The sequence below is a fragment of the Pseudomonas sp. R37(2017) genome (genome assembly GCF_002113375.1).
GTDB lineage: Bacteria > Pseudomonadota > Gammaproteobacteria > Pseudomonadales > Pseudomonadaceae > Aquipseudomonas.
Genome location: NZ_NEHO01000005.1, coordinates 170,150 through 227,820, shown reverse-complemented (window position 1 = coordinate 227,820; position 57,671 = coordinate 170,150). Strand labels below are relative to the sequence as shown.

Here is a 57,671-nt window from a genome sequence, read left to right as displayed (position 1 = left end):
CTGGAACACCGGGGCCGCAACCTGACCGAGATCGACGCAGATGAAATTGCCTTTGGACGCAATCCAGCTCAGCCCCAGCTCACGGAAACCGGCTTCCAGCTGCTGCATGCCGGACTCGTTCAACTGCCGGCTTTGCGCCAGATAATCTTCGTCCTTCAAAGCGGCGCACGCAGCCGCCAGCGCCAGGCTGTTGACGTTGAACGGCTGGCGTACGCGATTCAGTACGTCCGCGACCACCGGCGTAGACAAGCCATAACCCACGCGCAGTGCCGCCAAGCCATAGGCCTTGGAAAAAGTGCGGGAAACCAGCAGGTTCGGATAAGCCGCCAGAAAGTCCAGGCCATCCGGCAGATCGCTGCCTTCGGCGTATTCGATGTAGGCCTCATCCAGCACGACCAGTACATGCTCCGGAACATCCTGCAGGAATTCGTCCAATGCCTCGGCATCGAACCAGGTGCCGGTCGGGTTGTTCGGGTTCGCGATGAAGACCACACGGGTATTGGCGTCGATGGCTGCCAGCATGGCGGGCAGGTCGTGCCCCCAATCCCTGGCCGGAACCACCTTGGCCGTCGCACCGACTGCCTGAGTGGCAATCGGGTAGACAGCGAATGCATGCTCACTGAATACAGCATTCAGGCCTGGCGCCAGATAGGCACGCGCAACCAGCTCCAGGATGTCGTTGGAACCATTGCCCAGCGTCACTTGATTCAGCTCGACACGGCATTGTTCGGCCAGCAGGGACTTGAGCGCAAAGCCATTGCCATCCGGGTAGCGGGTCAGTTCGGCCAGCGCATCGCGGATAGCCGCCAGCGCCTTGGGGCCGGGACCCAGCGGGTTTTCGTTGCTCGCCAGCTTGATGATGCTGGCCGGATCGAGATCCAGCTCACGCGCCAGTTCGTCCACGGGTTTGCCCGGAACGTAAGGCGAAAGTTGTTGCACGCCCGGCTGTGCCAGAGCGAGGAAATTGCCACTCATTTGCGACCGCCCCTTTAGAGAACCGCTTTCGGGTAGGAACCCAGCACTTTGAGTGCCACTGCTTCCTGACTGATCTTTTCCAGCACACCTTTGACCAGCGGGTCGCGGTGGTGGCCGACGAAATCGATGAAGAACACGTAGGTCCATTTGCCGCTGCGCGACGGACGCGTCTCGATTCGCGTCAGGTCTATGCCATTGTCGTGAAACGGCACCAGCAGCTCATGAAGCGCCCCCGGCTTGTTGCTCATCGAAACGATGATCGAAGTCTTGTCGTCGCCGGTTGGCGGCACTTCCTGATTACCGATCATCAGGAATCGCGTGGAGTTATCCGGGCGATCCTCGATTTTCTCGGCCAATCGGGTCAGACCGTACAGGCCGGCCGCCATATCGCCGGCAATCGCCGCCGAGTTCCACTCACCCTTGACCCGTTTGGCCGCCTCGGCGTTGCTGGACACCGCCACGCGCTCGACATTCGGGTAATGGGCGTCCAGCCACTTGCGGCACTGCGCCAGGGACTGGGCATGGGAGTAGATGCGGCTGATGCTGTCGGTCTTGGTGTTTTCACCGACCAACAGGTGATGGTGGATACGCAGCTCGACCTCGCCACAGATCACCATGTCGTGTTCGAGGAAGCTGTCGAGGGTGTGGTTGACCGCGCCTTCGGTAGAGTTCTCCACCGGCACCACGCCAAAATTCACCGCACCCGCCGCCACTTCACGGAACACTTCGTCGATCGCAGCCATCGGCTTGCTGATCACTGCATGGCCGAAGTGTTTCATGGCCGCCGCTTGAGTGAAGGTACCTTCAGGGCCGAGATAAGCCACTTTCAGCGGCTGCTCGAGCGCCAGGCACGAGGACATGATTTCGCGGAACAACCGCGCCATCTCTTCGTTGCCCAGCGGCCCCTGGTTACGCTCCATCACACGCTTGAGCACCTGAGCTTCGCGCTCAGGACGATAGAACACCGGCACTTCGCCTTCGGCCAGCGAGGCCATCTTTACTCGCGCGACTTCCTGGGCGCAGCGCGCGCGCTCACTGATCAGCTCCAGGACCTTCTCGTCCAGGGCATCAATGCGCAGGCGCAGTGCCTTGAGTTCTTGCTCAGACATTAGCCGTGTTCCTTCTCGAACTCTGCCATGTACGAAACCAGCGCATTGATGGCGTTGATATCGACGGCGTTATAGATGGAGGCGCGCATGCCGCCCACGGAACGGTGCCCCTTGAGGTTCAACAGGCCACGCTCGTCGGCACCGGCCAGGAACGGTTTGTCCAGACGGTCATCCGCCAGGCGGAACGGCACGTTCATCCACGAGCGGTCCGACTTGTTGATCGGGTTGCTGTACAGGCCGCTGGCATCAATGAAATTGTACAGTGTGCGCTGCTTGACTTCGTTGAGCTTGCCGATGGCCTCGACGCCGCCCTGCTCTTTCAGCCACTCGAACACCAGGCCGGACAAGTACCAGGCCAGGGTCGGCGGGGTGTTGTACATCGAACCGTTATCGGCCGCGACCTTGTAGTTCAGCATGGTCGGGCACAGGGAACGGGCCTTGCCCAGCAGGTCTTCGCGAACGATGTTGACGACGATACCGCTCGGGCCGATGTTTTTCTGGGCACCGGCGTAGATCATGCCGAAGCGGGAAACATCCACCGGGCGCGACAGGATGTCCGAGGACATGTCCGCAACCAGCGGAACATCACCGGTTTCCGGAATCCACTGGAACTCCAGGCCGCCGATGGTTTCGTTCGGCGCGTAGTGGACGTAGGCCGCGTCTTTCGACAGCTTCCATTCGTTCTGACCGGGAATGGCGAAATAGTCATAAGGCTTGGCGGTACCGGCAACGTTGACGTGGCCGTAGCGCGAAGCTTCCTCGATGGCTTTCTGCGACCAGATACCGGTGTCGATATAGTCGGCCGAGCCGTTTTCCGGCAACAGGTTCAGAGGAATCTGAGCGAATTGCTGGCTGGCGCCGCCTTGCAGAAACAGCACTTTATAGTTCGAAGGGATATTCAGCAGATCACGCAGATCCTGCTCGGCCTTGGTGGCGATGGACACGAACTCATCACTGCGATGGCTCATTTCCATGACCGACAGACCTTTGCCGTGCCAGTCGAGGAGTTCACCCTGGGCGCGCTGCAGGACAGCTTCGGGAAGCGCCGCAGGACCGGCACAGAAGTTATAGGCTCTCTTGCTCACATCCAATCTCGCTCTGATTTGGGGTATCACGCAATAAATCGCATTGTCAGCCGACACCGCCCCCCCTGCTGAATCAGGGATTTGTGGGAGCGAGCCCGCTCGCGATTGCATCACCGCGATACTTCAGACGTACCGCAGCGCCTGCATCGCGAGCAGGCTCGCTCCCACAAGGGATCTCCAGTGGTGTCGATATTTCATTACGGACAAACAACAAGGGGGCGAAATTTTCATCCGCCCCCTGCTTGCCCGCTTACTCCTGTGGTTCTTCGTCGGCGGCGGCGTCGAGTTGCTGTTCTTTGGCAACGTCGTCGTTGACGACTTCACCGACAAACCCGTCAGCCTCTTCGCCTTCCAGCTCTTCACCCTCGACTTCCGAAGGTTCCTGAACCCGCTCCAGTCCGACCAGCGTTTCATCGTTGGCCAGCTTGATCAGGGTCACGCCCTGGGTGTTACGACCCAGGCTGGAGACTTCGTCGACACGGGTGCGCACCAGGGTGCCCTGGTCGGAAATCAACATGATTTCCTCGCCGTCGAGCACTTGAACCGCACCGACCAACCGGCCGTTGCGCTCGTTGCTGACCATGGCGATAACGCCCTGACCGCCACGCTTGTACTCAGGGAACTCGGTGATCGCCGTGCGCTTGCCGAAACCGCGCTCGGAAGCGGTGAGGATCTGGCTGCCTTCTTCCGGGATCAGCATGGAAATCAGCTTCTGGCCTTCCGGCAGACGCATGCCGCGCACGCCGCGGGCGGTACGGCCCATGGCGCGGACGTCGGATTCCTTGAAGCGGGTGACCTTGCCGCCGTCGGAGAACAGCATGACTTCACGCTCGCCATCGGTAATGGCCGCGGAAATCAGCACGTCGCCCTCGTCCAGCTCAAGCGCGATCAGGCCGACGCTGCGTTGACGGCTGAAGGATTCCAGCGGGGTCTTCTTCACGGTGCCGTTGGCGGTGGCCATGAAGATGTAGTGACCTTCGGTGTACTCCTCGACCGGCAGCATGGTGGTGATGTACTCACCGTCATCCAGCGGCAGCAGGTTGACCAGTGGACGACCACGGGCAGCGCGGGACGCTTCAGGAATTTCGTAGGTCTTCAGCCAGTACACCTTGCCCTTGCTGGAGAACAGCAGCAGCGTGGTGTGGCTGTTGGCAACCAGCAGGTGAGCGATGTAGTCCTCATCCTTGACGCCGGTCGCCGATTTGCCTTTACCGCCACGACGCTGGGCCTGGTACGCAGCCAACGGCTGGGTCTTGGCGTAGCCACCGTGGGAAATGGTCACGACGCGTTCTTCTTCCGGGATCATGTCGCCCAGGGTCAGGTCGAGACGGGCATCGAGGATCTCGGTGCGACGCACATCGCCGTACTCGGCGCGGATCACTTCCAGCTCTTCGCGGATCACTTCCATCAGACGCGTGGCGCTGTTGAGGATGCGGATCAGCTCGCCGATCTGGTTGAGGATCTCTTGATACTCGGCCAGCAGTTTTTCGTGTTCCAGACCGGTCAGGCGGTGCAGACGCAATTCCAGAATGGCTTGCGCCTGCTCTGGCGACAGGAAGTACTTGCCGTCGCGCAGACCATATTGCGGATCGAGGTTTTCCGGACGGCACGAGTCGGCACCGGCACGCTCCACCATCGCAACCACAGCAGTAGACTCCCAGGGAGTGCTGACCAGCGCTTCCTTGGCTTCCGACGGCGTTGGCGAGGCCTTGATCAGGGCGATGACCGGGTCGATGTTCGACAGGGCAACCGCTTGACCTTCCAGGATATGACCACGTTCGCGCGCCTTGCGCAGTTCGAACACGGTACGACGGGTTACCACTTCGCGACGGTGACGAACGAAGGCTTCCAGCAGGTCCTTGAGGTTCAGGATCCGCGGACGACCATCGATCAGCGCGACGATGTTGATGCCGAACACGCTTTGCAGCTGGGTCTGGGCATAGAGGTTGTTGAGGATCACCTCCGGCACTTCGCCGCGACGCAACTCGATCACCACGCGCATACCGTCCTTGTCGGACTCGTCGCGCAGTTCGGTGATGCCTTCGAGTTTCTTCTCCTTGACCAGTTCGGCGATCTTCTCGATCAGACGCGCCTTGTTCAACTGATAAGGAAGTTCGGTAATGACGATCTGCTGACGGCCACCGACCTTGTCGATGTCTTCGATGATCGAGCGGGCGCGCATGTAAATACGGCCACGACCGGTGCGGTAGGCTTCGATGATGCCGGCGCGACCGTTGATGATCGCTGCCGTCGGGAAGTCCGGACCGGGGATGTATTGCATCAGTTCATCGACGGTCAGCTCGGGGTTGTCGATGAGTGCCAGGCAACCGTCGATGACTTCACCGAGGTTGTGCGGCGGAATGTTGGTGGCCATGCCCACGGCGATACCGCTGGAGCCGTTGACCAGCAGGTTGGGGATCCTGGTCGGCATGACGGCCGGGATCAATTCGGTGCCGTCGTAGTTCGGCACCCAGTCCACGGTTTCTTTATGCAGGTCGGCCAGCAACTCGTGCGCCAGCTTGGTCATGCGCACTTCGGTGTATCGCATGGCCGCCGCGTTGTCGCCGTCCACCGAACCGAAGTTGCCCTGGCCGTCTACCAGCAGGTAGCGCAGGGAGAATGGCTGTGCCATCCGAACGATGGTGTCGTACACCGCGGTATCACCGTGCGGGTGATACTTACCGATCACGTCACCGACAACACGGGCAGATTTCTTGTACGGCTTGTTGAAGTCGTTGCCCAGCTCGCTCATCGCGAACAGCACGCGCCGGTGCACGGGCTTCAAGCCATCGCGCGCATCCGGCAGTGCCCGCCCGACAATTACGCTCATCGCGTAGTCGAGGTAGGACTGCTTCAGCTCGTCTTCGATATTGACCGGGAGGATTTCTTTGGCCAGTTCGCCCATGAGAAGCCTGATTCCTTTTTCTGGTGAAACTTCGTCATATCCATATGGGACCAACGAAGCTCGCCGATACAGGCTGAGTGCCATGCACCGACTTACGACAAATCAACGAGTTATGCCATGGATCTGCGCAGTATGGGCCACCGCTTCGGGCAACCCTGGAAACCGCCGGATGTTATCACAAGAGCCGCCACGCACCTATCCCCCAGATGCGCATGGAGAGTAGTTAGTTGACCGATGACAGGCTTGAAGGGCACGAGAGGGGCTTAGAGCTATGTTGAATGGAGAATTTGCGGCTGATTCGGGCTAATTTGTTGGGTTGAAGGGCCTCTTCGCGAGCAGGCTCGCTCCCACAGTGTTTGCGGCATTCACAAAACCTGTGGGAGCGGGCTTGCTCGCGAAGGCGATTTATCAGGCGCCGAATACCTTTAATGCAGGCGCTTGCGGCACATCAACTGCGCCATTTTCGCTGTATCCGGGCGCTCGACGATGCCTTTTTCGGTAACGATCGCATCGATAAGGTCCGCCGGCGTCACGTCGAACACCGGGTTAAAGGCATCGACGTCGGCCCCGACGCGCTTGCCACCGACCTCCAGCAACTCGCGACCATCACGCTCTTCAATCGGAATGTCATCGCCACTGGCCAGATTCATGTCGATGGTCGAACTCGGCGCCACCACCATGAAACGCACGCCGTGGTGCATGGCGTTGACGGCCAGTTGATAGGTGCCGATCTTGTTGGCCACGTCGCCATTGGCGGTGATCCGGTCCGCGCCGACGATGACCCAGGTAGGGCCTTTGGTCTTCATGATATGCGCCGCGGCGGAGTCGACATTGAGGGTCGCGGGGATGCCCTCATTGGCCAGCTCCCACGCGGTCAGTCGCGAGCCCTGCAGCCATGGGCGGGTTTCGTCGACGTAGACCTGCTCGACCATGCCCTCGATGAATGCACCACGAATCACCCCCAGCGCCGTGCCAAAGCCGCCCGTGGCCAGCGCACCGGTGTTGCAGTGGGTCAGGATCGCCTGGGCGTTGCCCTGATGCTTGCGGATCAGCTCGACACCCAATTGCGCCATGGTCAGGTTGGCCTCGCGATCACTTTCGTGAATGGCGATGGCCTCGGCCTCCAGCACTTCCAGCGGATTGGCATTGTCTTTCAGGCGATCAAGCCGGTCGTGCATGCGGCCCAGCGCCCAGAACAGGTTGACCGCGGTCGGGCGGGAGTCGGCCAACAGCATGAAATCCTCTTCCAGCGCAGCATACCAGTCACCGCCTTCGGCAATTCGGGCACGAGCCGCGAGCACGATGCCATAAGCGGCGCTGATGCCGATGGCCGGCGCCCCACGCACCACCATCGAGCGAATGGCCTCGGCCACGCCAGCGGCGCTGGTGTAGGCAATCCAGGTTTCCTCGAATGGCAAAATACGCTGATCCAGCAGATGGAGAGCGCCATCACGCCAATCGATGGCCTTCACCTTCTCCGCAGCCAACAGTCGATCGCGCATCCCACACCCCGCACTCATGAACAAAAGCCGACGATTATAGCGATCCCCCCGCGAAGACGCTCGGGTATACTTCGCCATCCTTTACAAAAGCACTGGAACCCACCCTCGATGCCGAACACTGCCGCTGTGCTCGACCTGTTGTTGCTGCCGACCTGGCTGGTACCCGTCGAACCTGCCGGAGTTGTCCTCAAAGAACATGGCGTGGGCATCCATGACGGACGCATCGTGTTTATCGGGCCACGTTCCGCCGCCTTGAAGCTTAAAGCAACCGAAATCCGTGAACTGCCCGACATGCTGCTCAGTCCCGGCCTGATCAATGCCCACGGACATGCGGCAATGACTCTGTTCCGCGGCCTGGCCGACGACCTGCCATTGATGACCTGGCTGGAGAACCACATCTGGCCCGCCGAAGCCAAGTGGGTCGACGAGGACTTCGTGCGCGACGGCACCGACCTTGCGATTGCCGAGCAAATCAAAGGCGGCATCACCTGTTTCTCTGACATGTATTTCTTCCCGAAGGTTGCCAGCGAGCGCGTGCACAACAGCGGCATTCGCGCGCAGATCGCGATTCCGATCCTCGACTTCCCTATCCCGGGGGCCGGTACCGCGGACGAAGCCATTCGTCAGGGTGTTGAACTGTTTGGCGATCTCAAGCACCACGAGCGCATCAAAATCACCTTCGGTCCCCATGCACCCTATACCGTGGGCGACGAAAACCTGGAAAAAATCCGGGTGATCGCCGAAGAACTGGACGCCTCGATCCACATGCACGTGCATGAAACCGCCTTCGAAGTGCAGCAATCGCTCGAACAGCGCGGCGAACGCCCACTGGCCCGCCTGGCGCGCCTCGGCTTGCTGGGCCCACGCTTCCAGGCGGTTCACATGACCCAGGTCAGCGAGGAGGACCTGGCACTGCTGGTAGAAAGCAACAGTAATGTGATTCATTGCCCGGAATCGAACCTGAAGCTGGCCAGCGGGTTCTGCCCGGTCGAGCGCTTGTGGGAGGCCGGGGTCAATGTCGCGGTCGGCACCGATGGCGCGGCCAGCAACAATGACCTGGACCTGCTCGGCGAAACCCGCACCGCTGCCTTGCTGGCCAAGGCTGTCGCCGGCTCGGCCACCGCGCTGGATGCCCATCGCGCCTTGCGCATGGCCACTCTCAACGGGGCCCGGGCGCTGGGTATCGAGGCCGACGTCGGCTCACTGGAAATCGGCAAGGCGGCGGACATGGTGGCTTTCGACCTTTCCGGCCTGGCCCAGCAACCGGTCTACGACCCGGTTTCGCAGCTTGTATACGCCACCGGCCGGGAGTGCGTGAAACACCTTTGGGTTGCGGGCAAGCAACTGCTCGACGACCGCCGCCTGACACGTCTGGATGAACAACAGCTTGGCACTGTCGCGCGGGCCTGGGGCCAGCGCATCAGCGGCCGTACCGAATCGTAAGCACCCTGGAACGCATTCCGGGGCAACAGGATTTTTCAAGTTTCAGAGGACTTAAAACCATGAGCAACGTCGACTACGCCGAAATCGCCAAATTCGAGGCCCTGGCCCATCGCTGGTGGGACCGCGAAAGCGAATTCAAACCGCTGCACGACATCAACCCGCTGCGGGTCAACTGGATTGACGAACGGGTCAACCTGGCAGGCAAAAAGGTTCTCGACGTCGGTTGCGGCGGCGGCATCCTGAGCGAAGCCATGGCCCAACGCGGCGCGACCGTCATGGGTATCGACATGGGCGAAGCGCCGCTGGCGGTTGCCCAGTTGCATCAGCTGGAGTCGGGCGTCAACGTCGAATACCGGCAGATCACCGCCGAAGCCCTGGCCGAGGAAATGCCCGAGCAATTCGACGTAGTCACCTGCCTGGAAATGCTTGAACACGTGCCGGACCCATCGTCGGTCATCCGCGCCTGCTTCCGCATGGTCAAGCCCGGCGGCCAGGTGTTTTTCTCGACCATCAACCGCAACCCGAAGGCGTACCTGTTCGCCATCGTCGGTGCCGAATACATCATGAAGCTGCTGCCGCGCGGCACCCATGACTTCAAGAAATTCATCCGCCCTTCCGAGCTCGGCGCCTGGAGCCGCATGGCTGGCCTGACCGTCAAGGACATCATCGGCCTGACCTACAACCCGCTGACCAAGCACTACAAGCTGGCCAGCGACGTGGACGTCAACTACATGATCCAGACCCTGCGCGAGGAGTAAGCCGATGCCAATCAGAGCAGTTCTTTTCGACATGGACGGCACCCTGCTCGACACCGCGCCGGATTTCATTGCGATCTGTCAGGCGATGCGTGCCGACCGCGGCATGCCACCGATGAACGACAAGCACATCCGCGACGAAATTTCCGGTGGCGCCAGGGCCATGGTCGCCGTGACCTTCGCCATGGACCCGGAATCGCCAGGTTTCGAGGCGTTGCGCCTGGAGTTCCTGGAGCGTTACCTCGCCGGCTGCGCGGTTCACAGCAAGCTGTTCGACGGCATGCCTGAGTTGCTTGCCGATATCGAAAAGGCCAACCTGGTCTGGGGCGTGGTCACCAACAAGCCGCTGCGCTTCGCCGAGCCGATCATGCAGCAGCTGGGGCTGGCCGAGCGCTCGGCACTGCTGATCTGCCCGGATCACGTGAAAAACAGCAAACCGGATCCGGAGCCGCTGATCCTGGCCTGCAAGATGCTCGACCTGGACCCGGCCAGCGTGCTGTTCGTAGGCGATGACTTGCGCGACATCGAATCGGGCCGCGACGCCGGCACCAAGACGGCTGCGGTGACCTTTGGCTATATCCACCCGAACGATAACCCGCGGCATTGGGGCGCGGACGTGGTGGTCGATCATCCGCTGGAGTTGCGCAAGGTGCTCGATAGCGCACTTTGCAGTTGCTGAGGCACGGCTTTGAATTGTGAATCTGGGTGTCGGTGCTGACGCCTTTGCGGGCAAGCCCGCTCCCACAGGTTCCGGCTGGTGCTACAACATTCATGTACACCCTCGACCCTTGTGGGAGCGGGCTTGCCCGCGAATGGCCGCGCCGCGGTCTGTCTTCTGTTTGTGAGGTTTTTATGTTTGATTATTCCGCCCGCCCCGAACTGCTCAAGGATCGGGTCATTCTGGTCACCGGCGCAGGACGCGGCATCGGCGCCGCAGCGGCGAAAACCTACGCGGCCCACGGCGCAACCGTGCTGCTGCTGGGCAAGACGGAAGCCAACCTGTCCCAGGTCTACGACGAAATCGAGGCCGCCGGCCATCCACAACCAGCGGTGATCCCGTTCAACCTCGAAACCGCCCTGCCCCATCAATACGATGAGCTGGCGGCGATGATCGAAAGCGAATTCGGGCATCTCGACGGCCTGCTGCACAACGCTTCGATCATCGGTCCGCGCACGCCGATCGAACAGCTTTCCGGCGAAAACTTCATGCGGGTCATGCAAGTCAACGTCAATGCCATGTTCATGCTCACCAGCACCCTGTTGCCGCTGCTCAAGCTGTCGCAGGACGCCTCGGTGGTCTTCACTTCCAGCAGTGTCGGCCGCAAGGGGCGCGCTTACTGGGGCGCCTACGGCGTCTCCAAATTCGCCACTGAAGGCCTGATGCAAACCCTGGCTGACGAAGTCGATACCGTAGCCCCGGTACGCTCCAACAGCATCAACCCGGGCGCCACCCGCACCAGCATGCGCGCACAGGCTTACCCGGGTGAAAATCCGCTGAACAACCCGACGCCCGAGGAGATCATGCCGGTCTACCTTTACCTGATGGGCCCCGACAGCACCGGCATCAATGGCCAGGCGTTCAACGCCCAGTAACGCGACCGTACGTCGCTTTTTCGGTGCCGCGCCGGCTTCCCGCCGCGGCACTCAAATCTGCGACAGATACCTGTCAAACAAACGTCACACACCCTGCCCTGCCGGTAGCAGACAAACAACAACCACTTGATTTAATTCTGTTTTTGTTCAAATGAACCAAATGGCATGACTTTCGCTCCAAGTTTGCTCAGACACGCAAGCGTGAAAGCGGACCGGGTGAAGCTCGAGTGCAGTGGTTACTCATCTTCTACAAAGCAGATTAAACTTGTACGAAATGTCCTACGGGACTGATGGACCAGTATGACGCGCAGCCCTAAGCCGCTCTCACCCTGCTTGTAAGACAGCCTTAATGCTTAGGGGCGCACGCCTGATGAAACCACCTTCCCAGACCAACGCAATTGACTTCGATAGCGCCAAATTGCAGCGCCTGGGCTTCGGTCAGCAGCCCCTCCTTCTGGAAAGACCTGTCAGTCTTGCGCAATTGCGCCAGCAATTGAGCCTGCAACTGCAAACCAGTCTGGAGCCGCAACGCATTCTTGGGACGTTCTATCGCGAGATTCAGCGAATGGTGCCATTGGACGCCTTGTGCTACCTGCACAAGAGCAGTGATCTGCGCCTGGAGTTCGGCCAGCGCGGCCACCATTCCATCAGTTACAGCCTCAGCCACGAAGGCGAACACCTGGGCGAGCTGACTTTCCGCCGCAATCAGCGCTTCAGCGAACAGGAACAGGGCAATCTCGAATCACTGCTGGCCGCGCTGCTGTTCCCGATGCGCAACGCGCTGCTTTACCGTACCGCCACCCAAAGCGCGCTGCGCGACCCGCTGACGGGTACCGGTAACCGCATCGCCATGGAACAGACGCTGCAAAGGGAAATCGAGCTGTCCCGGCGCCACCTGCAACCGTTATCGGTGCTGATGCTGGACATCGATCATTTCAAGCAAGTCAACGACACCCATGGCCACAGCACTGGCGATGACACGCTCAAGGCAGTCGCCGTCTCGATCAAAAACCAACTGCGCAACGTCGACATGGTGTTCCGCTATGGCGGTGAAGAGTTCCTGATACTGCTGTCCAATACCTGTCGCGAGGCCGCGGCCATGGTCGGTGAGCGGCTACGGTGTGCAGTACAGTCTGAAGAGTACCTAGTCGATGGTCATACGATCCTGCTGACGGTAAGCCTCGGCTGTTCGACCCTGTTGCCCGGCGAGTCTGCCGACAGCCTGTTGCGACGTGCGGACAGCGCGTTGTATGTGGCCAAGCGCGAAGGTCGCAACCGGCTGGAAATGGCGGGCTGATCTTTCAGCCACAATACAGACCAATGTGGGAGCGACGGTGCGACGATTCGACCTGCTCGCGAATAGGATCTGACCTTCAACGATGATGTTGACTGGCAGTCCGTATTCGCGAGCAGGCTCGCTCCCACTATCGTTTTTCAAGCGGCAATGGAATCAGCCTTCGGCCAGCGCCATCCGCTCACGAACGACCGGCGCCCGCTCGGCGTGCTCCAATTGCATGCAACGCTCGAGAAACAGGTACATGTAGTCGTAGCTCTTGCACACAGCCTGTCGCAACTCCATCTGCAAGGATTTGCTCGGGTTGGTGCCCGCCAACGTGCAGATGATTTCCAGGGCTTCCCACGGGTGAGCATCGTCGTACTGGGCATGCATCTTCAGCCATTTCATCGCTCGCTTGCGATCTTCCTCGGGGAACGAGGCGGCGTAGATACCATTGGAACAAACGACCGCCGACCACTCCCCGGTCGCGCCTTCGATGGCGTAGTTGGTAGCGGCAATCGCAACGATCAGCGAGTCGGCTGAACTGGTGTGCCAGCACCAATGGCTCAAGGCGTGAAGCTCTGGTGCAACCTGCTGCGCCTGCAAGTCTTCCAGGCTGACACCGTGAGCACGGCTCCAGTGTACCCAGTAGTCGGCGTGGTTCAGTTCGACGCGGATGTTGCGCATCAGCCAGCGACGGGCCATGTCTTCGCCGGGATGGCGGGCAAAGCGGGTCTTGGTCAGGTTTTGTGCCATATACAACGCGAACTGTTCGACCACCGGCCAGCCACCGATCAGGTACTGGCGCATGGTCTTCGCACTGAGCTTGTTGTCTCGCATGCGTTGGTACAGTTCGTGTTCGACAACCCGGCGCTTGCTCTCGCTGCAATCCTGGATCAGGCGCTGGGCCCATGCCGGGTAACTTGCAGCTTCCATGAGCGGTCCGGTTCGGTTGAATGTGTCGATCACTGTCGAGCTCCTTTTGATTGTGATTGTAAGACCGGCAGGAGTTTCAACGGAACGTACCAGGGGCCTTGAACAACAGCGGCTGGGGCCTGGCGGGACGACTTAACAGGCTGTCAGAGGTAAACAGATGCGGGCGTTCAATCACATACCCTTGAGCGTAATCCACCCCGATCTCCAGCAATGCCTGCTCGATCTGTGGCGTCTCGACAAACTCGGCAATCGTGCGCTTACCCATGACATGACCGATGTGATTGATCACTTCGACCATCGCGCGGTTAATCGGGTCGTCCAGCATATCCTTTACGAAACTCCCGTCGATCTTCAGGAAGTCTACAGGCAAATGTTTCAAATACGCGAATGAGGACATTCCGGCACAAAAGTCATCCAGTGAAAAATGACATCCTAAGCCTTTGAGTTCATTAATGAATCGAATGGCGCTGCCAAGATTTGAAATAGCACTGGTTTCAGTAATTTCAAAACAAATCATTTCAGGCGGAATCGAATACGTCACAAACTGTTCGCGCAGGAAGTCCAGGAACGCCTCATCCCCGATCGTCGCGCCTGACAGATTGATCGCACACATGGCCAGAGGCCCCTGGTCCTGTTCGGCCCGGCATTGGGCAATGACCTTGAACACGTTCTGCACAACCCAACGATCGAGCGAGCTCATCAGGCCATAACGCTCGGCAGCCGGAATGAAGCTGTCGGGAAAGATCATCCGCCCCGCTTCATCATGCAATCGCAGCAGAATTTCAATGTGCCCGCCGCCCTGCTGGACATGGCCCAAGGGCGCAATTTCCTGGGCGTACAGGCAAAAGCGGTCTTCCTCCAGCGCCATGTGCAAACGCTGCACCCAGGCCATCTCGCCAAAGCGCAGGGACAACTCCGAGTCATCCGGATGATAGACCTGGACCCGGTTCCGGCCCTTTTCCTTGGCCATGTAGCACGCCATGTCGGCTGCACGCAGCGAGGCCTCGAGCGTTGTCGGATTCAGCGCAACATGCACCAGTCCGATACTGACAGTGGTTACGAATGGCCGGCCTTTCCAGACAAAATGCAAATTCTGCACAGTCTGGCGCAGGCTCTCGGCAATTTTCTCCGCCGCTTCCGGTGCGCAGTTTTCCAGCAGTATGCCGAACTCGTCGCCGCCCAAACGCGCCAGGGTATCGCCCTCGCGCAACCCGGATTGCAACAAGGCACAGATATGCCGCAACAGTTCGTCGCCCGCCGCGTGGCCACAGGTATCGTTGACCAGCTTGAACTGATCCAGATCGAGGAACATCAGGGCATGGCGACCCGAATGGCGGGTCAGGTTGTGCAGCGCCTGCTCCAGGCGATATTCGAATTCGCGGCGGTTGGCAAGGCCGGTCAAGGCGTCGTGGGTCGCCTGCCACGACAGATTGGCAATGTATTGCCGCTCCTGGGTCATGTCATGCAGCACCAGCACCGTCCCGCTGACTTTGCCGGCATTGCGGATTGGTGCGCCCACCAGCGTGACCGACACCGTACTGCCGTCCAGACGTTGAATCAGTTTGGAGTGCTCACTGCCACCACTGAGCTGGCCGCTGAGAATATGCTCGATCAGGGTGAAACCATCGGTCTGCGCATTTTCGTCCAGCAGGTTGAACAGCGCCGCCAGCGGCAATCCTGTCGCCTGCTCGGCCTTCCAGTGGGTCAACGCCTCGGCCGCCGGATTCATGTAGGCAATCGCCCCGGAAACATCCGTGGTGATCACTCCATCGCCAATCGATTGCAGGGTGATCTGCGCCCGTTCTTTCTCCAGTTGCAGCGCATCGGCGAAGGCATGGCGCTGCTTGAGCAATTTATGGGTGCGCATCAAGGCCAATGCAATCAGGCCCAGGGCGGTAGCCAGGTTGGTCACCAACAGCAGACGCAGAATCACCCGCGAACCTTCACCCAAGGCATCGCTGAACGCTTTTGCCGCCGGTGTCACGCCGTCGTTGATGGCAAAAATCTGCTCCTTCCAACGTTGTATATCCGCACCGGAAGCCGGGCTGGCGGTGATGTGCTGATGCATGTCCCTGGCAACGTCGTCGAGCTGGACCAGATAGGCATCACCTACGGTCCAGAGGTCGATGGCCTTTTCGAGGTAACTGAAGTGACGAAAGTTGAGGTACAGCCAAATCAGGCTGGATACGTCGTCCGGGTGGTTGCCACCCTTGAGAATCGCCAACCGCGCCGCCTCGATGTTCGGCGGCTGCTGATCCAGCGCCACACGCAACTCATGCCCGCCCTGAGGCACGGAAATGGCCTGCTGGTACTTATGGAAAATCGCTTCGTCGCCACTGTCGGCGTACAGGTTTAGGTAATAGATGGCATCTTTCTGGCCCTTGGACCAGAGGCTTTCGCCGGCAACATAGCCGCGAACCGCCGACAGCACATAAAGGCTAACGCCGCCCAACAAGGCTTGAAACACCACAACGGCGATAAAAGGCCAGACGATGCCCAGCAACCGTGGCGTTCCGAGAGTCCGCGTTTGATTCATGAGATCCCTTGTATTAGCACTGCCTGCTCGTGTTCCGGACGAGTTCGCTACAGGTAGACTAGGGGGCGATCTCAATCCCGGCAAGCCGCGACACCGGCATTGTCCCGCCCGTCTGCCGCTTTCGAAAAATACACCGCGCAATTGAACGCGACAATTGTTCATCGTGATCGAAGAGTTCGGCTACGACGGCGGGGCAAAACGCGTTTCAAGTGTTGTGGAAGCTACCTACAACTGCTGCAAATGCCCATAAAGCTTGGCGTACAAACCACCATCGGCAATCAGCTGCTGGTGGTCGCCATCCTCGGCGATTTGCCCGCCGTCGAACACCAGCACCCGGTCAGCCTGTTTCACGGCCGACAGTCGGTGGGCGATGATCAGCGTGGTGCGGTTGCTCAGGAACCGCGCCAGGGCCTGGTGCAGGTTGTATTCGGTGGCGGCATCCAGTGCCGAGGTGGCTTCGTCGAGAATCACCACTTTCGGTTCGGCCAGCACCATCCGCGCGATGGCCAGGCGTTGACGCTGACCGCCGGACAAACGCACGCCGGAGCGCCCGACAATGCTGTCCAGGCCACTGGGCAAATCCCGGACGGTGCCATGCAATTGGGCGATTTCCAGTGCCTTCCAGCAAGCCTCGTCACTGCGCTCACGGCCCATGGTCAGGTTGGCCCGAATGGTGTCGTTGAACAGCGCCGGGTGTTGCAGGACCACGGCAACATTTTCCCGCAGGGTTTCCAGGCCAATCTCTTGCTGGGTCGAACCGCCAAAGCGAATGGTCCCGGCCAACGGTGTGTACAAGCCCAGCAGCAGTTGCACCAGCGTGCTTTTGCCACCGCCACTGGCGCCGACGATCGCGACCTTTTCGCCGGGGGCGATGGACAGGTTCATCTGGTTCAGGACCAGTTCATCGCCGTAACCGAAGCTCAACCCTTGCACTTCCAGCCCGACCGTCTCGCGACCGATGAACGGGTCGGCTCCACCCGGGTATTCGGGTTCATCGGCCCGGGACAGCAGCTCGTTGATCCGCGACAGCGCACCGCCGGCAGCGTAGTAGGCATATTGCAGGTTCAGCAGCTGTTCGACCGGACCGATCATGAACCACAGGTAGCTGAACACCGCGAGCATCTGGCCGATGGACAGGTCGGAAAACAACACCGTAAGCATGGCCGCGGCCCGGAAAATATCGATGCCGAACTGGAACAGCAAGCCGCTGGCCCGGTTCGACGCATCGGTTTTCCATTGCGAACTCACTGCATAGTCACGCACGTCTCGGGCGCGTTGCCCCAAGCGACCGAGGAAAAAACCCTGGCGGTTGCCGGCGCGAACTTCCTGGATGGCATCCAGGGTTTCGGTCAGCGCCTGGGTGAAGCGCGAAGTGCTGTCGTTTTCGAGTTTCTTCAGATGCTTGACCCGCTTGCCCAACTGCACCGTGGCGTAGATCACCAGCGGGTTGAACAGCAGAATCAGCAAGGCCAGTTTCCAGTGCATCCACATCAGGATGCCCGCCGTGCCGACCAGGGTCAGCATGGCCACGAGGAAACGGCTGAGGGTTTCACCGACGAATTTGTCCAGTGTGTCCAGGTCGGTGACCAGATGTGTGGTCACGGTGCCGCTGCCAAGGCTTTCGTATTCACCCAGCGAGATACGCTTGAGCCGTTGGATCAGGCGCATGCGAATGCGGTAGACGATGTCCTTGGCCAGCCCGGCGAACAATTTCGCCTGCACTACGTTGAACATCAACGCTGTACACCGCAGGGTCAAGGTCACCAACAACATCAGGCCGATATAGCCCGCGGCTTTCTGCCAACCTTCGGGCAGCACGTGATTCATGAACTTCAACGCGGCATCACCGTGTCCCAGCAGCACCTCGTCAACCAGCAATGGCAGGAGCAAGGGAATCGGCACGCTGCACAAGGTCGCCAGTACGGCCACGCCGTTGGCGATCCACAGGGAGTGCTTGTGATGCAGTGCCAGGCGACGTATTTCCGCCCAGCTCAGATGGTCGACCTGTTTGGCGGCAGCGACGTCATCGGGCAGGTCATGCACAGGCGGCACGCTCCAGCCAGCGGCCGAGCAGCGGGGACAACTGGCTCAAAGGCTGATAGCCATTGGTCAACAGCGCCACTTGGCCGTTACGCTCGGCCAGCAGGGTGGGGAAACCGGCGATGCCCAGGTCCTGGACCCAGGTGAAGTCGGCAGATGTCGCGGCGTGCGTATCGGCACGGTCGAACGCGGCGGCGAACTCGATTCGCGGAAGACCGGCCTGCTCTGCCAGCTCCACCAGGACACTGGCGCGCGTGACATCGCGACCTTCAGTGTAAAAGGCACGCTGAATCAGCCCGAGCAGTTTCCAGGCACAATCCGGCGCCAGTCCGCGCGCCGTCACCAGCGCCCGGCAGGCAGGCTCGGTGTCGTAGACAAAGCCGTCGGGTAGCGCGCCTTCAAGCTTGAAGGGTTGGCCCGTGGCTTCGGTAACCGCCTGCCAGTGCTCAAGGATGTAGCGCCGGGTACTCGGTTCCAGCGCGGCACCGCTGCCGGTGCGCAGGCCACCCACGATCAAGTGCACGTCCACACCTGCGGCGTGTGCCTGCTCGACCAGTGCATTGGCCACCGGGGCAAACCCCCAGCACCAGGAACACATCGGGTCCATCACATAGAGCAGGCGCGCAGACATGGTTCAGGCCTCAGTGGATGCTTGCTTATAGTTGTAGCCGATCGGATGAGGCTGGTTGCGAGCCTTGGCCAGTTCGATCTGCTTCTGCCGGTCGATGGCACTGCGACGGGTCTTCTCGCTCAGCTTATCCCAGCAATGCGGGCAACTGATGCCGGCCACATAATGCTCGGACGCACGGTCTTCCACACTGACCGGCGTGCGGCAGGCATGACATTGGTCGTAGTCGCCCTCGCTCAGGTCATGGCGAACCGTCACGCGGTTATCGAACACGAAGCAATCGCCCTGCCATTTGGTTTCTTCCTGCGGCACCTCTTCGAGGTACTTCAGGATGCCGCCCTTGAGGTGGTAAACCTCATCAAAACCCTCGCTGAGCATGTAGCTCGACGCCTTCTCGCAACGAATGCCGCCGGTACAGAACATCGCGACCTTCTTGTGCACGGCCGGATCGAAGTTGGCTTTGATGTAGTCGGGAAATTCGCGAAAACTGGTGGTTTTCGGGTCGATGGCGCCTTCGAAGGTACCGATCGAGACTTCGTAATCGTTACGGGTGTCGATCAACAGTACTTCCGGATCGCTGATCAGCGCGTTCCAGTCTTGCGGATCGACATAGGTGCCGACCTTTTTGTTCGGGTCCACACCTTCAACGCCCAACGTGACGATTTCTTTCTTGAGCTTGACCTTGGTGCGGTAGAACGGCTGCTCGTCGCAGTACGACTCTTTGTGGTCGATGTCGACCATGCGCGGGTCGTTCCTGAGCCAGCCCAGCAGGCCGTCGATGCCTTCGCGGCTACCGGACACGGTGCCGTTGATGCCTTCTTCGGCAATCAGCAGGGTGCCCTTGATGCCGTTGTCGACCATCGCTTGCAGCAATGGCTCGCGCAGGGCGACGTAATCTTCCAGGGTGACGAACTTATACAGTGCCGCCACGACAATCTGTTGTGTCATGGGTGAATCTCCAGGTGGCTACCCTCGTAAGGGGTGAACCGGATGCGAAAAAAAACGCGCCGGGTCAGCGGCGCGTCGGGCATTCTAACAAAAAATGCAGCTTCAAGCGGCAAGCTTCAAGCCGCAAGTTTGGAGCGGAGGCGCGTTGAACTTGCAGCTTGCAGCTTATAGCTGTCTTTGCTGCTTCTCTCCACCGGCGCAGGTCGGCGAGGCCGGAGCTGCGTCGATCTGTGCCCATTCCTCTGGCGTGTAGGTATGCAACGCCAACGCATGGAACTCGCCCATCAGCTCGCCGAGCGTGCCGTAGACCTTCTGGTGACGCTTGACCCGACTCAGGCCATCGAACTGCGCGCTGACCACCACGGCCTTGAAGTGCGTCTGCAAACCGCGGCTGTGCATGTGGCTCTCATCCAGCACTTGCAGATGCTCGGGCTGAAGCAGGGCCAGCGTCGATTCGATGCGTTGTTGCATGGTCATACCGAACTCCGCTCAAGGCTTTTTCTTGGCCGGCGCAGCTGCGTCTTTCGGCGTCAGCTCGGCGGTCATGTCAGCCAGCAGTTTGTTGACTACCGGCACTGCGCTTTCCAGCTTGGCCTGGGTCATCTGGGCCGATTGCTGGGTCAGCTGGGGCATTTTTTCCATGACTTTCTTGCCCAGTGGCGACTGGTAGAACGCTACCAGGTCCTTGAGCTCGGACTCGGTGAAGTTGCTGGTGTAGAGCTTGACCATGTCCGGTTTCAGCTTGTTCCAGCCAATGGCCTGGTCCAGAGCGGCGTTGGCCTTGGCCTGGTAGGTTTCCAGCACGGCTTTTTTCGACTCAGGGGCTTTGGTCTGCTCAAACCGCTGGGCAAACATCTGCTGTACTTGCATGTACACCGGGGTGCCCAGCTTGTCAGCGTGCGCCATGGTCAGGAAAGCCTCGGCACTGGCGTTATGGCTGGCGGTGTCGGCAAGAACCTGGCCGCTGGCGCAGACCAAAGCAACGGCGGTACAGATGGCACGAAGACGAATCATCGAGTTTCCTATTCTAGCTGGCGAGGTAAGACCCCAAGGGCGTCCATTCTGCGCCTAAAAAAGTGTGTCGCTCAACCCCAAGCCTTGTCGCACCTGATTTAGAGGGCTTCAATGGTTGAAATCGAGACAAATGGAACCCCGGCCGTCGACCACGGCCTAAACTGCGCAATCGGACCTACAGGAGTGAGCAAGATGAGCCGTATCGAAACCGACAGCCTCGGCCAGGTTGAAGTCCCGGATGAAGCCTATTGGGGCGCTCAGACTCAACGCTCGCTGATCAACTTCGCCATCGGCGACGAACGCATGCCGCTGGCGGTGTTGCATGCCCTGGCGCTGATCAAGAAAGCCGCGGCGCGGGTCAATGATCGCAACGGCGACGTGCCCGCCGATATCGCCCGCCTGATCGAGCAGGCGGCCGACGAAGTGCTCGCCGGTGACCACGACGACCAGTTTCCGCTGGTGGTCTGGCAAACCGGCAGCGGCACCCAGAGCAACATGAACGTCAACGAAGTGATCGCCGGTCGCGCCAACGAACTGGCGGGCAACCCCCGGGGCGGCAAGTCCCCGGTGCACCCCAACGATCACGTCAATCGCTCCCAGAGTTCCAACGACTGCTTTCCCACTGCCATGCACATCGCGGCCGTCCAGGCCGTGCAACAGCATTTGCTGCCGGCGATCAGCGAACTGTCCGGCGGACTGGCCGAGCTGGCCGCGCGTCATATGAAACTGGTCAAGACCGGTCGCACCCACATGATGGATGCGACACCGATCAGCTTCGGTCAGGAAATCTCGGCCTTCATCGCGCAACTCGATTACGCCGAACGGGCGATCCGCAGCGCACTGCCCGCGGTCTGCGAGCTGGCCCAGGGCGGTACAGCGGTAGGCACCGGACTGAATTCACCCCATGGTTTCGGTGAGGCCATCGCCGCCGAATTGGCCGCCCTCTCCGGTTTGCCCTTTATCACCGCGCCGAACAAATTCGCCGCTCTGGCCGGCCATGAGCCGTTGACCACACTGTCCGGCGCACTGAAAACCCTCGCCGTGACGCTGATGAAAATCGCCAACGACCTGCGTCTGCTTGGTTCCGGTCCGCGCGCCGGTTTCGCCGAGGTCAAGCTGCCGGCCAATGAACCGGGCAGCTCGATCATGCCGGGCAAGGTCAACCCGACCCAGTGCGAAGCGCTGTCGATGCTGGCCTGCCAGGTGTTGGGCAATGACGTCGCCATCGGCTTTGCGGCCAGTCAGGGCCACTTGCAGTTGAACGTGTTCAAACCGGTGATCATCCATAACCTGCTGCAGTCGATTCGTTTGCTCAGTGATGGCTGCAGCAACTTCCAGCAGCACTGCGTGGCCGGCCTGGAGCCGGATGCGGAAAAAATGGCTGAACACCTGGAACGAGGCCTGATGCTGGTGACGGCGCTCAATCCGCACATTGGCTACGACAAATCGGCGGAGATCGCCAAGAAGGCCTACAGCGAAAGACTGACCCTGCGCGAGGCGGCCTTGCAGCTCGGGTATCTGACCGACGAAGAGTTCGATGCGTGGGTGAGGCCGGAGAATATGCTGGAGGCTGGGGCCAAGGGCTGAATTTTGCGGTGATTGAAAGTCCGTCTTCGCGAGCAGGCTCGCTCCCACACGGGATCTCTGTGGGAGCGAGCCTGCTCGCGAAGGGCGCGATGAATAGGTTCAGCCAACGACCATTTTGGCTTTTCTGGCCTTCAATCCGGCAATCAACGAAGGCCCCAAAGCCACCAGCGCCGACCCCAGCACCACCAGTACCGCACCACCATAACCCAGACCATTGATCGTCTCGGCATGCACATAGTCGGGCCACAGCCATGCCGCCACGGCTACAGCCGCAAAGGTCACCAGCGGCGTGATGGCCAGCGTCGCGCTGACCCGGGAGGCTTCCCAATGGGCCAGGGCCTCGGCAAACGCGCCATAGGCAACCAGGGTATTGAGGCAGCACGCCAGCAGCAACCAGCCCTGCAACGGGTTCAACTGCAACGCTTCAAGCGGATGCACCCACGGCGTCAACAGCAACCCGCAAAACAGGTAGATCACCATCATCACCTGCAGCGAATTCCACACCGACAGCAATTGCTTCTGCCCCAGGGCATAGAAGGTCCAGACCGTGGACGCCAGCAGAACAAGCAGCACGCCGGCGGTGTAGTCGGTCAGTGATGTGAGCAACTCACTCAAGCGCTGGTTGAAAAACAGTGCGAAGCCGATGAGCAGCACCAGCAAACCAATCCCCTGCCCCAGGCTGAAACGTTCCTTGAACACAAACAGGCTGGCGATCAGCAGCATGATCGGCCCCATCTGCACCACCAGTTGCGCCGTGCCGGCGCTGAGCAGGTTCAGGCCCATCAAGTACAACACGTAGTTACCGACAAGGCCGAGCACCGCCATCAGCACCAGCCAGCCACCGCGCGGACCGAGCACTTTGCGGCTGGGCAGGCGCCTGGTGGCTGCCAGGTAAATGAACAGACAGCCACCGGACACCATCAGGCGAAACCAGGTGACCGTCACCGGGTCCATCACCAGCAATACCTGCTTGAGCTTGATCGGCAGGATTCCCCACAACAATGCGGTCAGCAAGGCCAGGAACAGACCGTAAACCCAGCGACCCGATGAAATATGCATGTGAACCCCAACGCCAACAGACAGGAGCCGTCATTCTAAGCCGGGAGCGGTGGTGCACACAGGCACAGTCATGGGCTGGCCGCGAATGAAACTGTGCAGGTCGTAATTTTCAGGTGATGTTTTTTGACCGTGGCGCGCCCATCGCGAGCAGGCTCGCTCCCACATGGGATCTGTGTCGCACAACAGATCCTTGTGGGAGCGAGCCTGCTCGCGAAAGCTATCTGACTGACAACGAGACTAATCGAGACTCAACGCACCGCTTCAAACAGTCCGGTTGCCCCCATCCCGCCCCCCACGCACATGGTGACAATGCCGTAACGCAGATTGCGTCGCTGCAATTCACGAACGAGATGCCCGACCTGGCGCGAGCCGGTCATGCCGAACGGATGACCGATGGAAATCGAGCCACCATTGACGTTGTACCGGGCATTGTCGATTTCCAGGCGGTTGCGGCTGTACAGGCACTGCGAGGCGAACGCCTCGTTCAGTTCCCAAAGGTCTATGTCATCAATGCGCAAGCCTTTGGCCTTGAGCAGTTTCGGTACCGAAAACACCGGCCCGATCCCCATCTCGTCCGGCGCGCAACCGGCTACGGTAAAACCGCGGAAGAACGCTTTCGGCTTGAGCCCCAGTTCCAGCGCTTTTTCCAGGCTCATCACCAGGGTCATGGACGCGCCGTCAGACAGCTGCGACGAGTTGCCGGCCGTGACCGAGCCATCTTCGGCGAACACCGGCTTCAACCCGGCCAGGCTTTCCAGGGTGGTGTCCGGACGGTTGCAGTCATCGCGGTCGACGATGCCGTCGAGAATCCGTACCTGACCGGTCGCCTTGTCTTCAACGCGGTACTTCACCGTCATCGGCACGATTTCATCAGCGAACAGTCCGGCGGCCTGAGCCTCTGCGGTACGCTGCTGGCTTTGCAGCGCATACAGGTCCTGTTCTTCGCGGCTGACCTGGTAACGACGGGCGACGACCTCGGCGGTCTGGCCCATCGGGAAGTAGATGCCCGGCACCTGCTCCTTGAGCAGTGGGTTGATCAGGTTGTCGGTGTTGACGCTTTTCATGGTCAGGCTGATGGACTCGACACCGCCGGCGACGATGATATCGCTGCAACCCGAAGCGATCTGGTTGGCGGCGATAGCGATCGCCTGCAAGCCCGAGGAACAGAACCGGTTGAGGGTCATGCCGGCCGTACCGATGCCCAGGCGCGACAACACCGCGACGTTACGACCGATATTGAAACCCTGGGCGCCTTCGTTGGAACCGGCGCCAACGATGCAATCCTCGACGCTCGCCGGATCGATACCGGTGCGCGCCAGCAGAGCATCGACACAGTGTGCCGCCATGTCGTCCGGGCGGGTCATGTTGAATTTGCCGCGAAAGGACTTGGCCAGGCCGGTCCGCACGCTGTCGACGATCACCACTTCACGCATGGCATACCTCATTGTCGTTATCGGTTGAGAGTGGACCGAGCATAAGTCCAGCGCTTCACCGACTGCGACAATCATTCACCTCGCGTATGCGTAACCATCGTTTCAGTCCTTTTACTTGTTCTTCTTGCTCTCCTGCCGGTCGGACTTTTCAAAGGCTTCTTCCAGTGCCCGGTTGATGGTGCGCAACACTTTGACCCGTGCCCAACGCTTGTCGTTGGCCTCCACCAGGGTCCATGGCGCGATCTCGGTGCTGGTACGGTCGACCATGTCGCCGACCGCCGTGCGATAGTCATCCCATTTTTCACGGTTGCGCCAGTCGTCATCGGTGATCTTGAAGCGCTTGAAGGGGATCTTTTCGCGCGCCTCAAAGCGCTCCAGTTGCGTCTGTTTGTCGATAGACAGCCAGAACTTGACCACGATCACCCGGGCATCGGTCAACTGTTCCTCGAAATCGTTGATCTCGCCGTACGCGCGCAGCCAATCTGCCGGGCTGCAAAAACCTTCGATGCGCTCCACCAACACCCGGCCATACCACGAGCGGTCGAACACAGTGAACTTGCCGCGGGCCGGCAGATGCCGCCAGAAACGCCACAGATACGGTTGCGCCCGTTCTTCCTCGGTGGGCGCGGCAATCGGCACGATGCTGTACTGGCGTGGATCGAGCGCTGCCGCTACCCGACGGATCGCCCCGCCCTTGCCAGCCGCGTCATTACCCTCGAACACCGCCACCAGCGCGTGGCGGCGCATGCGCTTGTCACGCATCAACCCGGAAAACCGCGCCTGCTCGGTGATCAGCTGTTCTTCGTAATCTTCTTTGTCCAACTGCAGGGTCAGGTCCAGACTGTCGATCAGGTTCGCTTGATCGACACTGGGGAACACTGGCGCGGCGCTGACCTTCTCCGGATGGATCTTCGGCCGCTTCAATGCACCCTGCAGGCCCGCCAGCAGAATCCGCCCCACGGCCAGATTGCGATAATGCGCATCCGCCCCGGCGATCACATGCCACGGCGCATAGTCGCGGCTGGTGCGGCGCAGCACCCGCTCACCATACTTCACGAACCGGTCGTAGGTTTGCGATTGCTGCCAGTCCAGCGGACTGATGCGCCAACTGTGCAGCGGGTCGTCGGCCAGCGCCTTGAGGCGTGCCTTCATTTGTTTCTTGGACAGGTGAAACCAGAACTTGAAGATCAGCGCACCTTCGTCACAGAGCATCTTTTCCAGGCGCTCGGCACCGTTGATAGCCTGGTCGAGCCGCGGATCCTTGAATTGACCATGAACCCGCCCCTGCAGCATCTGGCTGTACCAGTTGCCGAAGAAAATCCCCATGCGACCCTTGGCCGGCAGCATCCGCCAGTAACGCCAGGCCGGCGGCCGCGCCAGCTCTTCGTCGGTTTGCCGGTCGAACGTGCGAACCTCGATCAGGCGCGGGTCCATCCATTCGTTGAGCACCTTGATCGTCTCACCCTTGCCGGCACCTTCGATGCCGTTGATCAAGATGATCACCGGAAAGCGGCGTTGCTGCTGCAATTCGAATTGCGCTTCGAGCAACGCTTCGCGCAGGGCCGGGACTTCGGCGTCGTAGGTGTCTTTGTCGATGGCGTGATCGATTTCGGCAGATTCAAACATGAGCGGCTCCCTTGCAGATGTGAGCAAGATTAGCGGATTGAACTGAAGGCCCGCAGAGATTTTCCCGAGGGTTGCGGACTCCTGTGGCGAGGGGGCTTGTCGGATCGCCGCACCGTCCCGTTGGGTCGCGAAGCGGCCCTGAAATCAGCTAACCGGGTCTGTCAGGTAAATCCGGCTGGCTGGTTTTACGACTGCTTCGCAGCCGAACGGGACGGTGCGGCGATCCGACAAGCCCCCTCGCCACAAACGATCGGCTAGAATGGCCGCCTTGCCGTTGCCGAGCCTGCCATGAAACCTGTATTGCCCCACGCCCAACTCGACTGGGACGACCAAGGTCGCCCGTATTCGCGAGTGTTCGACGATGTGTATTTCTCCGACAAGTCGGGGCTGGACGAAACCCGCCATGTCTTTATTGAACAGAACCGCCTGGCGGAACGCTTTGCCGCCTTGCCCGAGGGCGGACGGCTGGTCATCGGTGAAACGGGGTTTGGCACCGGGCTGAATTTTCTGTGTGCCTGGCAGGTGTTCGAGCAACACGCGGCGGCTGGAGCGCGTCTGCATTTCGTCAGCGTCGAGAAGTACCCCCTGAGCCCGACCGACTTGCAGCGCGCCCTGGCACTGTGGCCGGAACTCAAGGCGTTTGCCGATCAACTGCTCGATCAATACGTGGCCATCCATCAGGGCTTTCAGCGCCTGACGCTGGATAACGGCCGCGTGACCCTGACGCTGCTGATCGGCGACGCACTGGAGCAACTGCCGCAACTCGATGCCCGGATCGACGCCTGGTTCCTCGACGGTTTCGCTCCGGCGAAAAACCCCGACATGTGGACCGCCGAACTGTTCGCCGAACTGGCTCGCCTGGCTGCTCCCGGTGCATCCATCAGTACCTTCACCAGCACAGGTTGGGTGCGGCGCCTGCTCAACGCCGCCGGTTTCAAGATGAAACGTACCCCCGGCATCGGCCACAAATGGGAAATCCTGCGCGGCGAGTTCCTCGGCTGGCCTCAGGAAACGCCCGCCCCGGCGCCGGACAAACCCTGGTTTGCCCGCCCGACTGCACTGACCGGCGAACGCCGGGCATTGGTCATCGGTGCCGGGCTGGCCGGTTGTGCCAGCGCCGCCAGCCTCGCTGCGCGGGGCTGGCAGGTGACGTTGCTGGAGCGCCACGACGACATCGCCCAGGAAGCCTCGGGCAACCCACAGGGCGTGCTCTACCTGAAGTTGTCCGCCCATGGCACGGCGCTGTCGCAAATGATCGTCAGCGGATTCGGCTACACCCGACGCCTGCTCGAACACTTGCAACGGGGACGCGACTGGGACGATTGCGGTGTGTTGCAGTTGGCTTTCAATGCCAGGGAAGCCGAGCGTCAGGCGCAGTTGGCCGCGGCGTTTCCGGCGGACTTGCTGCACCTGCTGGATCAACCCGGGGCACAGGCCGTGGCCGGTATCGGGTTGGCACACGGAGGCCTGTTCTATCCCGAAGGCGGCTGGGTTCACCCACCGGCGCTGTGTCAGTGGCAGGCTGCGCAGCCACGGATTCGACTGCTCACCCACCACGATGCGCTGGAACTGCGCAGGGTCGAGGGCCAGTGGCAAGCCTGGGACGGCGAACGCTTGCTTGCCGAGGCACCTGTGGCGGTGCTCGCCGGCGCAGCTGAAGTCCAGCGTTTCCCCGAGAGCGCCGAGTTGCCGCTCAAACGCATTCGCGGGCAAATCACCCGACTGGCGCAAACCCCGCATAGCCAGGCCCTGAGCACCGTGGTGTGTGCCGAAGGCTATGTCGCCCCTGCCCGTATGGGCGAACACACGCTGGGGGCCAGTTTCGACTTCAAGAGCGAAGACCTGACGCCGACCACCGCCGAACACCTGGGCAACCTGGCCATGCTCGAAGAGATTTCCCACGATCTGGTGGAGCGTCTGGAGATCGAACATCTGGACCCCGAAAGCCTCCAGGGTCGTGCTGCGTTTCGTTGCACCAGCCCTGACTATTTGCCAATCGTTGGCCCTTTGGCCGACAGCCAGGCGTTCACTCGGGATTATGCCGCGCTGGGCAAGGATGCCCGGCAGGTACCAGACGTCGAATGCCCATGGCTTGACGGTTTGTACATCAACAGCGGCCACGGCTCTCGTGGCCTGATCACCGCGCCATTGTCCGGAGAACTGCTGGCGGCCTGGCTGGACAATGAGCCCCTGCCGCTGCCCAGAAGCGTGGCCGAGGCCTGTCATCCCAATCGATTTGCCTTGCGGCGCCTGATCCGGGGCAAGTAATCGATACAACAGCCGAAGTCGCTCTTCCCGAGGGCGATTCGGCGGTGGTCTGTCGCACATATAACTCATCGATCTAAAACTCCCCTTGCCGAGGAGGGTCACTTTCTGAGTACCCGCCGTTTTGGCGCGGTATCGATCGACCCTCCCCAACGGAAAAACCGGTAAGGAATTTATGTGCGGATTAGCTGGCGAGTTACGTTTTGACCATCAACCTGCAGACCTTGCAGCCATCGAACGAATCACCCATCACCTGGCCCCCCGCGGCCCTGACGCCTGGGGCTTTCACAGCCAGGGGCCGGTTGCCCTGGGCCATCGGCGCCTGAAAATCATGGACCTCTCGGACGGCTCGGCACAGCCGATGATCGACCCGCAGTTGGGCTTGTCCCTGGCTTTCAACGGGGCGATCTACAACTTCCCGGAACTGCGCGCGGAGCTTGAAAGCCTGGGCTACGCCTTTTACTCCGGCGGCGACACCGAAGTGTTGCTCAAGGGCTATCACGCCTGGGGCGAGGCCTTGCTACCGAAACTCAACGGCATGTTTGCCTTTGCCATTTGGGAGCGCGATGCCCAACGCCTGTTCATCGCCCGCGACCGTCTCGGTGTGAAGCCGTTGTACCTGTCGCGCACCGGCCAGCGCCTGCGCTTTGCTTCCGCGCTACCGGCGTTGCTCAAGGGTGGCGACATCGACCCGATCCTCGATCCGGTGGCGCTCAATCATTATCTGAATTTCCACGCCGTGGTCCCGGCACCGCGCACCTTGCTGGCGGGCATTGAAAAGCTGCCGCCGGCCACCTGGATGCGCATCGAAGCCGACGGCCGCACCGAGCGGAAAACCTGGTGGACCCTGCCCTATGGACTACAGGACGATGAGAAAAACCTGACCCTCGAAGACTGGCGCGACTGCGTGCTCGACACTACTCGCAAAGCCGTCGCCATTCGCCAACGGGCGGCCGTGGATGTCGGTGTGCTGCTGTCGGGCGGGGTCGATTCGAGCCTGTTGACAGGCTTGTTGCGCGAAGTCGGCGTGGACAATCTGTCGACCTTTTCCATCGGTTTCCAGGATGCCGGCGGCGAACGCGGTGACGAATTCCAGTACTCCGACCTGATCGCCCGACACTACGGCACCCGGCATCATCAACTGCGCATCGACGAAAAGGAGATCATCGAACAATTGCCCGCCGCGTTCCGCGCCATGAGCGAACCGATGGTCAGCCACGACTGCATTGCCTTCTACCTGCTCTCCCGGGAAGTGGCCAGACATTGCAAGGTGGTGCAAAGCGGCCAGGGCGCCGACGAACTGTTCGCCGGCTACCACTGGTACCCGCAAGTGGACGATGCGAGCGATCCGTATGCCGCGTACCGCGAAGCGTTTTTCGACCGCAGTTACGACGACTATGCCGCCACGGTCCAACCGAAATGGCTGACCGCGACGGACGCCGCTGGCGACTTCGTCAAAGCCCATTTTGCCCAGCCCGGTGCTGAGGCGGCGGTGGACAAGGCCTTGCGCCTGGACAGCACAGTGATGCTGGTGGACGACCCGGTCAAACGCGTCGACAACATGACCATGGCCTGGGGGCTGGAAGCGCGCACGCCGTTTCTCGACTACCGCCTGGTGGAGCTGTCGGCACGGATTCCGGGGCGCTTCAAACTTCCGGACGGCGGCAAACACGTGTTGAAGGAAGCCGCGCGGCAAGTGATTCCCAGTGAAGTGATCGACCGCGAGAAAGGTTACTTCCCGGTGCCGGGCCTCAAGCATTTGCAAGGCGACACACTGGACTGGGTACGCGAGTTGCTGCTCGATCCGAGCCAGGATCGCGGCCTGTTCAACCCGGCGATGCTCGACCGCCTGCTGACCGATCCGCAGGGACAATTGACACCCTTGCATGGCTCGAAGCTGTGGCAACTGGCGGCCCTCAACCTGTGGCTCAGCGAACAAGGAATCTGACCGATGAAATCTCAAGCCACGGCTTTCAGCCAACGCCTGTTGCGTGGCCAGACGCCCTCCTACGAACGCTTGCAGGCACGCCTTGCCGAAGACGGCTGTGCGCTCGGCGCGGCGCCGATTACCGTGCATTGCGGTTGGGGCCGCTTGCTGATCGGTCACACCTTTGCCGATGCCGCGAGCCTGGCCGGAGAGTTGCTCAACGAACAGCCCGGCGAGCGGGACATCGCCCTGTACGTCGCCGCGCCCCAGCAAGTGCTGGGGCTGGAGCCGACGCAGCTGTTCCTCGATCCGTCCGATACTCTGCGGCTGTGGTTCAGCGACTACCGTCAGGCGACCCGGGTTTTTCGTGGTTTTCGCATTCGACGCGCGCAAAGCGATGCCGACTGGCAGGCGATCAATCATCTGTATCAGGCCCGCGACATGCTGCCGATCGATGCCACCTTGCTCACTGCGCATCATCTGGGTGGCCCGGTGTACTGGCTGGCCGAAGACGAAGACAGCGGCGCGGTCATCGGCAGCGTCATGGGTCTCAATCACCGCAAGGCCTTCAACGACCCGGAACACGGCAGCAGTCTGTGGTGTCTGGCGGTCGACCCGTATTGCGCGCGGCCGGGCGTGGGTGAAGTGCTGGTGCGGCATTTGATCGAACACTTCATGAGCCGCGGGCTCGCCTGCCTCGACCTGTCGGTGCTGCACAACAACCGCCAGGCGAAAAACCTTTACGCCAAGCTCGGTTTTCGCAACCTGACGACCTTCGCCATCAAGCGCAAGAACGGCATCAATCAGCCGTTGTTTCTCGGCCCAGGCCCGGAAGCCGCGTTCAACCCCTATGCACGGATCATTGTCGAGGAAGCACATCGGCGTGGCATCGATGTACACGTCGATGACGCCGACGCCGGGATGTTCACTCTCAGCCATGGCGGGCGCCGGGTGCGCTGCCGTGAGTCACTGAGCGACCTGACCAGCGCCATCAGCATGAGCCTTTGCCAGGATAAAAGCCTGACCCACAAAGTGCTCAAGGCTGTCGGATTGAACCTGCCGGCACAGCAACTGGCGGGTAACGCCGACGACAACATGGCATTCCTCGATGAACACCTGCGCGTGGTGGTCAAACCATTGGACGGTGAACAGGGCCAGGGCGTGGCGGTCGACTTGCAGACCATCGAAGAGGTGCAGCAAGCCATCGAAGCCGCCCGCGAATTTGACAGCCACGTGCTGCTGGAAAGCTTTCACCAAGGCCTGGACCTGCGAATCCTGGTGATCGGTTTTGAAGTGGTCGCGGCCGCGATTCGCCGGCCGGCCGAGGTGATCGGCGACGGCCAGCACTCCATCGGCGCCTTGATCGAAGCCCAGAGCCGGCGGCGACAAGCGGCCACGGACGGCGAAAGCAAGATCCCGCTGGACCGGGAAACCTGGCGCACCGTGCAGGCCGCCGGGTACGACTACAGCAGCATCCTGCCGGCCGGCGAACACCTGTTCGTACGACGCACGGCGAACTTGCACACCGGCGGCATTCTCGAGGATGTCACGGCGATCCTGCACCCGACGCTGCAGGAAGCGGCGGTGCGAGCCGCGCGGGCGCTGGACATTCCCGTGGTCGGCCTCGACCTGATGGTGACCGCAGCCGACCAGCCGAACTACGTGTTTATCGAAGCCAATGAACGGGCCGGGCTGGCCAATCATGAACCGCAGCCCACGGCGGAGCGGTTTGTGGATTTGTTGTTTCCGCACAGTCAGCCGGTGGTCTCTTAGTCATGTGTTGTCTAGGCCTGCTCGCGAAGGCGGACTGACAGACACAACCCCCTTCATCGAAACCATCGATGCGCTCAACTCATCAGGAGTTTCCATGACCCGCAAAATCCCCGAACCAGACCTCGCTTACCTGCAAAAAGTGCTGCTGGAAATGCTCGCCATTCCCAGCCCCACCGGGTTCACCGATACCATCGTGCGCTACGTCGCCGAGCGTCTGGAAGAACTCGGCGTTCCCTTCGAAATGACCCGTCGCGGCACCATCCGCGCCACGCTCAAGGGCAGGAAAAACAGCCCCGATCGCGCCGTCAGCGCCCACCTGGACACCATCGGCGCGGCGGTGCGTGCGGTGAAGGACAATGGTCGCCTGGCCCTCGCACCGGTCGGCTGCTGGTCCAGCCGTTTTGCCGAAGGAAGCCGGGTCAGCCTGTTTACCGACAACGGTGTGATCCGCGGCAGCGTCTTGCCGCTGATGGCGTCCGGGCACGCGTTCAACACCGCCGTGGATGAAATGCCGATCAGTTGGGATCACATCGAATTGCGCCTGGACGCCTACTGCGCTACCCGTGCCGACTGCGAATCGCTGGGCATCAGCGTCGGCGATTTCGTCGCTTTCGACCCGCTGCCGGAGTTCACCGAAAGCGGCCATATCAGCGCCCGCCACCTCGACGACAAGGCCGGGGTGGCCGCGCTGCTGGCGGCGCTCAAAGCCGTCGTCGACAGTGCTGAAGAGCTGATGATCGACTGCCATCCGCTGTTCACCATCACCGAGGAAACCGGCAGCGGCGCGGCGGCGGCGTTGCCCTGGGACGTCAGTGAATTCGTCGGCATCGACATCGCACCAGTCGCGCCAGGCCAATTTTCCAGCGAGCATGCGGTGAGCATCGCGATGCAGGATTCCGGCGGGCCGTATGACTATCACCTGTCGCGCCACCTTCTGCGCCTGGCCAGCGACAACGAGTTACCGGCACGCCGCGACCTGTTCCGCTACTACTTCAGCGACGCCCATTCGGCGGTGACCGCCGGCCATGACATTCGCACCGCCCTGCTCGCCTTTGGCTGCGATGCCACCCACGGCTACGAGCGCACCCACATCGACAGCCTCGCCGCCCTGAGCCGCCTGCTGGGCGCATACATCCTCAGCCCGCCGGTGTTTGCCAGCGATGCACAGCCGGCCAAAGGCTCACTGGACCGCTTCAGCCATCAGCTCGAACACGACACACAGATGGAAAGCGACACGCGGGTGCCGTCGGTGGATAGTCTGGTGGGACAGCGGTCGGAGAACTGATCCGGGTTCTTCTTCATCAGGTAAACCGCCTTCGTCGGAACGCCTTCGCGAGCAGGCTCGCTCCCACATTCGACCGCATTCCCATGAAAGAACTCAGTCTACTGTGGGAGCGAGCCTGCTCGCGAAGGCGTCAGACCAGACAACACCAGATCCCGGGCTGGCCGTTCTCGCCCATTCGCCGTAGCATCGCGCCATTGATCCAACCGAGGTGCCTATGCTGATCCCCCACGACCAACTTCAAGTCGACACCCTCACCCGCCTGATCGAGGACTTCGTGACCCGTGACGGCACGGACAATGGTGACGACACGCCGCTGGAAACCCGCGTTCTGCGCGTGCGCCAGGCATTGACCAAAGGACAGGCACTGATTGTCTTCGACCCGGAAAGCGAGCAATGCCAACTGATGCTCAAGCACGATGTGCCCAAGCATCTGTTTGACTGAAGCGCTCAGCGCCCCTTGGTTTTCGCCAGTTTGTTCTGGATCCGTTCGTAGATTTCCGAGCGGTGCACATTGACGTCCTGCGGCGCTTCGACGCCAAAGCGAATGTTGTTTCCCTTGATCGCCAGAACGCGCAGGGAAATGTTGTCACCGATTGAAATGGTTTCGCCCACGATGCGAGTGAGTACGAGCATGAGGAGTGTCCTTCAGGGAATTACTGGCCCCTGAAGATGCCCGGCCCTCGGTATGCCTACAACGCTCTGACAGCAAACCAGACCGGACTGACAGCCATGACGCCACACTCTTACGGAAAGGTCTGACAGGCCAGCCGATTGTAGGGCTGATCTGTCAGGACGCGGAGAATCGTGGCCCGAACAGGATGATACTGGCGCCCGCCACACACAACGCCACGCCGAGCCAATCCGAACCCAGCGGACGAATCCGCTCGACCACGGCCAACCAGCCGATCGAGGCAATGATGTAGATGCCACCGTAAGCGGCGTAGGCGCGGCCGGCATAGGTGGCTTCGATACGGGTCAACAACAGGGCAAACAGGGTCAGGCTGAGGAGCGCCGGCACCACCCACCACATGCTTTTACCCTGGCGCAGCCACATCCAGAACGCGAAGCAACCGGCGATTTCGAACAGCGCGGCGAGGAAAAACCACAGGTAATTGAGCATGCAAGTGTCTCGCGAGGATGGCCGATGGCGGCCACCCTAACCACAGCGTTGCCTGCAGGCAAGATCAGCTTGCGGATTGCCTGGCCTTGGCGCGCATTTTGTCGGCCATGGCGGTCATTTCGTTGTAGAGCAGTTGCGGATTCTTCTGCTTGATCGCCCAGGCCATGCGGCCCTGTTCGTGGGGCAGGATCATGAACTCACCGGCGGCGACCTGCCGGTAGATATAGTCGGCGATATCTGCGGCGCTGATGGGCGAGCTTTCCAGCAACTTGCCGACCTGGGCTTTCATGGCCGGTGTCGGGCCACGGAAGGAGTCCAGCAGGTTGGTCTGGAAGAACGACGGACACACCACATGTACGCCGACTTCCAGATGCGCCAGTTCGATCAGCAGACTTTCCGACAACGCCACCACACCCGCCTTGGCCACGTTGTAGTTGCTCATCGCCGGGCCTTGCATCAACGCGGCCATGGACGCGATGTTGATGATCTTGCCTTTGCTTTTTTCCAGCAATGGCAGGAAAGCCTTGCAGCCCTTGACCACGCCCATCAGGTTGATCGCGATCTGCCAGTCCCAGTCCTCCAGCGACAACTCACTGAAGAACCCGCCAGACGCTACGCCAGCGTTATTGACGATGACATCGATACCGCCGAGTTTGACTTCGCAGGCCTGGGCGAACGCCGTCAGCTGACTGTAATCGCGTACGTCGCAGCGTTGGATAAAACCATCACCACCGGCTTCACGGACCCGTTTGAGGGTTTCCTGCAAGCCGGGCTCGCTGACATCCGACAAGGCCAGTTGCCAGCCTTCACGCGCCCAGCGCAGCGCGATTTCGCGACCCAGGCCAGAGCCTGCACCAGTGATCATCATGCGATTTTGCATAGCAAACAGCCTTGTTGTTCTCGGAAGATGCACCGAGTGTAGCGAAGGAGTTTGCCCGACCCACGCTCCATCAGATTGCTGAATGGCCCGAGCAAACCGAGGGAGCGCCTGAAGTAACCAGGGCCACCACAAAAGAAACAAGGACCCGTGCGCGATGCTTCAAAAAATGCCAGTCAATCAATCTGACTGGCATCGTCGTTTTGATTCATACGTTGGTGAATATTCCGCTGAGGGGCTCGATATTGCCGCCATACGTCACGCTGGTTCCGGCGGCCTTGGCAACAGTTGCCCAGATACGCTGCATGTCGACGAATTTCCTGCCGATCACCGGGTTCCCCGTGTGGTGCTGACGATCGCCTTGCGACGTAATGTTGAAGTACCGTCCTGAACCGTCCCCGCTTTTCAATAATCCGCTCGCGCCCCCCATTAACAGCATCGGCATATCGATCATGTGTTCAGGGGCTCCATCGGCCATTTCGCTGGTGAGTACGACGAGTGTATGTTGGAGCAGATTGTCACTGGGCACGTGCGGGTCCTGGTGCCTGGCCAGTTCATCCATAAACTGTTTGATCTGCTTGACGTACCATTTCCGTGTTCCTCTCCAGGGCTCTTCCCCGGCATAACGATGTGCACAATCATGGGGATTACTGGTGGAACTGACATCAACGATATTGAGCGACTCCGCCGAGCGCCCGATCTGTAGAGTGGCGACCCGGGTTATCCCGCAGCCCAGGGCGGTGGCCACCACTTTGTGATGATCCGCCTGGATGCGGGTGCGATGCGCTGCCGATCGGTAATCCAGGGGCTCGAGCGTCACAGGCTCACAAGCCCCCACCGGCGGCCGTGTTTCCTCCAGGTCTTTGATGACCTGCTCCACCGAGTCGAGGTGGGTATCAAGCTTTTGCCGCTCTCCGGCAGAAAGCTTGACTCTGATTTCCTGGATATCCGCCAGGGATGCCTCCAGCAGCGCACCGGCCCCAGGTTGTCGTGCGCCCCGAGCCTGAGCGGGTGACTTGAACAACGATTCAGCCATCAGCACCGGGTCACGGTAGGGGGTACGAATCGCACTGCCCTGAAACGACACGAACCAGGGCGTTCCATCGATTCCGGCGTGGGGGCCGGCAAACAGGCTTCGGTGGGACGGTTCAGTGCCCGGCAACGCTTGCCCCAGCAACACATCGATAGACGATTGACTCTGTGCGCTATCACGCAATACCCAGTTCCAGCCACTATGCCCTACGTTCCCAGGCCCCAGAATAATCCCGCGCAGGTACAACGACTGGTTGCGATAGGCGGCCAGTTCCGAACTGACTTCATTGAGCGTAAAGGCCGTGGTATCCGTCCCCTGTGCAGTGGGGTGCCACAATCCGCGCCCATCACCAAAACCACCGCCATTGTAGGAATCCACTGCCAATCCATCGGGGACCACCGCGAACACGACCTTCAGCCTCGCTTGCTCGGATTGCCCCGCCAATGCCATGCGCACTAATCCGAACTGGGTCAACGGACCAAAGACACTCGTCGCAGCCAGACCCGCAAGAAAGCGTCGACGACTTTTCAAAATGCCCATGATCAGTTCCTCTCGGTCTTGTAGGTGAACGCCTTGGAGGTGCCCAGAGTTCGCAACATCTCTGCCAGGGACCCTGAGTTTTTCAAACCATCGGCAATCGCTTTCACGGTCCCCGAGGTCGAGGCATCGGATTTGCTGCCGAATACAAACCGGAAGTAGCTGTCGGCCATGCAGAACTGAGACGCCGGATGGCGTGGAATGATTCGGGCAATATCCCGAACGTCGTTGATGTGCTCGGTTCCGGTCGAAGTGATAAACGGACCGGAGGCGTCGATCGGCAAAATTTGTGGATACAGGTTGTAGTTGTAGGCGTTTTCCATGGTCCGATAACGGCCGGCCGCATCGTAGTTCTGCAACGCCGCCCCGGTGTCATTCATGAATTGATGGCACTGCCAGCAAGCCCCATTCGAAGCATGTTCACCGTTTACCAGATCCCAGTATTCACGGGTGGTGATTGCCCGGGCCGGAAACGTAGGGCCGTCAGGCTCGGGCTCCACCGGGGCACCGAATTCACGGCAGAACATCTGTTCACGCACCATGATTCCGCGCTTGACCAATGAGGTGCTCACCAGATCCGACGTGGCAGCCTGAGTCAGCCCCAGATGCAACAACCCTCCCCGTTTTTCGTTCACCGCGACCTTTTGCATCGTGCTGCCCGTGACACCGCTGATTCCATAATGCGCGGCCAGGTCCTGATTCAAATAGGTGTAACCCGGGTTGAACATCTCGTTCAGGGTTCCCGAACTCAGCAACAGGTTTTTGCTCAGCAAATACTGCTCCTGGGCCATGAGTTCGATCATGTGTTTGCTCAGCCCCGGTTTTTCCTGCACACCGCGGGCGGTTTTGACGTAGTAGCTGACGAATCGGTTGAACTGCTCGATACCGCGATCCGTTTGCATCATTCGCTCGATTTCCGCAGAGATCTGCTGTGAGGTCCGCAGTTCGTTACGCTGTGCCTTGGCCAGCAGTTGAACATCCGGAGTCGTGCCCGAGAATGCGTAAGAGAGTGCTGTCGCGACCTCGAACGGCGTTAACTCGTACACGTTGTTTGCCGTCGCCGCTCCCAGTTCAGAGCGATAGAGGAAGTTCGGCGACATCATCAGAGCGGTGATTACAGCCGGCGCCCCTTGCTCGTCGAGGATTTTCTGGTAACGCAACCGCTCGGCGTCAGTCACGGGCCGTCGGAACAACTGATAACCCAGGGAGGTGACCAGGTCGGTGCCCATCCTGGAGGTTGCCAGCGCGCTCAACCGCGATGGCGAAACCTTTTCTGCCACCGACAATGCCATGTCGTAGAACAGTTTGACGTCCTCTGCCTGCAGAACGCCCATGTTCGCCTCCCCTGGATACTTGAAGTCTTTTTCGGACTTGTCGGCCGGCAGCTTCTCGGGATTGACTTCGACACCCAGGATGTCCCGGACGGTGGCGGCATACTCAGTGGGTGTCAGCAATCGCAACTGCCGCACGCCATAGGATTCGCCCTGATCCAGGTAAGGTTTCCAGACGACGTCGAACAAGTGATTACTGATTTCAGTCGCGCAGGTGGTGTCGCAATGCCCTGAAACCGGCATCGTCTTGATTTGATTAACCAACGCCTCCCGCCCCGCGACGCTCCAGAGCAAGGCCTTGCTGGCACTATTGAAGTACTCGACCGCATGACACTTGGTGCAGGCCCCCGCCAGAACCGTTTCGCCCAGGCTCTCGACATGTTGGTAAGTGATGAGGGGGAGCTGCCGGTCCTGACTGGACTCATCGATCACCACCGACTCCAGTTCCGGCGCCGGTTTTTCCTTCGAGTAAAACGGGTAGATAACCTTGTACTTGCCATAGTCGAGGAGCTGCGTCGCAGTCCCGCCCCATGGAATGTTTATGACCTGTGGTTCGGCATTGCTCCGGGACTCATTGACCAGGCTGATGTGCCATTGGGCATCGGTGACTGAAGCAGGCCTGGCCGGTGCCTGGATCGTGATCTTGACTTCAAGCTTGATCGGCCGCTCGCGGTAACCCGTGGTGATGGTATGAGTCTTGTTGGTTTCCGATAGCGTGAAGGATGTGTTGCGCACCTCGGGAATCCAGTTTTTTACATCATTGAGCCGCAACTGATACTCACCATACGCCAGCCCTTTCAGAACCAGCGGAGACTTACTGTTCAACGCATTCCATGACATTTGCACCAGCCGGCTATTGCCGTCGGGGGCAATCAAATAACCGCTGACCATCTCGTTTTCCAGGCCGGGGGGTGACAGCATGGGACGCAACGTCAATTCGGTCTGCGGCAGTCCGGTGGCGTCATAGCGCACGCGATAGATGACCCCGGCGACGTCGTCGCTGATCAACAGGCTGCCATCGGCCAATTCAAGAAACTCGACGGGGCGCCCAATGCACGAGTTGTCCAGGCAATAGACATCAAATCGATCCGGGTCCTGCACAAATCCATTGATCAGCGGGATCTGGTTGACCACGCGCGTCCCCCCCTGGATGGTCAACATTTGTATGTCCATGCCTGGACGGGCGGTGGAGCCCGCGCCGTGCACGGCGACCAGCAATTGCTGGGTATCGGCAGTGGCCGGGTAACCTGACCAGAACTTGACCCCGAGCGGCGCCGTGTTGGTACCCGACTCAAAAGCTGCCGGCACATAATCGGCAGGGTCGATCTGCTCGAGCGACTTGTCGGACACAATGGCACCGGGCACCAGCGGTGGCTGGATCACACCCGGGTTCAGGTACTCTTCCTGGGTGAATCCGGGCGTGTCCCTGCCAAACCGATAAGGCACACCAAAATGCAACCCGGGGCCCCGAATTACGTTGACCTCGTCAGGGTTGGGGAAGCCTTGGCGATTATTGTCGCTGAACCATATTTTGCCGTCCTTGGGGTTCCAGTCGAAGCCGACCGAGTTACGTACCCCCGAGGCCAGAATCTCGGACGCCCCCGTTTCCAGGGAGTAGCGCAGGACCGTCCCATAGCGCTTGTCGGCAGGGATCATGCACAAGTTGCACGGAATGCCGACGGCCGTATAAAGCCATTTGTCCGATGGATCGACTGGATTGAAGCGCAAGGGGTGTTTCATGTGCCAGATGCGAGTGTTCGAACCGGACGACAGCGGGGGCAAGGGAAACAAGTTATCGTCTGCCGGAAATCTGAAAACCAGTTCGGGTTTCGGGTCTTTGTAATGATCGTCCGCGTTACGCAAGCGATACAGACCACCCGTGGTCGAGTAATACAGATCACCGTCGCGATACGCGACGCCGTGAGGCTCTTCCAGACCGCTGGCAATGACGTGAATGCCCGTCGGTTTACCCGCCCCATCCAGCGGCAACGCGTAAATCATGTCGCCGATTTTTCCGTCATAGACGTACGAAGGGATCGCGCTGGAGCCGACATACAAGACGTTCTTGCCCATGGCCATCTGCCTGGGTTGAACAAGACCCTGGGCAAACAGCTCGATTTTTATCCCCGGCAAACCACTGAGCTTGCTCACATCCACCGGTGGACGATACTTCACCGTCACGGCTTGCTCCGCCCCTTGCGCCTCCTTGAACGAAACAATGCGCGGGGTGTTCAGCGGGATGTATCCATCTGCGCTGTTCATCACCAGTTGGTAGTCGCAGGCTTTCAGATTATCGAGGTGGATCGTTTCGCTGGCCTTCGCGCTGATCGAAATCTCTTCAGCCTTGCAGCGCAAAGTCCCGGTGACCATCTGATCAGCGCGAGCGACACCGGGCACCGCCGGTTTCAGCGGAGCTTTGCCGCTGAGGGTGGAAAAGCTCAGCGTCAGGCGATTGCCCTCGAAGCCACCACATTCACCGAGCGCCTTCCACGCGTCTTTCCAGTGGTTGGTTGGAAGGAGTGGCTCATAGGCCGGTTGCCGGCACCATTGCCAACTGCCGACACCAAGCGGTGCCTCGTCATCTTTCCAGCATTCAAACTGCTGGCCGGCGTGCTGTACCTGTTGCCCTTGTTCATAGGGCGTATCCTTCGCATAAGCGGGTGCGGTACAGGACTGAGGCGACGGAGCTGACTCAGATGTTCCGGTGTTCACCGCTAAAGCGATGACAGCGGCCACCACCACCAGACACGCAAGCCACAACAAACGAAGCACACCGACAGACTTGTTCATGAAGCGAGCCTCACTCGTCAGCCAAGTGTTTCAACACATCGGACAAAACTGCAGATTCAATGTCCTGCGGCGAACCACCTGAACCGAAGTGGCAGGCCAGAAAGAGCCAATGCCAACCCCGGCGTTTTTATTGGAATGTCTTCCAATGCGGTTCCACTGCATGACCAAGACATGGCACGAATGCCATAGAGACAGGAACAGACAGACACTCATCCTTGCAACACTGCCCGCTCTCAACGTTGCTGTTGCAATCGCTGGATCAGATACACGAGCACCTGTATGAAATCCCTCAAACCCAAGGGTGTCTACTGTCAAAGTTGACAGATATGACCCTCGGCTGCGGTAAATCGCCACCCGGCAGGCACAAAAAATCCGATGCCTGTACAGGCATCGGATTCTGATTTTTTGTTGCCTGAAATCAGGCAACAAGAGCTGACGCAATCCTTAGTCCGGCTTGCCGTCGGTCACTCCGGCCGTATTGTCCAGCAGGCTCTTGGTTGCCGTTTGCAGGAACGATTCGAGCTTGAGTTTCAACTCGGCGGTACGCGGTGCATCAGCGATGATTTCGGCGCGAGGGTTGGCACCCAACTCATACTGATACAGCTTCGGCGCCATGTCCTTGTCCTTCGGCAAGACCAGAATCTGGTCGGCGGTGAGGATAGCCGTCGTCTGCTCGCTGCCCGATGGCTTGATCACCCCGATGCCGGCGTCGCCTTCCGGCAGGTTGAGCAGGTCGCGCCCCCAGCACTGATGACGCACTTCGCCACCGAGGCGGCCCATGATGGTCGGCACGATGTCGATCTGAGTGCCCACCGTGTGGTCACGCTGGCCGAACTTTTCCTGGATACCCGGCGCGATCATCAGCATCGGCACGTTGAAGCGGCCCAGGTCCATTTCGGTGATCTGCTGTTCGTTACCAAAGCCGTGGTCACCGACGATGACAAACAGGGTTTCCTTGAAGTACGGCTCCTTGCGGGCCTTTTCAAAGAACTGGCCCAGTGCCCAGTCCGCGTAACGCATGGCGGTCAGGTGTTCGTTCAGGCTGCCACGATTGGTCACGCGCTCGACCGGCAATGGCGTCGGCAAGGCGTAAGGCGTGTGGTTGGACAGGGTTTGCAGCAAGGCATAGAACGGCTTGCCGTTTTCCCGTGCCTTGAGCTCGACCAGGCCACGGTCGAACATGTCCTGGTCAGACACGCCCCAGGTCGGATCGGAGAACACCGGATTCACGAAATCGTTACGGCCGATGAAGTTGGTCATGCCCTGGTTGCTGAAGAAACCCGACTGGTTGTCCCAGGCGAAATCGCCGTTGTAGACATACACGTCGTCGAAGTCACGGGTACTGAGCAACTGCGGCAAACCGGACAGCTTGTGGCTGCCTTCCGGGGTCTGCATCAGGTATTCGAAACCCGGCAGGTTCGGGAAGCAGGCCATGGTGGCGAACATGCCCTGGTGGGTATGGGTACCGTTGGAGAAGAAGCGATCGAACAGCAAGCCTTCCTTCGACAGTTTGTCGAGGTACGGCGTGATGTTGCCCGGCCCGCCCAGCGCACCCACCGAGTGACCGGCCATGCTTTCCATCAGGATCACAACGACGTTCTTGATCGGCAGGGTCTTGTCGGCTGGCGGAGTGTAATCGCGACGTACCGCCGCGATGTCGGCATCCACCAGTTTGTCGGCCGGCACCACCAGCATGTCACGCACGACTTGCTGGGCTTGTGGCTGTGGCAGGGTCGCTTTCCAGATATTGTCGCGATCCTCGGACATCCGGCTCTTGGCTGCCGCTACCAGTGACAGGGTGCCGTTGAGGCCCAATTGGTTGGCGAAGTTCGAGTCGGTGGTATAGACGTCACCCCAACGCAGCGGTGGGCCCTGACGCAGGGTGCCGCGCGCGGCGACCACGCAGATCAGCAAGCACACCACGAATACCGCGATACGCGCATACCACGGAGCAATCTGGCGCGTGCCGATGCTGCCGCCACTGAAAGGGCCACGAGGGCGGGTCGCACGGTCCGCGCCCTTGAAGGCGAGGCTCAGGATCCAGGTGCCCACGGCCCATGCCAGCAGGTAGCGGACCACCGGAAAACCGTACCAGAGCATGCTCATCACGGTCTTCGGATCTTCCTTGACGTACTGGAAGACCAGGCCGTTGAGGCGCTGGTGGAACTCGCGATAGAAGTCCATTTCCATCAGGCCCAGGAACAGCGCAATGCTCGAGACGATCGTCAGCCAGAGGCGGAACAGCCCGCGTGCCGCCATGGCCCGGGCGCTGAACAATGCCAGCAGCAACGGAATACTGAGATAGACCACCAGGCGCAGGTCGAAACGCAGACCGTTGGCGAATGCCTCGAGGAAGGTCGAGGCCGGTGTGTCGAGGATCATCGAGCGGTTGTAAACCAGCAGCGCGACGCGCAGCAGGCTGAACATGACCATCATGACCAGGGCACACAACAGCGTGTAGGCCAGATGCGATTTGACGGTCGGTTGCAGCAGGCGACTGGTAGCTCGCTGCTGATTCAGGGCGTCCGGGATTGCCATGTCGTTTTAGGACCCATTGGAAGTTGAAGTTTCAAAAATACAGCTGCGCCTTGCCCTCTTTTCGGCCCGTACAAGGCCTGGGGTTTGCGCGGTGCGCAAATGTTGCACGATCGACGGCAGCATTGCCATTGATTACTACCCTCATCACGACTGTTTCATCCTGCACTCAGGAATAGGCTGCGCACTGCGGGAAAGCCGGCGAATTGTCTTGGAAATCGGGTGAAAATTTCGTGCAACGCATATTCGGAAACAAATTAAAGCGTCTTGCCCCTGTCAAAAACGCAAACGCCCCGAAACGGTCGGGGCGCTGCGAAGTCACCTTGAAAGCACCATGCGGATTACTTCTCGGCGCGCTCCTTGAGGGCTTTCAGGGTATTGAACGGGGCATCCACCACGAACTTGTTGGCCACCATCGATGGCACGCTGCCGCCCGGTTCGGTATGCACCTGATAGGTCACTTCGATCTGGTCACCCTTGGGTACGAACTTCCAGAATCCCTCGACCTTGGCGACCCGGACGAAACCTTTTTCTTCAGGAATGTATTTCGGTACGCCTTCGAGCTTGCGGGTCACGCTGCCATCGGCACCTTCGGTGGTAGTGACATGCAGCACGGAATCACGCGGAGTAACCGGCCACGGGGTATTGAACTGAGTGTAGGTCCAGCTCTGGTCACCTTCGTGCTTGAGCAGCTTCTGGGTCTTGCATTCGTGGATCCAGGCGCAGGCTCCGGACACGTCATCCTGCAGCGCACGCAACTTGGCCATGGTGGTTTTCATCAGCGTGACGCCCTGGTAGGCCTTGTAGTCGGACCCGGCCACTTCGCTCAGGGAGACCTTGATACCGTCTTCGTCTTTTTTGACTTTCCAGTCTTCGGCCTGGGCCGTCGAGGTAGCCAGCACAACCGTCAAACCACACAGCACAGCCAAACGATGCAGCGAACCCATAGTCTTGTTCCTTATTGTTGAAGTTCCGTTCGTTGTACACATCATGCAGCCGTCATTTGCTCCCACCAGCCAATCAACCGGATGGCCTCTTCGCTGCTGCTTCCGCATACCTCGGGGTCGGCCGCGAAGGCAGAACACACCGCAGGCCGTTCCGGCTGACCGAAAATGCTGCACAGGTTATCCGGGGAAAGTTGCAGGCAACGCTGCCCCGCGGCCTTGCCGTTGGGCATACCGGGAATCGGTGAACTGATGGAAGGGGCAATGCAGCACGCGCCACAGCCCTCACGGCATTTCATGACGACAAGCTCCTCGCGACGAGCGATGTGTAAAAGGACGGGGCACAGAGTACCCGCTAAAACAGTTGTTTTAAATTACCTGCGAGCGGGTTTTTCAGTGCAAACGAGCATGACCGGCGAGTCTCCGACAAAGCGTCTGTTCTGCGGCTCGCGGATCGGGACCAGGTTACTGCTTGAACTCGAAATCCAGTGCCGCGCCTTCGACCTCGTGGCGCTCTTCATTTCGCAGCTGCAGTTGCATTTCATTGCTGAGCAGGCGGCCGTTGAGCTGGAACGGGCTGCTGCCGCTTTTGTCACCGAACATCTGCGGCAACAGCGGTTCACGCCTGGTCAACGGCACCGTTCCGACCGGCTTCAGCTCCTGAACCATGTCCTTGGGCAAGCTCAGGTCCAGCTTGGCGGATGGCAGCTCAGTCTTTACCACTTCACTGGCCGGTTTCGATTTGGAGGCAATGGGCTGACGCTTTTTCACGGGCGTCGCCGATTTTTTGGGCGCCGAGGACTTTTCCACGGGTTCGGGTTCTGTCGGTGCGACGTGGAAACTGCCGGTAGCCTGCTCCTGCTCGGTGGCGGCAACGGCAGGTGCTGGCTGAGTACTCATGAACAGACAGAGCAAAAGCCAGGCGGCAGGAAAGATCGGTTTCATGTATCCCACGGTGGGTGCAAGCGGCAGAGGTGCATATGCTCGCCTGTTGCTGCCCACAAGACAAGCGCAGTAGCAGTCTGTTACAAACCGCCCGCCATCTCCTGGCAGAGTTGGGTGGCCAGCATGCCCAACGTCATCAACGCACGCTCGGCTTCACGATTCCAGGGAATGCCGCAATTGAGACGAATGCAGTGATTGAACTGCTCGGTGTTACTGAAGATCAGTCCCGGCGCAATACTGATGCCTTGCTGCAATGCTCGCACATGCAACTCCTGGGTATTGACCCGTCCCGGCAGACTGACCCACAAAATGAAGCCACCGGTAGGCCGGGTCATCTGCGTGCCTTCCGGGAAATACTGCTGCACGGCCAGTTGGAAGGCGCTGAGGTTTTTCCGGTACTCCTGACGGATGAAACGCAAATGCCGGTCGTACCCGCCATTCTCCAGATAAGCGGCAATGCCCATCTGGGTCACGCTGCACGCCGAATGCGTGCTGAAGGTCTGCAAGCGCTGGATTTCCTGCTGGTACTTGCCGGCAATCATCCAGCCGATCCGCACCCCAGGCGAGAGGGTCTTGGAGAAGCTTGAACAATAGATCACCCGGTCCAGCCGATCGTAGGCCTTCAGGGACTTGGTGCGCCCCTGCTCGAACATCAGTTCACCGTAGATATCGTCTTCGACAATCTGGATATCGAAGTCCGACGCCAGGCGCAGCAGTTGTTTCTGCCGCTCTTCAGGCATGGTGCCGCCCAAAGGGTTACTCAGTCGGGTGGTCAGCACCAACGCCTTGATCGACCATTGGTTGGCCGCCAGTTGCAGGGCTTCCAGACTCATGCCGGTGGCGGGATCGCTGGGGATTTCGATGACCTTGAGGCCCAACAGGTCGGCCAGTTGCAGCAACCCGTAATAAGTCGGCGATTCGGCGGCGATCAGATCGCCGGGACGGGTCAATACACGCAAGGACATCTGCAGCGCATCGACGCAGCCGTGGGTAATCACCACTTCCGACGGATCGACCACCACGCCGGCATCGCGCATGCGGATCGCCACCTGTCGGCGCAACGGTTCGAAACCGGGGCTGAACATGTAGCTGAAGGCCCGCGGGCTATGGAAACGGGTGACCTTGGCCAATTGCTGATGCAGTGCCCGTACCGGCAAATAGTCGACGCTCGGCACCGCGGCGCCCAGCGGGAAGACACCTTCACGACGGGATTCGACCAGCACTTGTTGAATGATGCTGCTGCGGGTGACCAGGCCCGGGCGCTCGACCCTGGCGATATCCGGCGTCGGTGCGGTGAGTGCTGGCGTCTGGTGCACGTAGTAGCCCGACTGCGGGCGTGCGCGGATCAGCCCCTGATCTTCGAGATTGGCATACGCCTGCAACACCGTCGCGTGGCTGACATTGAGCTGCGAGCTCATCTTGCGCACCGAAGGCACGCGCTCTCCCGGCTGATAGACCCCACGGCGGATGTCTTCGGCCAGTTGTTGAGCAATACGTTGATAGAGCAAGAGATTGGTCATGACGCAGCACTCGATTTCACGGGCATTTTATTCTTGTGTAAAACAATACCGGAACAGTTTAGAAGTGTACGGGGACAGTTGCCAACATAGTCGACAGTACAGTGCAGTGTCAGCAAAATCTGTACTGTTTTGTGCGGTAATCGCCAGGCATTAAAAAACCCGGCACTGCATGGCAGGCCGGGTTTTCCAGCGACGCAACGCTTAACGGGCGGCGCCGAGCTGGCCCTTTTCGTCGGAAAACACGATTTCTACCCGACGGTTCTGCGCTCGGCCCCGTTCCGACGCATTCGCGTCCACCGGATACTCGTCGCCATAACCTTCGACCTGGATGCGCTTGTCGTCGATACCCAGGTCCATCAGCACGTCAGCCACCGACTGCGCACGGTCGCGGGACAGCTTGAGGTTTTCCTGCTTGCCCCCGGTACTGTCCGTATAACCTTCGATCCGCACCACACGCTTGGGATTGAGTTGCAGGAACTGCACGATCTTCAACACCACACGGTTGGCCGACGGTTTCAATTCCGCTTCGCCCGTATCGAACAGCATGTCGCCCAGGGTCATCACCAGACCGCGGTCGGTCTGAGTAGTGGTCAAGGCCAGGATCTGTTCTTCGAGCCATTTGTCTTGCTGTTGCACACTGAACAGTTTGGATTCGCGCAGTGCCAATTGCAGACGCTGGCGCTCCAGTTCAAGTTTCGCCGCTTGCTCTTCGTTGAGCGCCTGATTGGTGTGTTCCCGGGCAATGGCGCTGTAACGCTGGCTCAGGTAGGCGTAATGCACCACGTCCGAACCGCTGCCCCAATAACTGGACAGGCGATCGGCACGGGCCAGGGACTCACCGGCACGAATCACATCCTTGGGGGCGATGCGCAGCACATTGGAATCTTCCTTGACCTTCTGAAAGTCGGCACTGGCCTGCTGCAACGCGGTCTCGCTGTGCTGGCTGACGCAACCAGTCAGGCTTGCACAGCCTGCCAGGATCAAACCGCCAAGGACTTTGCTCTTTAGGTTCATTGGGCATCTCCCAGTTGCTTGCGCAGGCGGGCGATGCGGTTGTTCAGCACGTTCAACTGTTCTTCGCTCTTGGCCGTCAACACCTTGGCTTCTGCCAGGCGCGCATCGAGCTCGGCCTGTTCGGCCCGCATGCGTGCGTTTTTGAAGGATTGATCGGTCATGTTGCCCTTGGCGCGGTTGAACTTGTCTTCGGCCAGTTTCATTTCCGGCACATCGTCGGCGGTGGCGCCCACGGCCCTGGCTTGTTCGAGCGCCTGTTCGGTCAGGCGAAACTGTTCATTCGGCGCAGGATCGGTTGCACAGCCGGCCAGGGCGGCAATGGCCACGGCAGCGAAAAGAGGTCGAATACTCACTGGATATCCCTACTGTTTTGGGGTACTGACGGGGGGCTGCTGCGGTTGTGAGCGCTGTGCCTTCCAACGCTCGATATTGCGCATCAGCACAGCTTCCGTCAGTCCGGACGCGGGCAATTCTGTCATCTTTTTGGCCAACTGTCCGCGCAACCATGGATCGTTGCAGGCCGAGTCATGGGAAATCGCCAGGTACAGGCCAGGCTTGTCGACCGGTTGCGAGCGCGCGCTCAGATCGCCGGCCATGCCCAGTGTCTGTGCGATCGCCATGCCCGAGTAACGTCCTGCCAGTACAAATTCGACCTCGCCCAACAGCAGTTTCTGAAAGGCCTGGGTCAGGTTGGACGTACGTGCAAGGGTCAGTTGCTGTCCGGCAAAAGTGTCGAACTCTTGAGTCAACCGAGCTTTTTCCGACACGGCTCCGGAATGACCGCGCAAGTCCTGCGCCTGGTTGTAGACCAGAGTCGAGTCCTTGCGGGTCCAGACCAGATAGTCGTTTTCCAGCAAGGGGGGGTGGATGTAATCCAGGGTTTCCAGCTCGCTGACCGTCAACGGCGCGTCCGCCAGCATGTCCATACGCCCGCTGCGCACTTCCTCGAGCGCCTCTGAGCGTTTGCCGGCATAAAGCAGTTCAACCTTGAGCCCCAACTCCCCCGCTACTTGCTGCAGCAAGTCGGCACTGGCACCGATCAGGTGCCTGGGATCCTGCGGGTCTTGCCACAGATACGGTGGCGCGTCCGGGCTACCGGTGACCACCAGGCGCTCGCATTTGCCTGCGGCGACCGTCAATGTCGGCAATAACGCCACCCCCAGCAAACTCCACACAAGGCGCAGATCCATGGCGAAACACTCCACTTGGATATACCACCTGTAGGAGCGAGCATGCTCCGGGCGGCGTTCCGACGATGGTCGTCAACGATAACGCTGGAAGCCTGATGCCCCGCGCTGTTCCTGCGCTCATCGCGAGCATGCTCGCTCCTACAGAAAAGACAAAAAAAAGCCCGACCATAAGGCCGGGCTCTTTATAAGTGAAGCAGCCGGATTAGACCAGCTTCTCCAACTCAGGGATGGCTTCGAACAGGTCAGCCACCAGGCCGTAATCGGCCACCTGGAAGATCGGCGCTTCTTCGTCCTTGTTGATCGCAACGATCACTTTGGAGTCTTTCATGCCGGCCAGGTGCTGGATCGCGCCGGAGATACCGACGGCGATGTACAGCTGTGGAGCAACGATCTTGCCGGTCTGACCGACCTGCATGTCGTTCGGTACGAAACCTGCGTCGACCGCGGCGCGCGAAGCACCCACGGCAGCGCCCAGCTTGTCGGCCAGGGCGTACAGGTGTTTGAAGTTGTCGCCGTTCTGCATGCCGCGGCCGCCGGAAACGACGATCTTGGCAGCGGTCAGTTCCGGACGATCGGACTTGGCCAGCTCTTCGCCAACGAAGCTGGAGATGCCAGCGTTGTGGGCAGCGGCAACGGCTTCAACGGCAGCCGAACCACCTTCAGCGGCAACCGGGTCGAAACCGGTGGCGCGTACGGTGATCACTTTGACCGCGGCGTTCGACTGAACGGTAGCGATGGCGTTACCGGCATAGATCGGACGCTTGAAGGTGTCGGCGCTTTCGACCGAGATGATCTCGGAGATCTGGTCAACGTCCAGGGCAGCGGCAACGCGTGGCAGGATGTTTTTGCCGTTGGAAGTAGCGGCCGCCAGGATGTGGCTGTAGCCCTTGCCCAACTCGGCTACCAGAGGAGCGACGTTTTCCGGCAGCTGGTGCGCGTAAGCCGCGTTGTCAGCGTTCAGGACTTTGCTCACGCCAGCGACTTTCGCAGCGGCTTCAGCCACGGCGCCAGCGCCCTGGCCTGCAACCAGAACGTGGATGTCACCACCGATTTTGGCAGCGGCAGCAACGGTGTTCAGCGTGGCCGGGGCCAGCACTTTGTTGTCGTGTTCAGCAATAACCAAGATAGTCATTTAGATTACCTTCGCTTCGTTTTTCAGTTTCTCGACCAGTTCAGCCACCGACTTGACCTTGATACCCGCGCTGCGTGCAGCAGGCGCTTCGACTTTCAGGGTCTTGTTGGTGGAGGCGGTGGAAACGCCCAAAGCATCCGGAGTCAGCACTTCGAGAGGCTTCTTCTTGGCTTTCATGATGTTTGGCAGAGACGCATAGCGCGGCTCGTTCAAACGCAGGTCGGTGGTGACGATGGCTGGCAGTTTCAGGGAAACCGTCTGCGCGCCGCCGTCGATTTCGCGGGTTACAGCAACGCTGTCGCCACTGATTTCGACTTTCGAAGCGAAAGTGCCCTGACCGTAGCCGCTCAATGCAGCGAGCATCTGGCCGGTCTGGTTGTTGTCGCTGTCGATGGCCTGCTTGCCAAGGATCACCAGCTGAGGCTGTTCCTTGTCGACTACAGCTTTCAACAGCTTGGCAACGGCCAGGGAAGTCAGGTCTTCGGCGTTTTCTACGAGGATGGCGCGGTCGGCACCCAGAGCCAGCGCGGTGCGCAGTTGCTCTTGAGCGGTGGACGGGCCTACGGAGACGACGACGATTTCAGTCGCAACACCTTTCTCTTTCAGGCGTACGGCTTCTTCCACGGCGATTTCGCAGAACGGGTTCATCGACATCTTGACGTTGGCAAGATCGACGCCGGAATTGTCCGCCTTGACGCGAACCTTGACGTTGTAATCCACAACGCGTTTGACAGCTACAAGAACCTTCATGGATTCCTCGTTACTCTCCGGTGAAAAGAAAGTCGCCTAGGCGAACCTGGCGGTTGATGCTCATCGGGCGCAAGGGCACCTCCAAAAACGCCGGCAAACGTGTCAAGTGACCATCGCTCATGATCTCGATGACCGTTCGTCAGTGGTGACTGACGAGTCATTCAACATCGCGACGTGTAGACTGCGCATAAAACCTGCGCAGCGCATCACTCTCCAGTGCCATCGCCCTGTCTTTAGAGGTGCTCTTGAAACCAACAGTCAGCCTACGGCGAGCGCAAAACCGCCCGTATCTTGACCGGAACGCCTATTCCGGTCAATACGCCAAAACAGCCGTTCATAAGGCGCGTGACTTTGATTTCTCTGGCTTTGAGCCAATTCAAACAAACGTTTGTATTGGACGCTGAGAGTGGTGTAGATATAATGCGCCACCCAAAGAGAAAGGTGGTCAATCGATTGTCCGCTCCCGGCGTTGCGCTGGGATTCATGGATGCGACACCCAACCTCCAAATTAGAAAAAAAACTGTTGAGCCTTGAGTAGGAGATAACCTGTGGAACGCGAATACATGGAATTCGACGTTGTCATCGTCGGTGCCGGCCCCGCTGGTCTTTCCGCCGCCTGCCGCTTGAAGCAGAAGGCCGCCGAAGCCGGTAAGGAAATCAGCGTCTGCGTGGTCGAAAAAGGCTCCGAAGTCGGTGCTCACATTCTGTCCGGTGCCGTGTTCGAACCACGCGCCCTGAACGAACTGTTCCCGGACTGGAAAGAACTCGGCGCACCGCTGAACACCCCCGTCACCCGTGACGACATCTTTGTTCTGAAGAACGCTGAAAGCGCGCAGAAAATTCCTGACTTCTTTGTGCCCAAGACCATGCACAACGAAGGCAACTACATCATCTCCCTGGGCAACCTGTGCCGCTGGCTGGCCCAGCAGGCCGAGAACCTGGGCGTGGAAATCTACCCGGGCTTCGCTGCCCAGGAAGCGCTGATCGACGAGAACGGCGTGGTACGCGGGATCATCACCGGTGACCTCGGTGTCGACCGCGAAGGCCATCCAAAGGAAGGCCTGTACACACCGGGCATGGAACTGCGTGGCAAGTACACGCTGTTCGCCGAGGGTTGCCGCGGCCACATCGGCAAGCAGTTGATCAAGCGTTTCAACCTCGACAGCGATGCCGACGCGCAACACTACGGCATCGGCCTGAAAGAAATCTGGGAAGTCGACCCGGCCAAGCACCAGCCTGGCCTGGTGGTACACACCGCCGGCTGGCCGATGGACATCATGGGCACCGAAAACACCGGTGGCTCGTTCCTCTATCACCTGGAAAACAACCAGGTCGTGGTGGGCCTGATCGTCGACCTGTCCTACAGCAACACCTACCTGTCGCCGTTCGATGAGTTCCAGCGCCTCAAGCATCACCCGGTGCTCAAACAGTACCTGGAAGGCGGCAAGCGCATCAGCTACGGTGCCCGCGCCATCTGCAAGGGCGGCCTGAACTCGCTGCCGAAAATGGTCTTCAAGGGCGGCGCACTGATCGGTTGCGACCTCGGCACCCTGAACTTCGCCAAGATCAAAGGCAGCCACACCGCGATGAAGTCCGGCATGCTCGCCGCTGAATCCGTGGCTGACGCACTGTTCGCAGAGAAGGACGGCAGCGAAGAACTGACCACTTACGTCGACGCGTTCAAGAAGAGCTGGCTCTACGAAGAACTGTTCGCCAGCCGCAACTTCGGCCCGGCGATTCACAAGTTCGGCGCCATCGTCGGTGGCGGTTTCAACTGGCTGGACCAGAACATCTTCGGCGGCAAACTGCCGTTCACCTTGCACGACACCAAGCCGGATTACGCCTGCCTGAAGCTGGCGGCCGACTGCAAGAAGATCGACTACCCGAAACCGGACGGCAAGATCAGCTTCGACAAACTGAGCTCGGTGTTCATCTCCGGCACCAACCATGAAGAAGAGCAGCCGTGCCACCTGAAGCTGGCCGACCCAAGCATCCCGCTGGCCAAGAACCTGCCGCTGTACGATGAGCCGGCACAGCGTTACTGCCCGGCCGGCGTATATGAAGTGGTCACCCAGGAAGACGGCGAGAAGCGCTTCCAGATCAACGCCCAGAACTGTGTTCACTGCAAGACCTGCGACATCAAGGACCCTGCACAGAACATCACCTGGGTAACGCCGGAAGGCGCTGGCGGCCCGACTTACCCGAACATGTAAGCCGAACCGCGAACATCAAGGCTCCCGAATGGGGGCCTTTTTGTTGCCCACAAATTAAACAACACCACATAACCAATGTGGGAGCGAGCCTGCTCGCGATAGCGGTGGCCCAGTCGAAATCAATGTTGACTGAAATACCGCTTTCGCGAGCAGGCTCGCTCCTACAGGGTTTTGTGTTTAAACCTTGAGGCCCAACTCCGCCGACAGCCGGGCCGTGACCCCTTTGATCAGGGGAATCAGCTCGGCCATTTTCTCCAGTGGCATGTACGGCACGGTGCTCGCAATGCTGATACCGGCGACGATGCGCTTGCTGGCATCGCGCACCGGCGCGGCCACGCAACGGATCGATGGCTCGTTATCTTCCAGATCGAAGGCATAACCGCCGGCCACGTACTCGACCATGCGCTGCTCGAACTGCTCCCAGGATTGTTCCGGGTGCTGCGGCCAGAACTGGTTTTTCCCACCCACCGGCAGGCTGACTTCGTACAGGCGCTGCCACTCTTGCGGCGAATCATCGAGCATCAGCGCCTTGCCGATCCCGGTGCGCGCCAGCGGCATGCGATGGCCGACCCGCGAACGCATTTCCGGGCCATTGCGCCCCGGATTCTTGTGCAGGTACAGCACCTCGTCGCCTTCACGAATCGCCAGGTGAATGGTGTCGCCGGTCAACGCCGACAACTCATCCAGATACGGCCCGGCCAGGGTTACCAAGGGCAACTCTTCACGCGCCTGAAAGCCCAGTTCAATCAGCTTGGGCCCCAGCAGATAACCGACTTGCGGCACCACCCGCAGATATCGCTCGTCCACCAGGCAGCTGGCCAGGCGATGGGTGGTGCTGCGCGTGGTGCCGATCTGCCGGGCGATTTCCTTGAGATCGCGGGCACCGCTGGCCACGGCATGAACCACACCCAACCCGCGAAGCAGGGTCTGGGTGCCGGTCGGTGCGGCGTCCTTGGCGATTTTTGGGGCGTCTTCCTGCATATCCAGCCTTTACCGTTGAGCGAGTGAACGGGCGGCATTATGGTCGCCCGCGCGCCACGACTACAACTTGATACGCTCGACCTTGCCCACCAGCAGGATATAGGACAGTGCGCCTGTCAACGCCAACACCGAGATGTAGGTAATTGCCGGGGCAAAGGAATCACCTGTCGCGAGGAAGCCGATCACGATAGGCGTGGCGATCGCCGACAGGTTGCCGATGAAGTTGAACACCCCGCCGGTCAGACCGAGCAAGCGCGCCGGAGCCAGGGTCGACACCAGCGACCAGGTAATCGAAGCCAGGCCGTTGCCGAAAAACGCCAGCGCGAGGAATGCGATTACCAACGGCGTCGACTCAACGAAGTTGGCACCGATGATCGAGGTGGAAATCAGCAAGCCGCTGATGATCGGCAGCTTGCGGGCGAAGCCCACCGTGTAGCCGCGTCGGATCAAGAAGTCCGAGAAGAAGCCGGAACACAACACACCGACAAACGCGGCGAGAAACGGCAGCGACGCCAACAGGCCGGACTTGATGAAGTCCATGCCACGGTATTTCACCAGGTAAGTCGGAAACCACGTCAGGAAAAACCATAACGTCGAGTTGAGGCAGAACTGCCCGAGGTAGATCCCCCAGAGCTTGCGCTTGGTCAGGACGACTCCCAGGTCGGTCCAGCTGAACTTGGCTTTGACCCTGGCCTGCTCGGCCTGGATATCCACCAACCCGCCGCCCTCGCGGATCAAGTCGATTTCCGCGTCATTGGCGCCTTTGAAATCCCGTGGCTCGCGATACACCGCGTACCAGATCACCGCCCACACAATGCCCACCGCGCCAGTGGTGACGAACACCATGTGCCAGCCGAATTCGTGCTGCAGCCAGGCCAGTACCGGCGTAAGGAATGCCAGGCCGACGAATTGCCCGGAGGTGTAGAAACCGATGGCCGTGGCGCGCTCGCGCTCGGGGAACCAGGTGGTGACCACACGACTGTTGATCGGGTACGCCGGCGCTTCCAGGGCACCGACCGCCATGCGCAACACGAACAGCGCGATGAAGCTGGCAGCGAAACCGAGCATCACCGTGGCCACCGACCACAGCAGCAAGGCAAGGCTGTACAGAATCCGTGGCGGCACGCGGTCCACCAGCCAGCCGCCGGGGATTTGCATGGCGGCGTAGGTCCAGCCGAAGGCGGAGAAAATCAGGCCGACGTGGATCGGATCGATACCCAGGTCACTGGTCAGTGCCGGGGCGGCAATCGACAGGTTGCTGCGGTCCAGGTAGTTGATCACCACAGTGATGAACAACAGCACCATGATGAAAAATCGCTTGCGGCTGGGCGTCACCAACGACGCCTGCCCGGTGAGGGTTTGCGGTTGCATGGGGGGGGTGCCTCTTCTTATGGTTATTGAGGTCGGTCTAAAGATTGGCGCAGCCCCTGTAGGAGCGAGCCTGCTCGCGATAGCGGTGGGTCATTCGGCATTGATGTCGACTGACACACCATCGCGAGCAGGCTCGCTCCTACAGGGGTTCAGTGGTGTGTCAGGCACTCACCACTCGGCAAAACTGCCGTCGGCATGGCGCCAGACCGGGTTGCGCCAGCGGTGGCCGACGGCGGCGCGTTCGATCACGTATTCCTCGTTGATCTCGATGCCCAGGCCCGGACCGTTCGGGATCTTCACGAAGCCCTGGTCGTAGTCGAATACCCGTGGGTCTTTGACGTAGTCGAGCAGGTCATTGCTCTCGTTGTAATGGATGCCCAGGCTCTGCTCCTGAATGAACGCGTTGTAGCAGGCGGCGTCCAGTTGCAGGCAGGCCGCCAGGGCAATCGGGCCCAGCGGGCAATGCAACGCCAGCGCCACGTCGTAGGCTTCGGCCATGTTGGCGATCTTGCGGGTTTCGGTGATGCCGCCAGCGTGGGAAGCATCCGGCTGGATGATGTCGACGTAGCCTTCGCTGAGCACTCGCTTGAAATCCCAGCGCGAGAACAGCCGCTCACCCAAGGCAATCGGCGTACTGGTCAGCGGTGCCAATTCCTTCAGCGCTTCATGGTTTTCGCTGAGCACCGGCTCTTCGATGAACATCAGCTTGTACGGATCAAGCTCCTTCATCAGCACCTTGGCCATGGGCTTGTGCACCCGCCCATGGAAGTCGACGCCTATGCCGACGTTCGGGCCAACCGCATCACGCACGGCGGCGACGTTGGCCAGGGCCTGGTCGACCTTGTCGAAGGTATCGAGGAATTGCAGCTCCTCGGTACCGTTCATCTTCACTGCGGTGAAACCACGCTCGACCGCTTCTTTCGCCGCGCGCGCCGTGTCCGCCGGACGGTCGCCACCGATCCACGAATACACGCGAATCTTGTCCCGCACCTGACCACCCAAGAGATCGCTGACCGAAACGCCCAGCGCCTTGCCCTTGATGTCCCACAGGGCCTGGTCGATGCCGGCCAGGGCGCTCATGTGGATAGCGCCGCCACGGTAGAAGCCGCCGCGATAGAGCACGGTCCAGATGTCTTCGATGTTGCGTGGATCCTTGCCGATCAGGTAGTCGGACAATTCTTCAACGGCAGCGGCAACAGTGTGGGCGCGACCTTCGACCACGGGCTCGCCCCAACCGGTCACGCCCTCGTCGGTTTCGACCTTGAGGAAGCACCAGCGTGGCGGAACGATGAAGGTGGTCAGTTTGGTGATTTTCATCTGTTTGTCTCTCTTGTTGGATGCGGCGAGCTCGGCGCTCAAGGAAGTCTTAGCGAAGGGTTTTCCAGGCAGTGACATAGGCCTTGGCATTGGCCGCCACTTGCGCAGGCGTCATGCCCGGTTTGAACAGGCCGGAGCCGAGGCCAAAACCCTTGACGCCCGCGTCGATGAACACCTGCATGTTCTCCGGTGTGATCCCGCCGACCGGCACAAGAAGGGTTCCGGCCGGCAACACCGCGAGCCAGGCCTTGACGACAGCGGGGCCCATCTGCTCGGCCGGGAACATCTTCAGCACATCCGCGCCTTCGGCCAGCGCCGCGAAGGCTTCGGTCGGTGTAGCGACACCTGGTGACAGGTACAGCCCGGCTGCC

The 57,671-nt window shown here is 60.1% G+C and carries 45 protein-coding genes and 1 pseudogene (2 of these 46 running past the window's edge); 12 read left to right on the top strand and 34 right to left on the bottom strand.

Going from position 1 to position 57,671, the window contains the following annotated elements:
• The 5 genes from hisC to mtnA form a co-directional block, all read right to left on the bottom strand.
• Window positions 1–975 carry the 5' portion of a histidinol-phosphate transaminase gene (hisC, locus tag CAG47_RS11175; RefSeq protein ID WP_085724918.1) on the bottom strand. The gene continues 138 nt to the left of window position 1, outside the view, so the window shows 975 of its 1,113 coding nt (coding positions 1–975); it begins with the start codon at window positions 973–975; the stop codon falls past the left edge of the window.
• A gap of 14 nt (window positions 976–989) precedes the next feature.
• Window positions 990–2,084 (bottom strand): prephenate dehydratase, encoded by a 1,095-nt coding sequence (gene pheA, locus CAG47_RS11170; protein WP_007939916.1) that lies wholly within the window; start codon window positions 2,082–2,084, stop codon window positions 990–992.
• Window positions 2,084–3,169, bottom strand: coding sequence for a 3-phosphoserine/phosphohydroxythreonine transaminase (gene serC, locus CAG47_RS11165; RefSeq protein ID WP_085724917.1), 1,086 nt, complete (start codon window positions 3,167–3,169; stop codon window positions 2,084–2,086). Before serC ends, pheA begins: the two co-directional genes overlap by 1 nt.
• Window positions 3,170–3,419: 250 nt before the next feature.
• Window positions 3,420–6,074 carry a DNA gyrase subunit A gene (gyrA, locus tag CAG47_RS11160; RefSeq protein ID WP_085724916.1) on the bottom strand — a complete coding sequence of 885 codons (2,655 nt, stop codon included), beginning with the start codon at window positions 6,072–6,074 and terminating at the stop codon, window positions 3,420–3,422.
• A 425-nt stretch (window positions 6,075–6,499) separates the two neighbouring features.
• On the bottom strand, window positions 6,500–7,576 hold the full coding sequence (mtnA, locus tag CAG47_RS11155; protein ID WP_085724915.1) for an S-methyl-5-thioribose-1-phosphate isomerase: 1,077 nt from the start codon (window positions 7,574–7,576) through the stop codon (window positions 6,500–6,502).
• Window positions 7,577–7,684: 108 nt separating this feature from the next.
• Between mtnA and CAG47_RS11150 the strand changes: the two genes are divergently transcribed.
• The 5 genes from CAG47_RS11150 (at window position 7,685) to CAG47_RS11130 (ending at window position 12,664) form a co-directional block, all read left to right on the top strand.
• On the top strand, window positions 7,685–9,019 hold the full coding sequence (locus tag CAG47_RS11150; RefSeq protein WP_085724914.1) for a TRZ/ATZ family hydrolase: 1,335 nt from the start codon (window positions 7,685–7,687) through the stop codon (window positions 9,017–9,019).
• A 59-nt stretch (window positions 9,020–9,078) separates the two neighbouring features.
• Window positions 9,079–9,777 (top strand): bifunctional 2-polyprenyl-6-hydroxyphenol methylase/3-demethylubiquinol 3-O-methyltransferase UbiG, encoded by a 699-nt coding sequence (gene ubiG, locus CAG47_RS11145; protein WP_008017781.1) that lies wholly within the window; start codon window positions 9,079–9,081, stop codon window positions 9,775–9,777.
• 4 nt (window positions 9,778–9,781) lie between these two features.
• Window positions 9,782–10,453, top strand: coding sequence for an N-acetylmuramic acid 6-phosphate phosphatase MupP (gene mupP, locus CAG47_RS11140; protein WP_085724913.1), 672 nt, complete (start codon window positions 9,782–9,784; stop codon window positions 10,451–10,453).
• 173 nt (window positions 10,454–10,626) lie between these two features.
• Window positions 10,627–11,367 carry a YciK family oxidoreductase gene (locus tag CAG47_RS11135; RefSeq protein ID WP_085724912.1) on the top strand — a complete coding sequence of 247 codons (741 nt, stop codon included), beginning with the start codon at window positions 10,627–10,629 and terminating at the stop codon, window positions 11,365–11,367.
• Between the two features lie 370 nt (window positions 11,368–11,737).
• On the top strand, window positions 11,738–12,664 hold the full coding sequence (locus CAG47_RS11130; protein WP_085724911.1) for a GGDEF domain-containing protein: 927 nt from the start codon (window positions 11,738–11,740) through the stop codon (window positions 12,662–12,664).
• 153 nt (window positions 12,665–12,817) lie between these two features.
• Here the strand turns inward: CAG47_RS11130 and CAG47_RS11125 are convergent, their stop codons facing one another.
• From CAG47_RS11125 to CAG47_RS11095, 7 genes are all read right to left on the bottom strand, one after another.
• Entirely contained in the window at window positions 12,818–13,579 is a 762-nt protein-coding gene (locus tag CAG47_RS11125; RefSeq protein ID WP_371917197.1) for a TenA family transcriptional regulator, read from the bottom strand.
• 76 nt (window positions 13,580–13,655) lie between these two features.
• A complete protein-coding gene (locus CAG47_RS11120) occupies window positions 13,656–16,115 on the bottom strand; it encodes an EAL domain-containing protein (RefSeq protein WP_085724909.1) in 2,460 nt (819 codons plus the stop codon).
• Between the two features lie 225 nt (window positions 16,116–16,340).
• Entirely contained in the window at window positions 16,341–18,158 is a 1,818-nt protein-coding gene (locus CAG47_RS11115; protein ID WP_085724908.1) for an ABC transporter ATP-binding protein, read from the bottom strand.
• Complete coding sequence (locus tag CAG47_RS11110) at window positions 18,151–18,786, bottom strand: DsbA family protein (RefSeq protein ID WP_085724907.1); 636 nt, start codon at window positions 18,784–18,786, stop codon at window positions 18,151–18,153. The genes CAG47_RS11115 and CAG47_RS11110 overlap by 8 nt, the downstream gene beginning before the upstream one ends.
• Before the next feature lie 3 nt (window positions 18,787–18,789).
• On the bottom strand, window positions 18,790–19,731 hold the full coding sequence (locus CAG47_RS11105) for a rhodanese-related sulfurtransferase (protein WP_085724906.1): 942 nt from the start codon (window positions 19,729–19,731) through the stop codon (window positions 18,790–18,792).
• Window positions 19,732–19,896: 165 nt separating this feature from the next.
• Complete coding sequence (locus CAG47_RS11100) at window positions 19,897–20,208, bottom strand: BolA family transcriptional regulator (protein WP_085724905.1); 312 nt, start codon at window positions 20,206–20,208, stop codon at window positions 19,897–19,899.
• Window positions 20,209–20,220: 12 nt separating this feature from the next.
• Window positions 20,221–20,745 carry a DUF2059 domain-containing protein gene (locus CAG47_RS11095; RefSeq protein ID WP_085724904.1) on the bottom strand — a complete coding sequence of 175 codons (525 nt, stop codon included), beginning with the start codon at window positions 20,743–20,745 and terminating at the stop codon, window positions 20,221–20,223.
• A 192-nt stretch (window positions 20,746–20,937) separates the two neighbouring features.
• Here CAG47_RS11095 and CAG47_RS11090 point away from each other — a divergent pair, with 192 nt between their 5' ends.
• Window positions 20,938–22,332 carry a class II fumarate hydratase gene (locus CAG47_RS11090; protein WP_085724903.1) on the top strand — a complete coding sequence of 465 codons (1,395 nt, stop codon included), beginning with the start codon at window positions 20,938–20,940 and terminating at the stop codon, window positions 22,330–22,332.
• A 99-nt stretch (window positions 22,333–22,431) separates the two neighbouring features.
• On the opposite strand, the gene CAG47_RS11085 is transcribed toward CAG47_RS11090, so the two are convergent.
• The 3 genes from CAG47_RS11085 to pap form a co-directional block, all read right to left on the bottom strand.
• Window positions 22,432–23,391 (bottom strand): DMT family transporter, encoded by a 960-nt coding sequence (locus tag CAG47_RS11085; protein WP_085724902.1) that lies wholly within the window; start codon window positions 23,389–23,391, stop codon window positions 22,432–22,434.
• 248 nt (window positions 23,392–23,639) lie between these two features.
• Entirely contained in the window at window positions 23,640–24,824 is a 1,185-nt protein-coding gene (locus CAG47_RS11080) for a thiolase family protein (protein ID WP_085724901.1), read from the bottom strand.
• A gap of 111 nt (window positions 24,825–24,935) precedes the next feature.
• Window positions 24,936–26,450 (bottom strand): polyphosphate:AMP phosphotransferase, encoded by a 1,515-nt coding sequence (gene pap, locus CAG47_RS11075; RefSeq protein WP_085724900.1) that lies wholly within the window; start codon window positions 26,448–26,450, stop codon window positions 24,936–24,938.
• A 288-nt stretch (window positions 26,451–26,738) separates the two neighbouring features.
• Between pap and mnmC the strand changes: the two genes are divergently transcribed.
• The 5 genes and pseudogenes from mnmC to CAG47_RS11050 all read left to right on the top strand — a co-directional run bounded on the left by mnmC (window position 26,739) and on the right by CAG47_RS11050 (window position 34,142).
• Entirely contained in the window at window positions 26,739–28,718 is a 1,980-nt protein-coding gene (gene mnmC / locus CAG47_RS11070) for a bifunctional tRNA (5-methylaminomethyl-2-thiouridine)(34)-methyltransferase MnmD/FAD-dependent 5-carboxymethylaminomethyl-2-thiouridine(34) oxidoreductase MnmC (RefSeq protein WP_085724899.1), read from the top strand.
• A 172-nt stretch (window positions 28,719–28,890) separates the two neighbouring features.
• Entirely contained in the window at window positions 28,891–30,663 is a 1,773-nt protein-coding gene (locus tag CAG47_RS11065) for an N-acetylglutaminylglutamine amidotransferase (protein WP_085724898.1), read from the top strand.
• Window positions 30,664–30,666: 3 nt separating this feature from the next.
• Window positions 30,667–32,415: an N-acetylglutaminylglutamine synthetase gene (ngg, locus tag CAG47_RS11060; RefSeq protein WP_085724897.1), complete on the top strand. Its 1,749-nt coding sequence runs from the start codon at window positions 30,667–30,669 to the stop codon at window positions 32,413–32,415.
• A gap of 94 nt (window positions 32,416–32,509) precedes the next feature.
• Window positions 32,510–33,707: pseudogene (locus CAG47_RS11055) on the top strand (osmoprotectant NAGGN system M42 family peptidase); the annotation flags it as partial.
• 207 nt (window positions 33,708–33,914) lie between these two features.
• Complete coding sequence (locus CAG47_RS11050; protein ID WP_056727184.1) at window positions 33,915–34,142, top strand: YheU family protein; 228 nt, start codon at window positions 33,915–33,917, stop codon at window positions 34,140–34,142.
• Window positions 34,143–34,147: 5 nt separating this feature from the next.
• On the opposite strand, the gene csrA is transcribed toward CAG47_RS11050, so the two are convergent.
• The 15 genes from csrA to CAG47_RS10975 form a co-directional block, all read right to left on the bottom strand.
• The gene (gene csrA / locus CAG47_RS11045) at window positions 34,148–34,333 is read right to left on the bottom strand and encodes a carbon storage regulator CsrA (RefSeq protein ID WP_085724895.1); all 186 of its coding nucleotides are present in this window, start codon (window positions 34,331–34,333) and stop codon (window positions 34,148–34,150) included.
• Between the two features lie 154 nt (window positions 34,334–34,487).
• Window positions 34,488–34,820 carry a YnfA family protein gene (locus CAG47_RS11040; RefSeq protein ID WP_085724894.1) on the bottom strand — a complete coding sequence of 111 codons (333 nt, stop codon included), beginning with the start codon at window positions 34,818–34,820 and terminating at the stop codon, window positions 34,488–34,490.
• A gap of 64 nt (window positions 34,821–34,884) precedes the next feature.
• A complete protein-coding gene (locus CAG47_RS11035; RefSeq protein WP_085724893.1) occupies window positions 34,885–35,700 on the bottom strand; it encodes an SDR family oxidoreductase in 816 nt (271 codons plus the stop codon).
• 205 nt (window positions 35,701–35,905) lie between these two features.
• Window positions 35,906–37,270, bottom strand: coding sequence for a DUF1552 domain-containing protein (locus CAG47_RS11030; protein WP_085724892.1), 1,365 nt, complete (start codon window positions 37,268–37,270; stop codon window positions 35,906–35,908).
• Window positions 37,271–37,272: 2 nt separating this feature from the next.
• The gene (locus CAG47_RS11025) at window positions 37,273–41,388 is read right to left on the bottom strand and encodes a DUF1592 domain-containing protein (RefSeq protein ID WP_085724891.1); all 4,116 of its coding nucleotides are present in this window, start codon (window positions 41,386–41,388) and stop codon (window positions 37,273–37,275) included.
• Window positions 41,389–41,832: 444 nt separating this feature from the next.
• Complete coding sequence (locus CAG47_RS11020) at window positions 41,833–43,926, bottom strand: LTA synthase family protein (protein WP_085724890.1); 2,094 nt, start codon at window positions 43,924–43,926, stop codon at window positions 41,833–41,835.
• 338 nt (window positions 43,927–44,264) lie between these two features.
• Window positions 44,265–44,870, bottom strand: a complete 606-nt coding sequence (locus CAG47_RS11015) for an START domain-containing protein (protein ID WP_085724889.1) — start codon at window positions 44,868–44,870, stop codon at window positions 44,265–44,267.
• A gap of 41 nt (window positions 44,871–44,911) precedes the next feature.
• Window positions 44,912–45,166, bottom strand: coding sequence for a YkgJ family cysteine cluster protein (locus tag CAG47_RS11010; RefSeq protein WP_085724888.1), 255 nt, complete (start codon window positions 45,164–45,166; stop codon window positions 44,912–44,914).
• 166 nt (window positions 45,167–45,332) lie between these two features.
• Window positions 45,333–45,812, bottom strand: coding sequence for a translation initiation factor 2 (locus CAG47_RS11005; protein WP_085724887.1), 480 nt, complete (start codon window positions 45,810–45,812; stop codon window positions 45,333–45,335).
• Between the two features lie 80 nt (window positions 45,813–45,892).
• A complete protein-coding gene (locus CAG47_RS11000) occupies window positions 45,893–47,332 on the bottom strand; it encodes a PLP-dependent aminotransferase family protein (RefSeq protein WP_008050371.1) in 1,440 nt (479 codons plus the stop codon).
• A 201-nt stretch (window positions 47,333–47,533) separates the two neighbouring features.
• On the bottom strand, window positions 47,534–48,346 hold the full coding sequence (locus CAG47_RS10995) for an OmpA family protein (RefSeq protein ID WP_085724886.1): 813 nt from the start codon (window positions 48,344–48,346) through the stop codon (window positions 47,534–47,536).
• Window positions 48,343–48,699 carry a DUF4398 domain-containing protein gene (locus CAG47_RS10990; protein WP_085724885.1) on the bottom strand — a complete coding sequence of 119 codons (357 nt, stop codon included), beginning with the start codon at window positions 48,697–48,699 and terminating at the stop codon, window positions 48,343–48,345. Before CAG47_RS10990 ends, CAG47_RS10995 begins: the two co-directional genes overlap by 4 nt.
• Before the next feature lie 9 nt (window positions 48,700–48,708).
• Complete coding sequence (locus CAG47_RS10985) at window positions 48,709–49,536, bottom strand: ABC transporter substrate-binding protein (RefSeq protein ID WP_085724884.1); 828 nt, start codon at window positions 49,534–49,536, stop codon at window positions 48,709–48,711.
• A gap of 202 nt (window positions 49,537–49,738) precedes the next feature.
• Complete coding sequence (locus tag CAG47_RS10980) at window positions 49,739–50,668, bottom strand: electron transfer flavoprotein subunit alpha/FixB family protein (RefSeq protein WP_085724883.1); 930 nt, start codon at window positions 50,666–50,668, stop codon at window positions 49,739–49,741.
• Window positions 50,669–51,418, bottom strand: a complete 750-nt coding sequence (locus CAG47_RS10975; protein ID WP_085724882.1) for an electron transfer flavoprotein subunit beta/FixA family protein — start codon at window positions 51,416–51,418, stop codon at window positions 50,669–50,671.
• 548 nt (window positions 51,419–51,966) lie between these two features.
• On the opposite strand from CAG47_RS10975, the gene CAG47_RS10970 reads away from it, so the two are divergent.
• Window positions 51,967–53,631: an electron transfer flavoprotein-ubiquinone oxidoreductase gene (locus CAG47_RS10970; protein WP_085724881.1), complete on the top strand. Its 1,665-nt coding sequence runs from the start codon at window positions 51,967–51,969 to the stop codon at window positions 53,629–53,631.
• A 177-nt stretch (window positions 53,632–53,808) separates the two neighbouring features.
• On the opposite strand, the gene CAG47_RS10965 is transcribed toward CAG47_RS10970, so the two are convergent.
• From CAG47_RS10965 to CAG47_RS10950, 4 genes are all read right to left on the bottom strand, one after another.
• Window positions 53,809–54,612, bottom strand: a complete 804-nt coding sequence (locus tag CAG47_RS10965; protein WP_085724880.1) for an IclR family transcriptional regulator — start codon at window positions 54,610–54,612, stop codon at window positions 53,809–53,811.
• A 60-nt stretch (window positions 54,613–54,672) separates the two neighbouring features.
• A complete protein-coding gene (locus CAG47_RS10960; RefSeq protein WP_085724879.1) occupies window positions 54,673–55,983 on the bottom strand; it encodes an MFS transporter in 1,311 nt (436 codons plus the stop codon).
• Window positions 55,984–56,151: 168 nt separating this feature from the next.
• A complete protein-coding gene (gene dgoD / locus CAG47_RS10955; protein WP_085724878.1) occupies window positions 56,152–57,300 on the bottom strand; it encodes a galactonate dehydratase in 1,149 nt (382 codons plus the stop codon).
• A gap of 49 nt (window positions 57,301–57,349) precedes the next feature.
• Window positions 57,350–57,671 carry the 3' portion of a 2-dehydro-3-deoxy-6-phosphogalactonate aldolase gene (locus tag CAG47_RS10950; protein WP_085724877.1) on the bottom strand. The gene runs 299 nt beyond the window's last position, so 322 of the gene's 621 nt are visible here — the last part of the coding sequence; its start codon lies beyond the right edge, outside the window — the gene reads right to left on this strand; it ends in the stop codon at window positions 57,350–57,352.

What these genes read in the sequence shown, in the direction of transcription:
- pheA (WP_007939916.1), bottom strand. Translation starts at nt 2,084, where the DNA reads ATGTCTGAGCAAGAACTCAAGGCACTGCGCCTGCGCATTGATGCCCTG.
- gyrA (WP_085724916.1), bottom strand. Translation starts at nt 6,074, where the DNA reads ATGGGCGAACTGGCCAAAGAAATCCTCCCGGTCAATATCGAAGACGAG.
- mtnA (WP_085724915.1), bottom strand. Translation starts at nt 7,576, where the DNA reads ATGCGCGATCGACTGTTGGCTGCGGAGAAGGTGAAGGCCATCGATTGG.
- CAG47_RS11150 (WP_085724914.1), top strand. Translation starts at nt 7,685, where the DNA reads ATGCCGAACACTGCCGCTGTGCTCGACCTGTTGTTGCTGCCGACCTGG.
- ubiG (WP_008017781.1), top strand. Translation starts at nt 9,079, where the DNA reads ATGAGCAACGTCGACTACGCCGAAATCGCCAAATTCGAGGCCCTGGCC.
- mupP (WP_085724913.1), top strand. Translation starts at nt 9,782, where the DNA reads ATGCCAATCAGAGCAGTTCTTTTCGACATGGACGGCACCCTGCTCGAC.
- CAG47_RS11135 (WP_085724912.1), top strand. Translation starts at nt 10,627, where the DNA reads ATGTTTGATTATTCCGCCCGCCCCGAACTGCTCAAGGATCGGGTCATT.
- CAG47_RS11130 (WP_085724911.1), top strand. Translation starts at nt 11,738, where the DNA reads ATGAAACCACCTTCCCAGACCAACGCAATTGACTTCGATAGCGCCAAA.
- CAG47_RS11125 (WP_371917197.1), bottom strand. Translation starts at nt 13,579, where the DNA reads ATGGAAGCTGCAAGTTACCCGGCATGGGCCCAGCGCCTGATCCAGGAT.
- CAG47_RS11120 (WP_085724909.1), bottom strand. Translation starts at nt 16,115, where the DNA reads ATGAATCAAACGCGGACTCTCGGAACGCCACGGTTGCTGGGCATCGTC.
- CAG47_RS11110 (WP_085724907.1), bottom strand. Translation starts at nt 18,786, where the DNA reads ATGTCTGCGCGCCTGCTCTATGTGATGGACCCGATGTGTTCCTGGTGC.
- CAG47_RS11105 (WP_085724906.1), bottom strand. Translation starts at nt 19,731, where the DNA reads ATGACACAACAGATTGTCGTGGCGGCACTGTATAAGTTCGTCACCCTG.
- CAG47_RS11100 (WP_085724905.1), bottom strand. Translation starts at nt 20,208, where the DNA reads ATGACCATGCAACAACGCATCGAATCGACGCTGGCCCTGCTTCAGCCC.
- CAG47_RS11095 (WP_085724904.1), bottom strand. Translation starts at nt 20,745, where the DNA reads ATGATTCGTCTTCGTGCCATCTGTACCGCCGTTGCTTTGGTCTGCGCC.
- CAG47_RS11090 (WP_085724903.1), top strand. Translation starts at nt 20,938, where the DNA reads ATGAGCCGTATCGAAACCGACAGCCTCGGCCAGGTTGAAGTCCCGGAT.
- CAG47_RS11085 (WP_085724902.1), bottom strand. Translation starts at nt 23,391, where the DNA reads ATGCATATTTCATCGGGTCGCTGGGTTTACGGTCTGTTCCTGGCCTTG.
- CAG47_RS11080 (WP_085724901.1), bottom strand. Translation starts at nt 24,824, where the DNA reads ATGCGTGAAGTGGTGATCGTCGACAGCGTGCGGACCGGCCTGGCCAAG.
- pap (WP_085724900.1), bottom strand. Translation starts at nt 26,450, where the DNA reads ATGTTTGAATCTGCCGAAATCGATCACGCCATCGACAAAGACACCTAC.
- mnmC (WP_085724899.1), top strand. Translation starts at nt 26,739, where the DNA reads ATGAAACCTGTATTGCCCCACGCCCAACTCGACTGGGACGACCAAGGT.
- CAG47_RS11065 (WP_085724898.1), top strand. Translation starts at nt 28,891, where the DNA reads ATGTGCGGATTAGCTGGCGAGTTACGTTTTGACCATCAACCTGCAGAC.
- ngg (WP_085724897.1), top strand. Translation starts at nt 30,667, where the DNA reads ATGAAATCTCAAGCCACGGCTTTCAGCCAACGCCTGTTGCGTGGCCAG.
- CAG47_RS11050 (WP_056727184.1), top strand. Translation starts at nt 33,915, where the DNA reads ATGCTGATCCCCCACGACCAACTTCAAGTCGACACCCTCACCCGCCTG.
- csrA (WP_085724895.1), bottom strand. Translation starts at nt 34,333, where the DNA reads ATGCTCGTACTCACTCGCATCGTGGGCGAAACCATTTCAATCGGTGAC.
- CAG47_RS11040 (WP_085724894.1), bottom strand. Translation starts at nt 34,820, where the DNA reads ATGCTCAATTACCTGTGGTTTTTCCTCGCCGCGCTGTTCGAAATCGCC.
- CAG47_RS11035 (WP_085724893.1), bottom strand. Translation starts at nt 35,700, where the DNA reads ATGCAAAATCGCATGATGATCACTGGTGCAGGCTCTGGCCTGGGTCGC.
- CAG47_RS11030 (WP_085724892.1), bottom strand. Translation starts at nt 37,270, where the DNA reads ATGGGCATTTTGAAAAGTCGTCGACGCTTTCTTGCGGGTCTGGCTGCG.
- CAG47_RS11025 (WP_085724891.1), bottom strand. Translation starts at nt 41,388, where the DNA reads ATGAACAAGTCTGTCGGTGTGCTTCGTTTGTTGTGGCTTGCGTGTCTG.
- CAG47_RS11020 (WP_085724890.1), bottom strand. Translation starts at nt 43,926, where the DNA reads ATGGCAATCCCGGACGCCCTGAATCAGCAGCGAGCTACCAGTCGCCTG.
- CAG47_RS11015 (WP_085724889.1), bottom strand. Translation starts at nt 44,870, where the DNA reads ATGGGTTCGCTGCATCGTTTGGCTGTGCTGTGTGGTTTGACGGTTGTG.
- CAG47_RS11010 (WP_085724888.1), bottom strand. Translation starts at nt 45,166, where the DNA reads ATGAAATGCCGTGAGGGCTGTGGCGCGTGCTGCATTGCCCCTTCCATC.
- CAG47_RS11005 (WP_085724887.1), bottom strand. Translation starts at nt 45,812, where the DNA reads ATGAAACCGATCTTTCCTGCCGCCTGGCTTTTGCTCTGTCTGTTCATG.
- CAG47_RS11000 (WP_008050371.1), bottom strand. Translation starts at nt 47,332, where the DNA reads ATGACCAATCTCTTGCTCTATCAACGTATTGCTCAACAACTGGCCGAA.
- CAG47_RS10995 (WP_085724886.1), bottom strand. Translation starts at nt 48,346, where the DNA reads ATGAACCTAAAGAGCAAAGTCCTTGGCGGTTTGATCCTGGCAGGCTGT.
- CAG47_RS10985 (WP_085724884.1), bottom strand. Translation starts at nt 49,536, where the DNA reads ATGGATCTGCGCCTTGTGTGGAGTTTGCTGGGGGTGGCGTTATTGCCG.
- CAG47_RS10980 (WP_085724883.1), bottom strand. Translation starts at nt 50,668, where the DNA reads ATGACTATCTTGGTTATTGCTGAACACGACAACAAAGTGCTGGCCCCG.
- CAG47_RS10975 (WP_085724882.1), bottom strand. Translation starts at nt 51,418, where the DNA reads ATGAAGGTTCTTGTAGCTGTCAAACGCGTTGTGGATTACAACGTCAAG.
- CAG47_RS10965 (WP_085724880.1), bottom strand. Translation starts at nt 54,612, where the DNA reads ATGCAGGAAGACGCCCCAAAAATCGCCAAGGACGCCGCACCGACCGGC.
- CAG47_RS10960 (WP_085724879.1), bottom strand. Translation starts at nt 55,983, where the DNA reads ATGCAACCGCAAACCCTCACCGGGCAGGCGTCGTTGGTGACGCCCAGC.
- dgoD (WP_085724878.1), bottom strand. Translation starts at nt 57,300, where the DNA reads ATGAAAATCACCAAACTGACCACCTTCATCGTTCCGCCACGCTGGTGC.